The sequence below is a fragment of the Streptomyces sp. NPDC000878 genome, assembly GCF_053599695.1.
Window position 1 is genome coordinate 1 of the sequence record NZ_JBSFMT010000037.1, and the last position, 57671, is coordinate 57671.

At 69.0% G+C, this 57671-nt stretch carries 42 protein-coding genes and 9 pseudogenes (1 of these 51 running past the window's edge); 25 read left to right on the forward strand and 26 right to left on the reverse strand.

What is annotated here, in order from left to right; all coding sequences use genetic code 11:
• Positions 1–66 precede the first annotated feature (66 nt).
• Positions 67–669 carry a hypothetical protein gene (locus tag ACWDR4_RS28435; protein WP_450412943.1) on the forward strand — a complete coding sequence of 201 codons (603 nt, stop codon included), beginning with the start codon at positions 67–69 and terminating at the stop codon, positions 667–669.
• Between the two features lie 29 nt (positions 670–698).
• On the opposite strand, the gene ACWDR4_RS28440 is transcribed toward ACWDR4_RS28435, so the two are convergent.
• From ACWDR4_RS28440 to ACWDR4_RS28455, 4 genes are all read right to left on the reverse strand, one after another.
• Positions 699–908: a DUF6207 family protein gene (locus ACWDR4_RS28440; protein WP_450412944.1), complete on the reverse strand. Its 210-nt coding sequence runs from the start codon at positions 906–908 to the stop codon at positions 699–701.
• Positions 909–982: 74 nt separating this feature from the next.
• Positions 983–1261, reverse strand: a complete 279-nt coding sequence (locus ACWDR4_RS28445; RefSeq protein ID WP_450412945.1) for a hypothetical protein — start codon at positions 1259–1261, stop codon at positions 983–985.
• An 86-nt stretch (positions 1262–1347) separates the two neighbouring features.
• Positions 1348–2367 carry a replication-relaxation family protein gene (locus tag ACWDR4_RS28450; protein ID WP_450412946.1) on the reverse strand — a complete coding sequence of 340 codons (1020 nt, stop codon included), beginning with the start codon at positions 2365–2367 and terminating at the stop codon, positions 1348–1350.
• Positions 2325–2705, reverse strand: coding sequence for a hypothetical protein (locus ACWDR4_RS28455; RefSeq protein ID WP_450412947.1), 381 nt, complete (start codon positions 2703–2705; stop codon positions 2325–2327). Before ACWDR4_RS28455 ends, ACWDR4_RS28450 begins: the two co-directional genes overlap by 43 nt.
• A 736-nt stretch (positions 2706–3441) precedes the next feature.
• Here ACWDR4_RS28455 and ACWDR4_RS28460 point away from each other — a divergent pair.
• Together ACWDR4_RS28460 and ACWDR4_RS28465 are read left to right on the forward strand one after the other, a co-directional pair.
• Entirely contained in the window at positions 3442–3786 is a 345-nt protein-coding gene (locus ACWDR4_RS28460) for a PadR family transcriptional regulator (protein ID WP_450412948.1), read from the forward strand.
• Positions 3786–4880 carry a hypothetical protein gene (locus ACWDR4_RS28465; RefSeq protein WP_450412949.1) on the forward strand — a complete coding sequence of 365 codons (1095 nt, stop codon included), beginning with the start codon at positions 3786–3788 and terminating at the stop codon, positions 4878–4880. Before ACWDR4_RS28460 ends, ACWDR4_RS28465 begins: the two co-directional genes overlap by 1 nt.
• Positions 4881–5322: 442 nt before the next feature.
• On the opposite strand, the pseudogene mobF reads toward ACWDR4_RS28465, so the two are convergent.
• Together mobF and ACWDR4_RS28475 are read right to left on the reverse strand one after the other, a co-directional pair.
• Positions 5323–7254, reverse strand: a pseudogene (mobF, locus tag ACWDR4_RS28470) (MobF family relaxase).
• Between the two features lie 254 nt (positions 7255–7508).
• Positions 7509–7976 carry a hypothetical protein gene (locus ACWDR4_RS28475; RefSeq protein ID WP_450412950.1) on the reverse strand — a complete coding sequence of 156 codons (468 nt, stop codon included), beginning with the start codon at positions 7974–7976 and terminating at the stop codon, positions 7509–7511.
• A gap of 166 nt (positions 7977–8142) precedes the next feature.
• Between ACWDR4_RS28475 and ACWDR4_RS28480 the strand changes: the two are divergent.
• From ACWDR4_RS28480 to ACWDR4_RS28495, 4 genes and pseudogenes are all read left to right on the forward strand, one after another.
• A pseudogene (locus ACWDR4_RS28480) lies at positions 8143–8570 on the forward strand (IS110 family transposase); the annotation flags it as partial.
• Between the two features lie 49 nt (positions 8571–8619).
• Positions 8620–8928, forward strand: coding sequence for a hypothetical protein (locus tag ACWDR4_RS28485; RefSeq protein WP_450412951.1), 309 nt, complete (start codon positions 8620–8622; stop codon positions 8926–8928).
• Between the two features lie 52 nt (positions 8929–8980).
• Entirely contained in the window at positions 8981–9331 is a 351-nt protein-coding gene (locus ACWDR4_RS28490) for a hypothetical protein (RefSeq protein ID WP_450412952.1), read from the forward strand.
• Positions 9332–9412: 81 nt separating this feature from the next.
• Complete coding sequence (locus ACWDR4_RS28495; protein WP_450412953.1) at positions 9413–10549, forward strand: IS630 family transposase; 1137 nt, start codon at positions 9413–9415, stop codon at positions 10547–10549.
• A gap of 39 nt (positions 10550–10588) precedes the next feature.
• On the opposite strand, the gene ACWDR4_RS28500 is transcribed toward ACWDR4_RS28495, so the two are convergent.
• A complete protein-coding gene (locus ACWDR4_RS28500) occupies positions 10589–11212 on the reverse strand; it encodes a helix-turn-helix domain-containing protein (RefSeq protein ID WP_450412954.1) in 624 nt (207 codons plus the stop codon).
• A gap of 249 nt (positions 11213–11461) precedes the next feature.
• On the opposite strand from ACWDR4_RS28500, the gene ACWDR4_RS28505 reads away from it, so the two are divergent.
• The 3 genes from ACWDR4_RS28505 to ACWDR4_RS28515 all read left to right on the forward strand — a co-directional run bounded on the left by ACWDR4_RS28505 (position 11462) and on the right by ACWDR4_RS28515 (position 15839).
• On the forward strand, positions 11462–11797 hold the full coding sequence (locus tag ACWDR4_RS28505) for a CU044_2847 family protein (RefSeq protein ID WP_450412955.1): 336 nt from the start codon (positions 11462–11464) through the stop codon (positions 11795–11797).
• Positions 11794–12651: a hypothetical protein gene (locus tag ACWDR4_RS28510; protein WP_450412956.1), complete on the forward strand. Its 858-nt coding sequence runs from the start codon at positions 11794–11796 to the stop codon at positions 12649–12651. Before ACWDR4_RS28505 ends, ACWDR4_RS28510 begins: the two co-directional genes overlap by 4 nt.
• A gap of 896 nt (positions 12652–13547) precedes the next feature.
• Positions 13548–15839 (forward strand): hypothetical protein, encoded by a 2292-nt coding sequence (locus ACWDR4_RS28515; protein ID WP_450413016.1) that lies wholly within the window; start codon positions 13548–13550, stop codon positions 15837–15839.
• Positions 15840–15896: 57 nt separating this feature from the next.
• Here ACWDR4_RS28515 and ACWDR4_RS28520 read toward each other — a convergent pair.
• Positions 15897–16016 (reverse strand): annotated as a pseudogene (locus ACWDR4_RS28520) (DUF6009 family protein); the annotation flags it as partial.
• 278 nt (positions 16017–16294) lie between these two features.
• Between ACWDR4_RS28520 and ACWDR4_RS28525 the strand changes: the two are divergent.
• Both ACWDR4_RS28525 and ACWDR4_RS28530 read left to right on the forward strand, forming a co-directional pair.
• Positions 16295–16504 (forward strand): annotated as a pseudogene (locus ACWDR4_RS28525) (proteasome ATPase); the annotation flags it as partial.
• A gap of 4 nt (positions 16505–16508) precedes the next feature.
• A pseudogene (locus tag ACWDR4_RS28530) lies at positions 16509–16949 on the forward strand (tRNA (adenine-N1)-methyltransferase); the annotation flags it as partial.
• A gap of 71 nt (positions 16950–17020) precedes the next feature.
• Here ACWDR4_RS28530 and ACWDR4_RS28535 read toward each other — a convergent pair.
• Positions 17021–17276 (reverse strand): annotated as a pseudogene (locus tag ACWDR4_RS28535) (ferredoxin); the annotation flags it as partial.
• Positions 17277–17407: 131 nt separating this feature from the next.
• On the opposite strand from ACWDR4_RS28535, the pseudogene murJ reads away from it, so the two are divergent.
• Positions 17408–18757: pseudogene (gene murJ, locus ACWDR4_RS28540) on the forward strand (murein biosynthesis integral membrane protein MurJ); the annotation flags it as partial.
• Positions 18758–19297: 540 nt separating this feature from the next.
• On the opposite strand, the gene ACWDR4_RS28545 reads toward murJ, so the two are convergent.
• From ACWDR4_RS28545 to ACWDR4_RS28570, 6 genes are all read right to left on the reverse strand, one after another.
• Positions 19298–19876: an HAAS signaling domain-containing protein gene (locus ACWDR4_RS28545; RefSeq protein WP_403589418.1), complete on the reverse strand. Its 579-nt coding sequence runs from the start codon at positions 19874–19876 to the stop codon at positions 19298–19300.
• Complete coding sequence (locus ACWDR4_RS28550) at positions 19873–20238, reverse strand: PadR family transcriptional regulator (protein ID WP_450412957.1); 366 nt, start codon at positions 20236–20238, stop codon at positions 19873–19875. The genes ACWDR4_RS28545 and ACWDR4_RS28550 overlap by 4 nt, the downstream gene beginning before the upstream one ends.
• 90 nt (positions 20239–20328) lie before the next feature.
• The gene (locus ACWDR4_RS28555) at positions 20329–21402 is read right to left on the reverse strand and encodes a hypothetical protein (protein WP_450412958.1); all 1074 of its coding nucleotides are present in this window, start codon (positions 21400–21402) and stop codon (positions 20329–20331) included.
• Entirely contained in the window at positions 21306–21794 is a 489-nt protein-coding gene (locus tag ACWDR4_RS28560) for a hypothetical protein (RefSeq protein ID WP_450412959.1), read from the reverse strand. The genes ACWDR4_RS28555 and ACWDR4_RS28560 overlap by 97 nt, the downstream gene beginning before the upstream one ends.
• On the reverse strand, positions 21791–22117 hold the full coding sequence (locus ACWDR4_RS28565) for a helix-turn-helix domain-containing protein (RefSeq protein ID WP_450412960.1): 327 nt from the start codon (positions 22115–22117) through the stop codon (positions 21791–21793). The genes ACWDR4_RS28560 and ACWDR4_RS28565 overlap by 4 nt, the downstream gene beginning before the upstream one ends.
• Positions 22117–23238: a tyrosine-type recombinase/integrase gene (locus ACWDR4_RS28570; RefSeq protein WP_450412961.1), complete on the reverse strand. Its 1122-nt coding sequence runs from the start codon at positions 23236–23238 to the stop codon at positions 22117–22119. The genes ACWDR4_RS28565 and ACWDR4_RS28570 overlap by 1 nt, the downstream gene beginning before the upstream one ends.
• Positions 23239–23645: 407 nt before the next feature.
• On the opposite strand from ACWDR4_RS28570, the gene ACWDR4_RS28575 reads away from it, so the two are divergent.
• On the forward strand, positions 23646–24383 hold the full coding sequence (locus ACWDR4_RS28575) for a dienelactone hydrolase family protein (protein ID WP_450412962.1): 738 nt from the start codon (positions 23646–23648) through the stop codon (positions 24381–24383).
• Between the two features lie 136 nt (positions 24384–24519).
• Here the strand turns inward: ACWDR4_RS28575 and ACWDR4_RS28580 are convergent.
• The 3 genes and pseudogenes from ACWDR4_RS28580 to ACWDR4_RS28590 form a co-directional block, all read right to left on the reverse strand.
• Positions 24520–25375: pseudogene (locus ACWDR4_RS28580) on the reverse strand (IS5 family transposase).
• A gap of 288 nt (positions 25376–25663) precedes the next feature.
• Positions 25664–25828, reverse strand: a complete 165-nt coding sequence (locus ACWDR4_RS28585; protein ID WP_450412963.1) for a hypothetical protein — start codon at positions 25826–25828, stop codon at positions 25664–25666.
• Positions 25829–26228: 400 nt separating this feature from the next.
• Positions 26229–26429, reverse strand: coding sequence for a hypothetical protein (locus tag ACWDR4_RS28590; RefSeq protein WP_450412964.1), 201 nt, complete (start codon positions 26427–26429; stop codon positions 26229–26231).
• 287 nt (positions 26430–26716) lie between these two features.
• Between ACWDR4_RS28590 and ACWDR4_RS28595 the strand changes: the two genes are divergently transcribed.
• Together ACWDR4_RS28595 and ACWDR4_RS28600 are read left to right on the forward strand one after the other, a co-directional pair.
• Positions 26717–27184, forward strand: a complete 468-nt coding sequence (locus tag ACWDR4_RS28595; protein ID WP_450412965.1) for a hypothetical protein — start codon at positions 26717–26719, stop codon at positions 27182–27184.
• Positions 27185–27258: 74 nt separating this feature from the next.
• Entirely contained in the window at positions 27259–29568 is a 2310-nt protein-coding gene (locus ACWDR4_RS28600; protein ID WP_450412966.1) for a tetratricopeptide repeat protein, read from the forward strand.
• A gap of 216 nt (positions 29569–29784) precedes the next feature.
• Here ACWDR4_RS28600 and ACWDR4_RS28605 read toward each other — a convergent pair.
• The 3 genes and pseudogenes from ACWDR4_RS28605 to ACWDR4_RS28615 form a co-directional block, all read right to left on the reverse strand.
• Positions 29785–30183: pseudogene (locus tag ACWDR4_RS28605) on the reverse strand (transposase family protein); the annotation flags it as partial.
• A 507-nt stretch (positions 30184–30690) separates the two neighbouring features.
• Positions 30691–31029 carry a thioredoxin family protein gene (locus ACWDR4_RS28610; protein WP_450412967.1) on the reverse strand — a complete coding sequence of 113 codons (339 nt, stop codon included), beginning with the start codon at positions 31027–31029 and terminating at the stop codon, positions 30691–30693.
• A gap of 390 nt (positions 31030–31419) precedes the next feature.
• Positions 31420–32559, reverse strand: coding sequence for a PucR family transcriptional regulator (locus tag ACWDR4_RS28615; protein ID WP_450412968.1), 1140 nt, complete (start codon positions 32557–32559; stop codon positions 31420–31422).
• Between the two features lie 87 nt (positions 32560–32646).
• Between ACWDR4_RS28615 and ACWDR4_RS28620 the strand changes: the two genes are divergently transcribed.
• The 4 genes from ACWDR4_RS28620 to ACWDR4_RS28635 all read left to right on the forward strand — a co-directional run bounded on the left by ACWDR4_RS28620 (position 32647) and on the right by ACWDR4_RS28635 (position 36611).
• On the forward strand, positions 32647–33702 hold the full coding sequence (locus tag ACWDR4_RS28620; protein ID WP_450412969.1) for a ferredoxin reductase: 1056 nt from the start codon (positions 32647–32649) through the stop codon (positions 33700–33702).
• A gap of 7 nt (positions 33703–33709) precedes the next feature.
• Complete coding sequence (locus tag ACWDR4_RS28625) at positions 33710–34828, forward strand: fatty acid desaturase family protein (RefSeq protein ID WP_450412970.1); 1119 nt, start codon at positions 33710–33712, stop codon at positions 34826–34828.
• 338 nt (positions 34829–35166) lie between these two features.
• Entirely contained in the window at positions 35167–35502 is a 336-nt protein-coding gene (locus tag ACWDR4_RS28630) for a hypothetical protein (protein WP_450412971.1), read from the forward strand.
• A 395-nt stretch (positions 35503–35897) separates the two neighbouring features.
• A complete protein-coding gene (locus ACWDR4_RS28635; protein ID WP_450412972.1) occupies positions 35898–36611 on the forward strand; it encodes an AAA family ATPase in 714 nt (237 codons plus the stop codon).
• Positions 36612–37063: 452 nt separating this feature from the next.
• On the opposite strand, the gene ACWDR4_RS28640 is transcribed toward ACWDR4_RS28635, so the two are convergent.
• On the reverse strand, positions 37064–37768 hold the full coding sequence (locus ACWDR4_RS28640; RefSeq protein WP_450412973.1) for a hypothetical protein: 705 nt from the start codon (positions 37766–37768) through the stop codon (positions 37064–37066).
• Positions 37769–38115: 347 nt separating this feature from the next.
• Between ACWDR4_RS28640 and ACWDR4_RS28645 the strand changes: the two genes are divergently transcribed.
• The 5 genes from ACWDR4_RS28645 to ACWDR4_RS28665 all read left to right on the forward strand — a co-directional run bounded on the left by ACWDR4_RS28645 (position 38116) and on the right by ACWDR4_RS28665 (position 54361).
• Positions 38116–39321: a glycosyltransferase gene (locus tag ACWDR4_RS28645; RefSeq protein WP_450412974.1), complete on the forward strand. Its 1206-nt coding sequence runs from the start codon at positions 38116–38118 to the stop codon at positions 39319–39321.
• 160 nt (positions 39322–39481) lie between these two features.
• A complete protein-coding gene (locus ACWDR4_RS28650) occupies positions 39482–39871 on the forward strand; it encodes a signal peptidase I (protein ID WP_450412975.1) in 390 nt (129 codons plus the stop codon).
• A 266-nt stretch (positions 39872–40137) separates the two neighbouring features.
• Complete coding sequence (locus tag ACWDR4_RS28655) at positions 40138–44136, forward strand: non-ribosomal peptide synthetase (RefSeq protein ID WP_450412976.1); 3999 nt, start codon at positions 40138–40140, stop codon at positions 44134–44136.
• Positions 44133–53462, forward strand: coding sequence for an amino acid adenylation domain-containing protein (locus tag ACWDR4_RS28660; RefSeq protein ID WP_450412977.1), 9330 nt, complete (start codon positions 44133–44135; stop codon positions 53460–53462). The genes ACWDR4_RS28655 and ACWDR4_RS28660 overlap by 4 nt, the downstream gene beginning before the upstream one ends.
• A 26-nt stretch (positions 53463–53488) precedes the next feature.
• Complete coding sequence (locus ACWDR4_RS28665) at positions 53489–54361, forward strand: TauD/TfdA dioxygenase family protein (protein ID WP_450412978.1); 873 nt, start codon at positions 53489–53491, stop codon at positions 54359–54361.
• A 67-nt stretch (positions 54362–54428) separates the two neighbouring features.
• On the opposite strand, the gene ACWDR4_RS28670 is transcribed toward ACWDR4_RS28665, so the two are convergent.
• The 4 genes in view from ACWDR4_RS28670 to ACWDR4_RS28685 are tightly spaced (at most 55 nt apart) and all read right to left on the reverse strand, a layout consistent with a single transcriptional unit that may run on beyond the window.
• Complete coding sequence (locus ACWDR4_RS28670) at positions 54429–55721, reverse strand: NAD(P)/FAD-dependent oxidoreductase (RefSeq protein WP_450412979.1); 1293 nt, start codon at positions 55719–55721, stop codon at positions 54429–54431.
• 29 nt (positions 55722–55750) lie between these two features.
• Complete coding sequence (locus ACWDR4_RS28675; RefSeq protein WP_450412980.1) at positions 55751–56416, reverse strand: haloacid dehalogenase type II; 666 nt, start codon at positions 56414–56416, stop codon at positions 55751–55753.
• Positions 56417–56471: 55 nt separating this feature from the next.
• Positions 56472–57410, reverse strand: coding sequence for an aldo/keto reductase (locus ACWDR4_RS28680; RefSeq protein ID WP_450412981.1), 939 nt, complete (start codon positions 57408–57410; stop codon positions 56472–56474).
• A protein-coding gene (locus ACWDR4_RS28685; protein ID WP_450412982.1) for an aldehyde dehydrogenase family protein crosses the window boundary here: on the reverse strand, positions 57407–57671 show its 3' portion. 1190 nt of this gene lie beyond the right edge of the window; only the last 265 of its 1455 coding nucleotides appear in the window; the start codon falls outside the window, past its right edge; it ends in the stop codon at positions 57407–57409. The genes ACWDR4_RS28680 and ACWDR4_RS28685 overlap by 4 nt, the downstream gene beginning before the upstream one ends.

The following is a 57671-nucleotide window of genomic DNA, read 5'->3' on the forward strand; positions in this document are numbered from 1 at the left end:
GGAGTCATTTCTCACCTACAAAATCAGGTCCCCCAGGCGCCGGGTGGAGTCAGAACTGACCTACAAGTGGAGTCCACCGTCACCTACGAAGCCAGAGCAGGCTGGGAAGACCTTCAAACGGTCGCTTCTTACGCCCGCCAGTTGGAGGGCATCCTGCGCGAGGGCGACTCTGCCTTCACTGTCTCCGAAGACGGCGGCAGGCTCGAACGCCGGATGGACGAGACGCTCCACGCCACCTACAACAAGGCTGTGGCTGCTGGGGCTTCGAAGGCAGAAATGGCGGCCGATCATCTCCGTGCAGCGTTCTCCGAGGCGTACGGGATCAAGCCCGACCCGAGCGCCGCCTACTCCCGTGCTATCAAGGCCGTTGAGGCCGTCGCCAACCCGCTCTTCCTTCCCAACACGCCCGAGCCCACCCTCGGTAAGGTGCGCGCCCACTTGGACCAGGGGCGGCACAAGTACGAGATGGTCATCTCCGACAAGACGGGGGCGCCCGCAGACATTGACGCGGTCGTCGCGATGATCAGCCTGCTCTGGCACGGACAGCGGGACCGCCATGAGGGAGGACCCACCAGTGCTCCTGTGACCCAGGAGGCTGCGGAAACGGCCGTGCACACGGCCGCGATCCTGGTCCACTGGATCTCTAGCGGCAGCATCCGGAAGAAGTAGCGCGGCAAGGTGGCCGCAACGGCACCCGCTTACGAGTCGAGCGGCTGGCGCAGGTGCAAGTAGCAGCGCAGCCGTACGCCGGGCTCGCACGCGTCTCGGGTCGTGTGCTCCGCTGTCGCCGTCGCCCACCGTTCGGCGAGCAGCTGTTGGAAGGCCAGGGCGGTGGCGTCGTCGGCGGCCGCGACGTCGACGACGACCAGGCCCGACTCACTCACGTGTGCCTCGTTGATCAGGTTCATGTACGGCACTACGCCCGGGCGCCCTGGCAGAGTTCCGTCCCTGCCGTGTCATCACCCGACCGAGTGGCTGGCCGTCAGGGGCTGTCGCCGCCCCAGTCCCAGCGGGCGGGATCGCCGGGGCGTGGGTCGTACAGTGCCCGCCCGCCGGGGCCGAAGTGCCCCAGCTCGGTCTGGAGGCAAACACCGGTGTCGATCTCGTCCTGCCTCCAGCCGGTGATGTCGAGCAGCAGCCCGTCCAGCGGCCCGCCGACCAGTTCGGCGTAGGCGCGGCCGGGGCGGGGACCTGGGTGAGGGTCGTCTGCGTCGTGACCGTAGACCCGGCCTCGCAGCAGCTGCTCGTCATCGCTGTCCATGCCGTTCAGCCTTGCAGCCGCCACTGACAACGCGGGCTTGCCCAGGTGGTCCTGGGCAAGCCCGACGCTGCCGGTGGTGGCTGGAGTCAGGTCCGGAAGCGGGAGAACCAGCCGCCGGCCTTCTGGTCGGCGTGCGCCGCCTCCGTCCCCTGGCGCTCGCGTTCGTCCAAGCGTGCCTGCTGCTCCGCTTCGAGCGCCCGGTACTTGCAGCCGTCGCACAGATGCGGGTGGCTGTCCCCGTGATCCCATTCGACCGCGAGGCTGGCCTTCCACCGGTCGTCGGTGAACTTCTGCCCGCAGTCCCCGCACGCCGGGCGCTGAGCCTCGCGTTCGGCGGCTTCCTGCGCCTGGTGGCGCCGCGCGTCGTCGGCGCGGCGAGCGAGGAAGGCGTCCCGGCGGGGGTTGCCGATCGCGTCCCACAGGTTCTGGTAGCCCTCACGGCCGAAGCGCCAGAACACGGGCCCGGCCGGGCCGTGCTCGCGCAGCAGCTCCAGCGTGGTCGCCACGATCGGCATCTTCCCGTTGTAGACGCGGAAGCCGCCTTCGGCCCACTGGCCCTGCCAGTGCTCGCGGGTGAGGTCGGCGACCCGCTCCATCTGCTTCAGCGCGGACCGCTTGCCGACCTGGTGGAAGACGAGCAGGACCGGCGGGTGCGACGCGTCGCCCCACCGGGGATCGGGCGCGGACCATCGGGTGCGCCACATCGGCTTCTCCTGGCCGTCGGTGTCCTTCGCCCTGCGGTGGAAATGGCGCATGTACTTGTCGAACTTGGCCGCGATGACCGGGGCTTCCTCGGTGCAGTTGTCGGCCTCGATGAACAGCAGCGGCAGCCCGGCCTCCGGGGCGACGAGGACGATGTCGGCCCACGCCCCTCCCACACCGGGGTTCTTCCACGTGCCCGTCGACGGAAGCGCGACCTCGGTGGCGTACGAGGTGATGGTGCCGATCCCGTTGTGCGTGTCAACGGCGGCCTGGGCGGCCACGAGGGCTTCGGCCGGTTCACCGGCCACCAGGTCCAGGTCGGGCTTCGGGCGGATCATCGCGATCACCGTCTCGTTGACCGTCATCGCGTGCGAGGCACCCGAGCGGCCCGCGCTCTTGGGCATGCCGCCCATCTCCTCCGGCCCCGGTCCAACTCGAGTCCGGCGGCGGCCAGCCCGTCCTTGGTGAGCAGGCGCACCTCCTCTCCCCCTCGGGTGCGGCCACCATCGACGGACAGGCCGTGCCTGCGCAGATCGTTGAGCGCACCGCGATGAGAGGCGGTGCGCGCCTCCTTCCGCGCAGCCGCCGTCTTCTTCGTGGTGTGCCGGTACGTCAGGTGCGGTGAGGACAGCCGCTGGATCTGATCGGCCGTCGCAGCCTTGAGCACCCCGAGCGCACGCAGCACATCGGTGCGCAGTCCGGTCGACGATCCCGCCTCGTTCGTCTTGCGCTTGCCCGCCATCAGCCCCGCCCGGCCGCAGAGGGCACCAGGCGCGCCCTGAACCTGATGATCGCCTCCACCACTGACACCCCACCCCCACCTATTTCCCAGGGCTTGGTCAGTGAGAGGAGGAGAGAAGAGGGTTGTGACGACGCGTCGTCACGCCGAAAAGCAGCGGTGTGCTGCGGAAATGCGGTCAGCGTTCGTGCCGGGCACGGAAGTGGGTACGGCAGTGGGATCGCAAGCGCCGGCGGCAGGAGGCAGCGGCGGGTTGCACGGCCGACCAGTTCTCCCGGCGCTGGGCGCGCGGCTGGCCGTTCGTCGGTGCGGTCAGGGTACGGCGGGCGCCTGTGGTCGGTCATCATCCGGTCTCTCCCTTTGCGCGTTGGCCTCCTCCACCGGCCCCGTGAGGCCGGTGGCGTACCCGCGCGAGAGAGAAGCCGACCCGATGGCTCGGTGGCCGCTGCATGCCCCTCCTGCGGGCGCGTGGCGGCCATCGTGAACACCCACCCCTTGTCCTCGACCTGATGGCGGCCGATAGCGAAGTCAGTCAAGGAGAATCACCCGGGCTGGGCGGGCCGCACCGACTCGGACAAGGGGGTGTGGTCGGACTCAATCGAACCCCTTGTCGAGTCTTGGTCCACCTCATGGTCGGGGCCGACCACGCCGTCGCGGGTGAAAAGGGACACCAAGAGCTCAGAGGGGCGTCCGGCAAACCACCACCGGTCCCTTATCTTACCTAGGTAAGATAAGGGGCATGAGTGGTATCTCCCGGGTCACTGACCCGTTGCTCGACGTCCTGGAGGTGTTCCTTGGTGCTCTCCGTGACGGCCCGAGGGATCTACATGGCTGGGCCATCATGAAAGAGACCAAACGGAGCGGGCCCACCGTCTACGGAGTACTCGATCGCCTCGAAGAGGCGGGATGGGTCACATCTCGCTGGGAGGAGCAGCCCGCAGAGAACAAGCCGCGTCGGCGCTTCTACACGATCACCCCGAACGGCCGGGTCGCAGCAGCCAGCCTCCTTGCAGAACGTCGGCCCAGCGCTGTCCAATCAACTCCCCAGGCATTCGGACGTCCCGGACTGGCTGGTGGCGTCTGATGCTCACGGAAATTGTGATCGCGACCGTCGTGGCTCTGCTGACGAACGAGTTCTGCGACGTCTCACCTTGGATCGCCAAACGCCTCGTGGGCTGGGCTGCCCGTCGCTCGTACCGGGATCCTGCTCGTGCCGAGGTTCGAGCCGAGGAGTGGGCGGCGCTCATTGATGAGCGCCCGGGCAAGCTGTTCAAGCTGTTCACCGCAACCGGCTTCTTCCTCGGTGCCCTCGCAGCCTCTACCAAGCGGTCAACGACCCGCCGCGCGCTTGAGGCACTGCTTGGCGCCGGGGATATCGCCGCGGCCCTTGCGTCGCGCCTCGGACACCGGAATGTGCGACTCTACGAGGTCCTTCTCCAACTGGGCACCCGCCTCGGGTCGAAGGACGCTCGAGTCCTGCTCGCTCAGTTTCAGGAGATGGACGGCCGGCTCGAAGAAGCGATCCAGACCTACAAGGGAGCGCTTGGCCATGGCACGGCATGGGTCCGCCTGACGGGACTTCTGGAGATGCACGGAGAGATCGACGAAGCCATCAGGGTCTACACCGGGGCGCTTGAGCTCTACGAAGACCGCTGGCTCGCCGAGGAGATCCCAGTGAATGCCTTGTCGGAGCTCCTCATCCCCTATCGGTACGCACGTGCCGAACTGGTCCGGCTTCTTCAAGCCCAGGGCCGGGTAGATTCGGTCCTCGCCCTCCACCAGGACAGGTTTACTGCGCACTCCCCCGAAGAGCGGGCAAGGCTGGCGGACCTGGAACGGCTGCAGGTCACTCCGGAGTACCTGCTGCACTCTGACTGCGAACTCATGCCCGACGTCGGGCAGCCAGCGCACCGATTCCGCGACAAGGGATGGACCGCTCGCCTCCTGCTCTCAGGAATGCTGGAACTGGAGGGATGGGTGGACGAGTCCATCGCAGTCTGTAAAGCAGCCACCGGCAAGGATCACTACGCCGAGTGGCGCATAGAGGCTCTGTTGGAGCGATACGGCCCAACCATGCATACCGAGCCGCACCGGTTGGAACACATCCTGTCCGCGGTACTGCAGGCGAATCGCCACCCTGCCCTGGTCATGGCAGGCAGCGCGGAGCCGCTCCAGTAGCAAAGTGACTTCAGAAGCAGCGTCTCGCCATATACCGGCCGGGGCGCTGCTTCGCTCGCCCCGGCACACGGTGCGCGACGCGTCGTCCGCACCTATCGCTGGCGGCACCCGCAGTGCGCGGGCTGCGGTGGCTTCCGTCGGTCACTGGGGTATTGCCGCGAGCGCCAACGCCCCGGTGGCTTCGGGGGCGGGTAGGCCACCTGGCGCCGCCGGATCTCCTCAACGAGGTGCTTGAGCTGTCGCGGTCGCTCCGGTGAGAGCTCCAGCCGGGTCGGGTCCATCACGAAGCCTCCGTGCTCAAGGGGTTGGTCACCGCACCCTCGCCGCCGCCGCCCGCCGCCCGCCGGCTCCGGGGCCTGCCCGCCGGTCGCGTCCCGACGGCTGGCCCGGCGACTTCGTCCCGCGTCCCGCATCACGGATCCCACCGGCCTGCTCCTGGCGGTCACAGCCGCTGGCCCGGTCCACGGCCCTGTCCGTGCTCGGGTCCGGGCTGCTGATGCTGACTGCCCGGGTCGGTGGCCGGGGGATTCTGCGCACTCGGTGCGCTGTCGGCGGCGACCTGGTCCGCACGCTCGTTGGCGTTTTTGCGCAGCGCGGCGAGGTGCTGCCCGGCGCGACCGAGGCGGCTGATCTGGTCGGCGGTCAGCTCCAGGGCTTCCAGGTCGGTGCGCAGCGCGGCGACGTCGACGACCGGGTCGGCCTTCTTCCGTACGGGCTTCTCCTCTTGGCCGAAGAGGAGGAGCTGCTCGGGTATCGCCGCCTGCTGGTGCGCGAAGACGTCGTACGGGTCGCGGCCCGTACGGCGGGCGGTGCGCAGCCGGGCAGTGAGCACGGTGCTGGCGATGACGGCGCGGTCGTGGCGCAGCGGCACGCGCGGGATGTCCCACTCCCCCGGCTCCACGGGCAGGAGCGGCCCGGCCGGGTCGGCAGGCGGCTCGCGGTCGGCGTCGTGGTCAGGAGCCGCAGTCGGCCGTCGCCGTGCGGGTGGTGGGCCGGGTGGTGCCCACCGGGCGGTGTAGAGGCGGTAGTCCGGGCTGCGGCCGCGCTCGGTTCGGGCCTCGGTGATGTCGGTGCAGTGCGCGGCGAGCGCGGCGTCCACGATCGTCCCGTCCAGGCCGGGTTCGCGGCGCCTGCCGCGCTGGACGAGGGCGAGGTGACGGCGGGCTTCGGCGAGCAGATGGCGGCGGTGGAAGTAGCCGTCCTTGTGCATCACGAACACCGTGGCGGTGACGGCGACGGCCGCCAGGCCGACGTCGACAACGGCGGCGACCCGGGCCCGGATCGCCCGGGCTGCCGCGCGGGCGCGCTCGAGGAGGGAGTCGATGAGGTGGGCGCCGGCCTTGAGGAAGGCCCGCGCGCTGTCCCGCCAGTCCTCGCGCAGCTGCATGAGGGAGCGGGGCTTCGGCTTCGCGGGGCGGGTCTTGCGGGCGGCGATCCGGTTCAGCTTCGCCCTCGCCCGCTCGGAGACCACGGGCGCGAACTTCAGGTTGCCTTCGTCGTCGGTGGCGGTGACGTACTCGTGCTCCAGCTCAGTGAGGCAGGCGGCGATCTGCTCGCCGCGGCGGGCAGTCCAGCGGATCAGCTCGTGCGGGACACCGGCGACTTCCATGACAGGTCGGCGCCCGGCGGTGACGGTGCGCGGCTCGGAGGCCAACTCCAGCGCCTCGCACGCCTCAGCCATGACGACTTCGTTGTAGAGCGCGGACGCGGCGACGGCCGACTCCAGCAGGGCCTCGGAGTGCACCGCGCCCCAGACACCGTCCGGGCGCAGGCCCCGAAGAGACAGAAGGAGGTGATCGTGCAGCAGCGGCATTCCCGAGCGGGCCTCGTAGTGGCGGAAGCGGGCGGCGGCCAGACCGTGCACGGGACGGGTACGGCGGGGGCCGCCCGCGCCCTACCGGATGACGGCGACCTCGTCCTCGATCCAGGCGAGCACCACGGCGATGGCCCGCTCGTGCGCGGCCTCGATCGCCTTCCGCGTCTCCTCATCCCCGAGCGCCCACAGCAGTTGCAGGGTCGGCTGCGGCCGGAACACGAGATCGGCCCCGGTGACCTTCACCTTGCGTCCGAGCGCACCGGCCCGGCGCGCGGCCGCGGGCGTCTTCCCCGCTGCCAACTGCTCGGCTACGAGCCGTTCGGCATCCGGGTGCCGGCCTTCGCCATACAGGGAACGCAGCTGCGCCTCGGTCACCTCCTGCCCGAGCGCGAGACCAAGGTCGGGCAGGCCCCGCCCCATCCATCTGCCGACCGGAACTCCGGCGTCCCGCTGCGCCTTCCGAAGTGACTTGCGGCCCGGTCGACGGCCGTCGCCAACGAGGACCTGGCGCAAGTAGTAGCGGTACATCTGCCCGGCGGTAATCAGCGCTATATCCATCACGCAGACCACGCCACACGGGCCTGCCCAGCAAGAAAAGCCTGGTCAGCGTTCCCTCCCGCCAGGCGGGAGCCGCGTCCGAACTTTCTTTCCGAGTGCCCGTCAGGCGGGAAGCGTCGCTGGACCGGTCAGCGAGTGTCATCGCTCTCCGGTCCAGCCCCGACACCACCCCGAACCCACACCAGAGAACACCGACACCCCGTCAACCAGCGCACGCCCTCATACCGCTCCCCCTACCGCCTCCGTCTTGTAGATCAATGAATCTGGATAGCGGCGGCGACGATGAAGGCGTTGAGAGCGTCCTGCAACTCTTGTTCGCGTTCAGCCAGTTCGGTTCTCGTTGCTGCCCTACGGATTGGACTGATGGCGTCGGAGGCCGATGCAGCAAGCGTGACGAGCATGTCGTCTTCGGCGAGGAGCCGGACTCTGAACTGGGCGTTTTCTGTGGCAGCGCCAAGCCGGTCGCACTCGGTGAAGGCCTGTCGGGTCTCGGGGCTGTCGGCGTCTCTTCGCAGACTGAACCAAAGGGCAACTGTCCCTTGTTTGAGTGCCGTTACCGCTCCTGCGTAGGCGCTGTAGGTCGTCAGACGTTCCTGGCGCAGTTGCAGGGAGCGGGCGAAAACCTCCGCTTGCGTACTGGAACGGCGCTGGAAGGTAAAGGTGATGATGGATCCCAACAGGGTTCCAGCGACAGCGATCAAGCTGGCCAGCACAACCTCCATGTCCGAATCTCACCACTCAGACGCACACGCGCACAGCCCATTCACGGTACTTCGACCAACACCAAGACCACTTCGGCGCGGGCTCGTCTGCCTTCTGCTGCGGCACACTGGGAGCGTGGATGAGGAAGTGGCGGCGTATCTCGCGTGGGCACAGGGCTTGTCGGCCGACGAACTGGACGCTGAGATCCTGCTGAGCTTCCCCGGACTCGGCATCCAGCTCGCCGCCCGGATCCTCGCTGAGATCGGGGAGACCACACCCGCTTCAGCGACGCCCGCGGTCTGAAGGCGTACGCAGGCGCCTCACCCGTCACCAGGGCCTCCGGGAAGAAATCGTCCATCACACGGCGGTGGGTGAAGAACGACCGGCTCAACCACGCCGGCTACCTCTGGGCCTTCTCCTCCCTGCGAGCCTCCGCCGGTGCCGACGCCCATTACCGGCGACGACGCGAGCACGGAGACTGGCACGCAGCCGCCCAACGCAACCTCTTCAACCGCATGATCGGCCAGCTCTACCACTGCCTCCAGAAGCAGGAGCTCTTCGACGAGCAGTCGGCGTTCCCCGCGCCGTTGGCAGCGGAGGCAGCAGCCGCGTGACCAGTGAAGACGCCTTGCTCGCGGCTGCGACGATGCCGATCATTCGCCCATGAGACCCGAAGTGCAGACGTTCGTCGCCGACGGCCCGCTTCCCGACTGGGACGCGAGCGAAGAAGAGATCGACAGACGCATCCAGCAGCTCAACGCGATCCCGAAGCCGGTCACAGAAGAGGAAGCCCGGGCGCTTGTCTCCTGCTTCGGCCCGGACGACTGCTACGGCGTCGCCTGGACACTCCTCCACCTCATCGAGACCGGCCCAAACCCCGTGCTCGCCACCCAGCCTGCAGCCCACGCCAACGAGTGGCACCAACGGCTCTACGACCGCGCCGTGTTCGGAGGACTCATCCCGAAAACTTGACGGCATAGCAACGTGAGGTGTCTGCATCGACGTCTTATGCGCCTACCTCCGATTGCCCTCCTCTCCTGACCCCGGCGGGCTGCCCGATGGCACCTCTCCCACCCAAGAACAACATGAGGCGCACCAGGACCAGAAGCACCTGTACCGCGCCCTGCGCGAGGTTCGGCATACGATCCTGCGTCTCATCGGCGACCACTACCGACGTCCATTGGGGACTCACCGCTCCTGGGAGGGCTGTGATCTCGACTTCACCGGCATCACCATCGACTGTGACGTGAGCTTTCAAGGCGCGACGTTCTCCGGCGGCCTGGTCAACTTCGCCCAGGTCGTGTTTTCCGGCGGCTCCTCGATGTTCTCTCGCGGCACGGTGTCCTTCAACGGCGCGGTGTTCTCCGGCAGCTAGTGCCGCATCAGGCAACGTTCGCCCCGTCGTGATGCGTCGCCCGGATGCTGTGCCGGGCGGCTGGACCGTCAGAATGATCACGTGGCTGAACGCGTGCAGGTCCGTGAGATCGATGACGACGAGGGCAGGCGGTTGCTACGGATCGTCCGACGGGGCACCGGGTCGGTGGTGACCTGGCGGCGAGCCCAGATGGTGCTGCTGTCCGCCCAGCGCATGCCCGTGGCGAAGATCGCTGAGGTCACGTTCACCAGCGCGGACCGGGTCCGCGACGTGATCCACAACTTCAACGCCGACGGCTTCGACTCGCTCTACCCGAAGTACAAGGGCGGACGGCCGAGGACGTTCACGCTGCCCGAGCGCCGGGAGATCAAGAAGATCGCCAAGTCCAAGCCGGTCGAGCACGGCCTGCCGTTCTCGACCTGGAGCGTGGCCAAGCTGGCCGACTTCCTGGTCGCCGAGGGGGTGGTCGACGACATCAGCCATGAGGGCCTTCGGATCCTGCTCCGCGAGGAGGGCGTCTCGTTTCAACGCGTGAAGACCTGGAAGACCTCCCGCGACCCTGACTACGCGGCCCAGAAGGCCCGCGTCGAACACCTCTACGCGATCGCCGATGGCGAGGTCATACCCGAGGAGGGCGAGCCCGAAGTCGTTTTCTGCATGGACGAGTTCGGACCGCTCAACCTCCAGCCCCACCCCGGCCGCCAGTGGGCCGAACGCGGTGGCAAGGGCAAGGACCCTGACCGTGAGCCCCGGCCCCGGCGGCGCGCGACCTACACCCGACCGCACGGGATCCGGCACCTGTTCGCCGCCTACGACCTCGCCAAGGATCAGCTCTACGGCCACATCAAGAAGACCAAGAACCGCTCCAAGTTCCTGGAGTTCTGCCGCTACCTGCGCTCGCTGCACCCGGCTGATGTGCGCATTGCGATCGTCTGCGACAACTACTCGCCGCACCTGACGACGAAGCGGTGCCAGCGAGTCGCAACCTGGGCCGCGGCGAACAACGTGGAGATCGCCTACACCCCGACCAACAGCTCCTGGCTCAACCGGATCGAGGCCCAGTTCACCGCCCTGCGCTACTTCGCCCTCGACGGCACCGATCATCCCAGCCACAAGGCCCAGGGCAGCATGATCCGCCGCTACATCATCTGGCGGAACAAGCACGCCGCCGCCGACGAGCGCCTACGCGAAGTCGTCACCAGGGCGAACGTCGCTTGACGCAGCGCCAACTCCGCATTGTGCGCCGCCACCTGTCAGCTACTGCGTACTGCCGTCGTCGAGTCCGGCGATGACTCTGACGTCCGCTTCGGACATGTCCAGGATCCCGGCGATCAGGCGGGCCTGCAGCAAGTTCGGATTGTGTCCGCGGCGGAGCATGTGGATGGTGGACATCGACAGTCCGGCGGCCCTAGCCATGTCCCTGACCGGAATCCCGCGCTGATCCATCAACCCGGTGAGCATCCGTCCGAACGGATGGGGCTCCGACCGCCCGGCAGGGGCAACGGCCGGGCCGATGACAACGTCACCGATCTTGGCCTGGAGGCGCATGAGTTGGTCGCCCGTGAACCCGACTTTCGCGACGAACGGCAGGCTCTCGCCGTTGTCGGAGGCGACGGTTCCCGGGATCGACACCTCGGTGAACCTCACGGCGGGATCGCAGCGGTGATCCCCGGTCTCTACGGGATGTCCCGGCTGGACGCGGTCGACTCTCCAGTCGCGGTTCCACCACGGAAGGTCCTGCAGCGTCTGGTTGAAGAAGGGCGGCAGGACGGTCATGTCCACCGGGTCCGGAGGATTCTTCTGACCTCCCCATATGACACCGGGCCAGTACCTCAGTGCCGCGATCACGTCCGCCGTCAGCGCGCGGTTGGCAGTCTCCACGGCCACACTCTCCCCCAGTCGACGGAGCAGTCTCCCACGACGGGGGCAAGCGTTGCCTGATGCGGCACTAGCTGCCGTCACCGTACGGGACACGGGACAGCCCTTATCCATCTGCCTCGCTCATTTCCGGCCTTCGCCCACCAACCCGGAGAGGACCACGAATCACGAAGCCCCGGGTTCCGCAGCAGCAGATCCCGACTCCGGTCTACGCTGAGCGCGATCAGCACGATCGTGTGGGAGGAACACCCCATGGGGGACCAACCGGCCGAGGGCATACCGGTCGTACGCGTGGAGACGGTGGAACTGGACGCCCGCGGAGCGCGGCAGATCGCGAGCCGGGCTCGGCTCTCCGCTCCGCTGAGTGACCGCTCCAGCGAAGTACGGGAAGCGATCCAACAGGCGGCAGTCATTGCTCAGGACGCCCTTGCTCAGACGCCGGAACGTCACGGCTGGTCCGTCACCGGCATGCAAGTGGTCTTCGGGCTCACACTCGCGGCCGAGGCCGGGGTGATCCTCTCGAAGGCCTCTGCGGAGGCGTCTTTCGAGGTGACGCTCACCGTTGAGCGGAGTATCGGCGCACCATGAGCCAGGACTACTGGGTGCGAATCAGTGAAGGTGACCGGTGCCTAGGCGCCGGTCTTCTCATCACTCGGGCGTTCGTCCTCACAGCACTGCACTGCCTGCGCTTACGCTCCCCGGACAACTCACGGCTTGATCTCGAACTACCTGACGGACGTCGCGTTTCCGGTCTCTTGTGCGACGAGATCAAGGATGCTGACCTCGCGCTCATCGCTGTCGAGAACGCCCACTCTCACGAGCTCCCGCTCGCCGCCCCGACCGACTGGCCGCGCCCAGGCGTGAGATGGCGAGGCACTTACTGCCCTCCCGGCGAATACACGCAGCTGAGCGGAAACGTGGAGCATGAGCCGATCAACTACGGCAGCGTCGAGGGCGGAGTGTTCAAAGCTGTACAGCTGAGGGTGGAGCAGCGTCTGGGAACCTATGCGGGCTACTCCGGGAGCCCGGTGGACACCGCTGCTGTGCCACGCCATCATCCCGAACAGCGAGGCGAGCAGGCTCAACGGCGGGTAGTGGGCATCCTCATGGAAGAGGAGCGTAACCGGGAGGATCCTTCTAAAGGCACGAATGTACTCTTCGCCGCTTCTGTACTTCACGCGATGGGCAGGTTTCCCCAGCTCAACGTGGGCCATCTTCGACAACAGGTGTCTGTCCCGGAGCCTCGTCGGTCTGACGAACTGATGCCGGTCCACACGGGTGAAGACCTCGTTGCGCAGAATCTGGCAAGTACCGACGCGTTTCTCAGGCAACTGCGGGCGTGGGAGGAAGACGGCGTCCTCACCCCCGCAGAGGCCAAGAAGGAGCGTCGCCGGGCTGTACGACAACTGAGTAAACGTCTGTTTTGGAGACGGAGAACGTGATGCCCCACGCCTCTGATCCCAGGTGGCGGCAAAGGCTCGGCATCGCCGAGCGTGCCGTCCGCGACGATCGGGAAGCCCTCGTACCGCTCCAACAGGAGCTGGCTCTCCTTCCCAACGAGGTGGATTTACTCAACACGCCAGCTGCTGCTGGCCACTTCGCCTACTTCCTGGCGCTGCTGCGAGAGCTGGGAACGGGCCAGGACTACCAGAACGCAGTCGAAGTGGCCCAGCGCTGGGTCGAGACCGGGCAAGTACCCGCACGGCATCGGTGCGCGGTACACAACAGACTCGCCACCGTCTTCGACGAGGCTGGGCACGTCAGCACCGCTCGCGCGACACTCGATTCGGCGCTCCGCGCCGCACAGACACGGGCAGAAAAGGCCTACACGCTCGCCCACCACGGTGTTCTCGCGGCCCGGCACGGCGACTGGCAACAGGCCACCGCCTACGCCCGGCGGGCGCAGCGTCGGACTCGCCTCACGGACCGAGGCGTTCAGTGGCTGGAGATACGGATGCGCACGGTCGCCGTTCTCTTCTTGGCCGCCCGCCGCCACGAGGACAACAGCAACGCCAGGAGGCTGTCCCAAGCCCTGGAAACGATATGCCAGCAGCAGATCGACCGTTGGGGAAGCAACCACCCACGCGCAGTCGAAGCCCTGGTGACCATGGCCTCCGCGCGCCACGCCGTAGCCCAGATCGACGGCGATCTCGACAGCATGGACAGGCTGACCGACGTGCTCGCCGTAGCAGCACAGCGGACCTCGGTCACGCTCGGTGCCGAGCATCCTCAGACGAGATCGGTCCGCACCGTACTCAGTCAAGTCCACGACGCCACAGAGCAAGCCCGCGCCGAGCGGTCGGCAATCCAGCAGCGTTCGAAAGCCCGCAGCGAACAGATGCCAGAATTCGACGGGCTGGTCCTTGAGGTGCTGGTCCATGGGGTGGGCGGGGCAACACCCGAGAGAATGCTCGACGATCCACACCCGGTACGGATCACCGGCGACGACACGGCGGCCGTCTTCCAACGCGCCAAGGACGTCGAGGCCGAACACGACGGGCACCGCACCGGATCGGTGCCTGAGGCATACGTCTGGGGCAACCTTGCTTCCGGCAACGGCACACGCGCCCTGTGGCTGTTGCTGCTGCCGTTCATGGTGGTCAACATCGCCCACTGGATGTGCCCCACCGCGCGGGGCCGCGGACGCACGGTGCGCCTGTACGGCCTTCTGGTACGGCTCGTTGGCCTGACCCTCACGGTCTTGCTGGTCGCCGCCGCCTGCGAGGTGGCACTGGATCTGGCGGCGTGGCAGTGCGCGGGCACGCGTGCGTGCACCGATCGGCACTCCTGGCTGGGCTTCCTGTCACCCGATATGTCGGACGGCGGCTGGTGGAGCAGACCCGGCCGCCGCCTCGCCGTCGCCGCCTTGGTCCCGGCCACGCTCACCGGCCTGCTGTGGTTCCTGTCCCGCCGTACCTGGAGCGCGTACGAGTCCCAGCGGCCGCCGACCCACGGCCCTGAGCCCGCCGACGAGAACATCCGTACGGCGCTGGGGCGGCCCGGGTTCTGGTACGGGCGTCGGCTGGTCGCCCGGCTGCGCGCCGCGCACACCGCGGCTGGCCTGCTGACGGTCGCTGCTGCGGTCGGCTCAGCGGCGGCACACTTCGACCGCGAGCCAGCCGGACCCACACTGCTGGACACACTGGGGTGGCTGTTGATGGCGGCGATCGCTGCCACCGCCGCCGTGGTGGTGTGGGCAGTCTGCCGCCGAGGACGCAGCGAGAAACGTCTCGACCAGGAACTCGACGAGCATCTCGCACGACGCCTCCCGCTCGCCGCGCTCGCCCTGCTGGTCCTCTCCGCGGTGTACGCCGGGTGGGAGCGTCCGGGGTGGGAATCCGGCGGCAGGCTACCCGGTGACACGACCTTCGGTGACATCGCCTTCGTCCAGGGACTGCTGGTGATCGCTCTGGGCGTGGTCGCGTACCTGCTACATCGCGCGCATCCCGACCCGCGCGCCGCGATGCGCGGCCTGGGCGGGCCCGCCATGACGACTCTGGCCTGCGCCCTGGGCGGCGTGATGTCCGGCGGAGTGTCACAGCGGGTCGCCGACTGGCTGGACGGCACCGGAACGAGCATCCCCGGCTCGCCAGTCCTGCTGATCTGGCAAGCGTCCGTGATCCCGCCGTTGCTCGTCGTGCTGCTGGTGTTGTGCGGTTGGCTCGGATGGCGAACCTCGCTACTGGGCCGGACCCTCCGGAACGCGGTCGATGACGGCTACCCCGGAGAACCCAAAGACGCGGCGCGCACGCAGCGCATCGCCCGAACCTACGCCATGGCCACGCTCAACCGCGGCCCCCTCGTCATTGCGGTGGCCGCCTCCACGTCCTTACTCCTCGGCGTCGGGGCCCAGGTGGGCGTCCTCACCACTAACAAAACGCCCGGCGAGGCCGCACACGACACGTACGCGCTCGTCGAGGGCGTTGTCCAGACCGCGCAGGCGCTCGGATCCTGGCTGATCAGCCTCGGATTCGTACTGTTCGTCACCTGGAGCCTCCGTGCCTACAAGGACCCGGCCGCGCGGCGCACCATCGGCATCCTCTGGGACGTCGGCACCTTCTGGCCGCGCGCCGCACACCCCTTCGCACCGCCCTGCTACGCCGAGCGCGCCGTGCCCGACCTGACCTGGCGCATGGCCACCTGGACCGAGGAGACCGGCGGCCGGCTGGTCATCTCCGGGCACTCCCAGGGCAGCGTCCTCGCGGCAGCCGCCGCCTGGCAGCTCAAGCCGTCCGTGCGCAAGCGCGTCGCGCTGCTGACGTACGGCTCACCGCTGGAGCGCCTGTACGGGCGCTGGTTCCCGGCCCACTTCGGCCCCGCCGCGCTCACCTCGCTCCACCACGACGTGGCCTGCTGGCGCAACCTGTACCGGCTCACCGACCCCATCGGCGGCCCCGTACACCTGCCCGGCGACTGCGGCCCCGAGGTGGACCGCCCACCGCTCAAGGACCCGCTCGCCTACGGCCGTACCAAGACGCATCCGCTGCCCGCGCCGATCCTCGGCCACTCCGACTACCAGGCCGACCCGGCCTTCGCGGAGGAGCGCGAGGAACTGCTCGCCCAGATGCGAACAGAATTGCCGTCCGAAAGGACGGTTCCATCATTGGATGCAGCGGCCCCGTGGCAGTAACGCATCTACGGGCTGACGCGACAGCAGAGGGCCCATTTGAGGCATCGGTGGCGCGGTCTACAGCGGGAGCGTTATGCCGAGTTCCGGCATGGCGGTGGAGGGCGGGCCGCCTTCGGAGCGTTCGGTCTTGTAGCCCTTGACGCGGGGTTCGAGGGTGCGGGGGTCGACGCCTCCTGCCGCATCACCCAGGCCAGACCGGCCCAGCCACCCCGGCGTCATCCACTGCAGACCCGGTGACACCCTCACTCAGATTCACAGGCCCCTCCGGGGCCCCGTTGGCCCTGCCGCCTCCGGCAGCAGGGTTGCGAGACAGGGAGAGAGGAGAGGAAGAGAGGGGCATAGCCGACCTGTCGCCGGTCATCACTGACCGGTGGACACTCCCCCACCCGCGCGACGGCCCCCGCCGACGCGCGCGCAGCCCGCCGGTAGGCTGCGTGCCTACCTCCTACCAGTAGGTTGCCTACCTTGAGCAGGAGATCGCCGTCCTGCGACGCAAGCTCGCCGACTCTCCGCGACACACGAGGATTCTCGAAGAGCGGATCGTCGAACTGCAGACCAACCTGGCCGGCGTGTCCGCACAGAACGAGCGGCTCGCCAACACACTCCGAGAGGCCCGCGACCAGATCGTGGCCCTCAAGGAAAAAGTCGACCGGCTCGCACAGCCACTGCGTCCTGTCCATGCCCCGCGGGGCAGCCGTCGTGTACCCCAAGGACGCGGGCCAGATCCTCGCCTTCGCCGACATCTCCCCCGGCGCACGCGTCGTCGAAGCAGGGGTCGGCTCCGGCTCACTCAGCAGCTTCCTGCTCCGCGCCATCGGCGACCAGGGCATGCTGCACTCCTACGAGCGCCGCGAGGACTTCGCCGAGATCGCCCAGCAGAACGTCGAACGCTACTTCGGCGGCCCCCACCCCGCCTGGCAGCTCACCGTCGGCGACCTCCAGGACAACCTCAGCGACACCGACGTCGACCGCGTCGTCCTCGACATGCTCGCCCCCTGGGAATGCCTGGAGGCCGTCTCCAAGGCCCTCGTCCCCGGCGGCATCGTCTGCTGCTACGTCGCGACCACCACCCAGCTCGCCCGGACCGTCGAATCCATCCGCGAGATCGGCTCGCCAGCGCCCGCCTGTTCGCGCGACACCACGGCCACCGCGATCCTGCTCGACTACTCCTCACTCGACGTTCAGAGCTGCTGCCCCGACGTGAACGAGCATGCCAAGTAGCAGTGGAAGAACGGCGCGTCCGGGCCGTACGCCTCGCCCCTGTCCGAAACCCGACGCACATGGATGTAGTCCCCCGGACACTCCTTGGCCGAGTCCACCACATCCGTCAGAAGCAATAGAGGCACGGGTGTTGTGGCGCCCTTGTCCTGGAGCAACTCGTCGTCCGAACCCTTCACATGCGAGGCCGTCAATCTCCAGCTCGAACACCTCTGACGCACCTGCGTACTGCATGACCCCACGGTCCGGAGTTCCCATTCGCCGCAATGCATCGACTGGGGACCGCGGGCCGACCGGAGAACCCGGGGGCAGTGCCCATGATGATGATCTCAACGCCGCAGATTAGGCACATGGTGGAGAGGATGCAGGGCGCGGCGAGAACGCGGTTACCGGGGAAGCAGAAGCGAGGGCGGCACTCCGCTACGAAATCTGGCGCGGCAAAGGGCGGGCTGATGCGCTCGTCCATGCTGATGGCGGCGGGGACTGTGGTGTCCCGGGCGACGGGCCTGCTGAGAACAGTCCTACAGGCCGGCACGCTCGGGACGGGACTGCTCTGGCCACGACGTACAACCAGGCCAACGCGGTGCCGACGAGTCTGTACTTCCTGCTCATCGGCGGCGCTGAACTCCGTACTGGTTCCGCAGTTGGTGAGGGCCAGGATGGAGCAGCCGGATGGCGGACGTGCCTTCGAGCAGCGTCTGGTCACCCTCACGATGTCCGTGCTGGGAATCGGCACGCTGCTGGCCGTGTGGGCGGCGCCGCAGATCATCAGCCTCTATCAGAGCGACTCACCGGCCAACCACGAAGCGTTTCAGCTGACGGTGGTCTTCGCGCGGTTCCTGCTTCCGCAAATCTTCTTCCACGGACTGCTCAGCATCCTGGGCCAAGTGCTCAACGCCCGGAACAAGTTCGGCGCGATGACGTGAACCCCGGTCCTCAACAACGTCGTCCTGATCTCCATGTTCGGCGTACACCTCGGCATGATGACCGTCCCGGACTCCGTCCAGGACATCACGCAGACCCAGGTCACGCTGCTCGGCGCGGGCACCAACCTCGCCCTGGCGATCCAGGCTCTTGCCCTGATCCCCTTCTCCAGGGCCGCCGGCTTCCGCTTCCGCCCACGTTTCGACTGGCGCGGCACAGGCCTGGGCAAGAGCATCAGCGCGGCCCGCTGGACCCTGCTGTTCGTCCTTACCAACCTCGTAGCCAGCACGGTGGTGACCCGCTACGCCTCCGCCGCAGACACGACACTGCCCAAGGGCGGCGTGGGCTTTTCCGCCTACACCTACGCGCAGACCATCTGGTCGCTGTCGCAGTCGGTCATCACTGTCTCGCTGGTCACCGCCTTGTTGTCGCGGATGAGCCGGCCCGTCGCCGAACACCGCCTGGACGGCATGCGCGGCGATCTCTCCCGGGCCCTGCGGATCAGCGGCGTCGTCATCTTTCCCGCCGCCTTCTTCTTCGTGGCCCTCGGCCCGGAAATGGCGCAGGTGATCTTCGCTCACGGGGCAGCCGATTCAGCGTCCATCGTGCCGCTGGGCCAGATACTCCAGGCTTTCGGACTCGGCCTGATCCCCTTCTCTGCGCAGTACATGCTGCTGCGTGGCTTCTACGCCTTCGAGGACACTCGGACCCCGTTCTGGATGGCCGTGTGGATCAGCACGGCAAACATTGCCCTGGCCACCGCCTGCCATCTGCTGAGAACCCATCTTCAAACCGGTGAGAGGCCTGATACTGGCGACCTCGCGTATTCAACTGTCGCCAATACGCCCACTAGGTAAGGGCGAACATCACTTTCTGTAGCTAGTGCCGCATCAAGCAACGTTCGCCCTGTAGTGCCGCGCTATTTGAAGGACGTGGCCGCAAGAGGGGAGAAAGCCACCCCAACTCCGGAGGCTGGACGCGCCATTGCTACCGAAACGGTCATGAGGTCAGCGGTTGCCGTCTGTGGAGCCAGCGGAGCTGGGTTCGAGGACTGTGGGACTGGCGGTGGTGTGCGTGGTGAGGTTTTCGCCGTCCTGGGTCGCTTAGCGGGCTCCCGCAGGGGCACGGAGCTGTTCGGCCAGCCGCTCGAGTTCGGCCGCCGTGGCAGAGGGGTCATTGAGCCCGCTGTGCACGGCCGTCGGGCTCTTCGGGCGAGGAGCGAGACGTCGTGGCCCGACCCGGCGCAGGATGTCGTGCGAGACGGCGGTCAGGTGGGCCATGTCCTGCTCGGAGCAGGATCCGTTGGGGCGGGCCTTTCAGGCTGCGTGGGGGCGCAGGCGTGCGGCACTGCGTCCCAGTCGGATAGCTCCGGCCAGCGGGATCACCATGGCGATCAGGAATATGCCGATGAGTTCCTCGGCACCGAGGCCGCCGGCGAGAACGAACAGTGCGGCAGCCGCGGGGATCACCAGTAGGGGTGAGAAGGCGCAGAGGATGCCCAGGCGCTTGTCCCGCCTGGTCCATGCTGGAGAGCGCCAGATCCGCACGGCGGCAAGGACGGCCACTACGAGGCCGATGCCGAGGACCTCGAAGAACGGGGCAGCCAAAACCATCATGCCCAGGGTCAGAGTGGTGCGCGCGCTGCTTTGCGGCTGCAGCGGGGTGACGCCGGGTTCTTCGGCGATCGCGGCGGCGGCAATCTCCCGGGGGGTGCCGAGCTGGTCCAGAGCCTGCTGGACCGCCGCGTCATCGGCACCCTGTGGCAGCACAGACTCGATGTGCTCGCGCAGGTCCGCCAACAGGTCACGGCGCCGGTCGTCGGACAGCACTGCTGCCTGCCTGTCGACCGAGGCCAGGTAAGCGCGAACCAGCGGGTGGGTCAGGGCGTCGCTCATGATTCAGCTCCAGAAACGAGAAAACGGTCAACAGCATCACGGAAACCGGGCCAGTGCCCGGAGAACTCCGCCAGGGCTTGTCGACCCTGGTCGGTCAGTTCGTAGTACCTGCGAGACGGCCCGCTGGCCGACTCCACCAGGTACGTGTCCGCCAGGCCACTTCTGCGCAGACGAGACAGCAGCGGATACAACGTCCCCTGGCTGGTCGCCATGACCGGCGTATCCGCAAGAGCCTCCAGCAGCTCCACCCCATAGCGGGGCCTGTCACACAGCAACGCCAGGACGCAGTACTCCAGCACGCCCTTGCGCAGCTGGCTCACACCGCGGGCCTCCACGTGATTGCTTGCTTTGCCAGCTACCATGCAATGCATACTACGCGACGTGTCAACCCCGGAACTGGCAACCTCGCATAATCGGCTGTCGGGTATTCCTCGATGAGTGAGGGTCCGTGGTCACCGTGTGTGGTCGCCGGGCGCGTAATGCTGCCAGGTTCCTCCGGCCTCGGCGGCAAGCTGGGCGGTGGTGTCGTCGTGGTAGCCGAGCATGCGGGCGATCACAGGGGCGGGGGCCTGGAGGACCAGGTGGCGGATTGCCGCCGTGCGTCCCCGTTGGGTGGGGAAGCCCAGGCGGCGGAGCCGGAGTTCGAGGGTTTTCGAGGTCATGGGCTGCCCGGCCCGGCGGCCGGGGAACAGCCAGCGGGCTGCGGGGTTGGTGGCGGTCATGGTGTTCGGCCGTTCGTTGAGGTAGGTCAGCATCAGTCCGGCGAAGGGCTCGGGAACGGGGGACGGCGGGTCTCCGAGGCGGACGAGGACCTCGCCGTCTTCGTGAAGGATGTCGTTGGTGGTGAGCCGGACGATGCGGGTGAGGGGTTGTGCGTAGAGGAGGACGAGCACGGCGGCGACCCGGTCCCGGCTCGGGACGTCCTCACGGTTCACGGTCTGTCGCAGCAGCGCGAGGCGCTGGTGCTGGGCGATCGGGGCGGGGTTGCTCGTGGAGCGGTGCGGGACGACGAGGGCGGGTGCGTGCTTGGCGCGCATCGCCCATCGCAGGAAGGCGTGGGTGAGGCGCCGGGCGGTGTAGCCGCCTGCGTACCAGGTGTCGACGTCGGCCTGGGTGCAGGCGGCAAGGCCGCGTCCGCGTTGGGCGAGGTGGTTGAGGAAGGAGGTCGCGAGGCGGATCTCGTCGCGGGCCTGCCGGATCTGGTCGCTGGTCAGCGGGCCGCGGCCAGCCAGAGTGCGCAGGCGGCGCTGGATGTGCCAGGCGGCGAACAGCCCCAGCAACCGCCGGTGGTCGGTGTCGCCGACGGCGGGAAGTTTCTCCGCGAGCCATCGCTGGAAGAGCAGCAGTTGCCGGTCGGCCGGGGGCAGGACGCCGGTCTGCATGAGCAGGTCGCGCAGGTAGGCGACCGAGCGCCAGGGGGTGAGCCGGCTCAGTCCGTCGTGGGTGAGCGGGACTTCGCCGTGGGCCAGGGCCCGCAGGTTGCGCTGGACGTGTGGGGGTGGCCGGTCCAGGTCATCCCGCCCCACGGGCGTTGCATCTGCCGCAGGGCGTCGAACAGGGGGAGGAGTTCGGCCCGGACGGATCCGGTGCCGTCGTCGAGGAGCCCGCGCAGGCGCTCGGTCAGGACGCACCGGCCGCAGATGCCGCGCCGGTAGCGCCTGGCCTCCTTGCCGCATTGCTCGCAGAAGAAGTCTCCGAGTCCGCCGGAGCAGTCGGTGCAGAGCTTGCCGCCGTCCGGTGCGAGGCCGGGGGTGAGCCGCTCGACACCGCAGTCAACGCAGGTCCCGTAGATCTCCAGGGCCCTGGTCATGCAGCATTGGCAGATGTAGCCCTCGGGCCAGTGGTTCGCTCCCGGCCGCAGTGCCCGGCCGCAGCGGGTGCAGAGCAGGTCCTCGGCGCGGATGCGGGTGCGACTCATCCTTCGGGCCGGATGCGGGCGCGCTTGGGGCGGATCGCCGACAGGTCGACGACCGCGTCGCTGGTGGCGACCTTGCGGATGGTGGCGTTCTCGGCCTTGGTGGCGATCAGGTCGGCAGGGGTGCACTCGAAGATGTCGCAGAGCGCGGCCAGCACCGGCAGTGAGAGCCGTTCAGGGGTGCCGGTGACCAGGCGGTGGACCTGGGAGAGCGACAACGCGATGCCGCGTTCGGCGAGTGGTGGGGCGAGCTCGCTGGTGGTGAACATCCCGGCAGCGGCCATGAGCTCGCGCAGGCGCCATTGGTAGCTGACCTGGCGTTTCATCAGGCCCTCCTGGCGGGTTTGAGTGCGGCCTCGACCGTGGCGTCCAAGGCCCGCCGCAGGGTGCGGGTACGGAAGTCGGAAGAGACACAGGTGTAGATCGAGGTCGTGCTGGCATGATCGTGGCCGGCCTGGGACTGCACGAAGAACGCGTCCCAGCCGTCTTCGATCAGGTGGGTGACGTAGGACCTTCGCAGCGAGTGGAAGTCCAGGACCGGGTCCAGGCCGAGGTCGTCACGGTAGGCGGCGAAGCGGGAGTCCAGTCGCTGGAGACCGACCCGCCGTCCGCGCTCGGACGGCCACAGAGCGGGCCCGTCCGCGTGGCGCATGGCGGGCCGGACCTCGCTCGTCCATTGGTCGAGGATCTCGGCCGACCACTCAAATACCGTCAGCACGCTGCGGCGTTTGGGCGGCGAGCCCTTCTTCGCCTTGCCGTGGCGGACGTAGAGGACGCCGTACTCACCGAACTCCGGGCCTTCGGGGTTGCGGCTGAAGTCGGCGGTGTCCAGCATCCTCGTCTCGTTGCGTCGCAGCCCGTAGGCGTACGCGGTCTTGAGCAGCATCGCGTCGCGGAAGGCCGGCAGCCAGCCCTTGCGGCCGTGTCCGCGGACCCGGCTCACCTGATCGTCGGCGTGGTCGAAGAACGCCTGCAACTCGTCCCGGGTGAAAGCCCGTTTAGGGGACTCGGCCTCGCACTCCTGCATGTGCACAGCGGTATTCCACTCATGACACACCTGGATCGGATGGGTACCGAACCGCCGCTCGCACTCGGCCGCCCACTCGTAGGCCGGGTCGGTGGTGTAGTCACAGAACAGCCGCACGGCCTCCTGGTAGCCGCGCAGCGTCGAGCGTACGCAGCCACGGACCGCCCGCAGGTCGCCGAACCACTCGTCCGCCAGCGGCGAAGACCAGTTCCAGGGGAAGGCGTCGGCGTGCGCGGCGAACGCCCGCACCTTCCGCTCACGGCTGTTGATCGTCGACAGCGCGAGGTTCCGGGCCAGCTGCTGGTTGCGCCAGCCGTTCAGCATCGCCTCGAAGACCTGCTCGTCCGGCCGCAGCAGCGGCACCCCGTCGGCCAGGTGCAGCCGCGCGGCCCCCGGCGCGGTCCTGTCATTGCCCATCATTTCGTCACGCTCCGTAGATCGCATCCGCCGCGAGAATCTCGCATCAGATGCGAAGCCTGGGATGGAACGGCAGGTCAGCCATCCGATCGAGTGAAGCGGAACGACACGGGCCCGGCCCGTCAGCTACCGTCCCAACAGGCACGCCGGAGCCGCCTACCTGCTGATCAGCAGCTTCCCGAGGCCCGAATGGCCAACACGGCGCAGAGTGAAACCAGTTCGCATCGGATGCGATACGCGCCGGTTCCGAGATACGGGTCAAAGGGGCAACGGCATGGATAGCTGCCGTGGGGACGAGTTTATGACGGTTCCTGTGAGCCCTCGCCGTATTTCAGGGGGAAACCCGTGCTGCTCTGCCAACGGCAGAACAGCGGCCGGACCGGGCTCGACGATCACTACAGTCCAGTCTCATGACGACGATTACGACGCGTACAGTCGAGTACCCGGCCGACGATCTGACGATGATCGGGCACCTCGCGCTCCCGGCCGGTGTCGACCGCCGGCCTGCAGTGCTGCTCGGACCAGAGGGCACGGGGCTCAGCGACGTCGAGCGCCGCCGGGCCGATGCTCTCGCCGAGCTGGGATACATAGCGCTGGCCTTCGACCTCCACGGCGGGCGCTATTTGAGCGACCCCGAGGAGATGCTGGCCCGTTGCATGCCACTGCTCGCTGATCCCGACCGGATGCGGAGCATCGGCCATGCGGCGCTCGACGTGTTGCGCACCGAACCGCGGACCGACCCCGACCGGATCGCCGCCGTCGGCTACGGCACCGGGGGCGCTGTTGGGCTGGAACTCGGGCGCGACGGCGTCAACCTGCGCGCGATCGGGACAGTCAACGCGCTGACCACGGGCCGACCGGGCGAGGCAGCGCGCATTCGCTGCCCGGTGTGGGCCGGGGTCGGGTCGGAAGACCCGATCATGCCGCCCGCGCAACGGAACGCGTTCACCGCTGAGATGCAGGCCGCGGGCGTCGACTGGCGCCTCGCGGTCTACGGCGGCGCCTTGCACGCCTTCCACCACCCGCCGGTCGACCACCCCACGGTCCCCGGCGTCGGCTACCACCCACGGCACGCGCAGCGAGCCTGGCGCGACGTCGTCGACCTGCTCGCCGAGTGCCTGCCCGTGACGGAGGATCTGGGGGCATGACCCAGGCAAACATGCTGGCCCCAGGCTTGGTCGGCGTCATGCACTGACCCGGCCGAGCGCGAGGCGGTCCTGAACGACGCGATGGACGGCATCGTCGCGTCCATCGCGATGCCACTCCCGTCGGACCTGTGACGCCTCAAGCAGCGTGGACGGGTTCGGCAGATCGGGGCAGGGATGCGTTGGGCTGGACGGCGGGCCGGGTGAGTCTGCGGGTCATGAGCGTGATCGAGGCGAGGGTGAGCATAGTCTCGGAGTGCTCAGGGCGGGTCTCGTAGTCGCGCACGTTCCGACGCGCATGCGATAACCAAGCCAGTGACCTCTCCACCACCCAACACCTCGGCAGGATCACGAAGCCCTTGGCGCCCTTGGGCCTGCTCACAGTCTTGATCGTGAGGTGGAGGAAGGACTTGGCCCAGGCCACGAGGGTGCCCGCGTAGGCCAAGTCTGCCCAGACGATGGTGATTTCAGGGTGCATCAGCCGGAGCCGGAAGAGGGCTTCACGGGCGGCGACGCTGTCGTGAATGTCGGCCGGAGTGACCATCACAAACAGCGGGAGCCCTTTGAGGTCCACGATTATGTGCCTCTTCCGGCCCGGCGTCTTTTTCCGGCGTCGTATCCGGACGTGGAGCGCGGGACGGTGGCCGCGACCTTGACGGACTGGGAGTCGACCACCGCCGCCACCGGGTTCGGTGACGTGCCCATCGTGCGACGGATCCGGCGTCGCAGCTGGTCACGTATGAGGTTGAAGACACCCGCGGCAGACGAGCGGACGAAGAAGCCGAACACCGTCTTGAAGGGCGGGTAATCCTGCGGCAGCGCGGCCCATTTGCAGCCGGTGTCGACAGATAGCGCAGGGCGTCGACGATCTCCCGACGTGGGTGGGCCTCCGGCCTGCCGCCGCTGGAGGTCTGGCAGGCCGGCACCGGCAACAACGGCTCGACCAGGGCCCATTCGAGGTCCGTCGTGTCCGAGGGATACCGTCGCCGGCGCATGACGTTCGCCTCCCGCTTTCCTTAGACCGTGTCCTACACGGTCTAAAGGGCAGTACCCCTCACACAGTAGGACGCCCGCACTCACCGGCGGGCGGTGCGCGCTTCCTGCCGTACGGAGCCGGGACAGGCGGTGGTGGGCGCCCTACGGGCGGCAGCAACGGGTTGTCGTTGCGTGCCACGCCCTCATCCACGGGGATACGAAGGTGACGGCGAAGCGACTCCACCAGCCTGAAGACCCTATTGGTGAACCAGAATCGGCGGCACCCCGGCCCGAGCACCGTACGTGACTCATGCCTCCGGAGGGCGGTACTCCCTCCCCAGTTCCGTCCAGGTCACCAGCTCCAACATCGACTCCTGGTCGGTGATCAGCGGCCTCAGGCGGTCGAACACATCCGGGGCCACCCGACCGCACATGGAGCGCCGGCAGGAGAGCATGACGATCAGCGCGCCCAAAGGAATCTCGACACCCGTTACGGCTCGGTAGAAGAGGGCTCGCGCATCCGCCGACGCTGCTGCATCGCGTTTCGCTTCGGTCCAACCGTGCTGACAGACGATCTCCTCCGTGGACTCCCGCCCACGACCAGCACGAGTACCCCGAGGACCGATCACACCAGCCCTTTGACCTGGGACTTCAAGTTGACGGCAACTCAAGGGCCAGTCAGCCCCGCTCGGCCATACAGTTCAGCTTCGATCGCAGCCCTTCGATCTTGGACATGTCGGGTGCTCAGCCCGCCCACAGCGGCCACCTGCCCGGCACGCATCGCATGGCTGGTGTTGGCGAGCACCTCCATCAGGTCCTGGTAGGAGCTCGGCAGCACCGACGCGGTCAGGCCTGGCCTCCACGACGGCACCGTCAGTACCCCGATCGGCGAGCCCTGGCCGACCTGGACGTCCCGGCTGGTGGCTCGGTCGGCTGAACCGGCTTCTGCGTTCCAGCCTCGCCGAGGATCTCGGTGGCCGTCTCCCGGGTGATCTCCAGCCGGGAGAGCATCAACTCCTCGCGCTCCAACGGCTCGCACAACTCCGTGATCTGCTGCCGCAGTTCCTCGAACAACGAGCCATTGCCGCCCCAGAGGTCGTGACGACACCGTAGGAGACACCGCCAGAACCGCGGCCACGAGTTCAGGCTCCCAACTCAGCCAGTCCTCAAGGGAGAACAGCACCCAAAGGAGGTGGTGGCGAGGGCAATGTCCGTACCCGAGCCTGACGCTGAAGTGCGGGCTTCCTCCGTCCTCCTCAGCGGACGGCACATCTTCTCCGAAACCCCCGATTCCGGCCTGCCTGGACCGGTACGGTCTCCATTCAACTGATGGTATGAAACGGGCGAGGAAGGACAGGCGCATGCTTCCCGAGGTCTTGGTGGCTTTAGCCGCGTCCGGCGGTACCGCAGTGGTGCAGGCCGCCGGGACGGAGGCGTGGGGCCAGTTGAGCGGGCGGGTGGCTCAGTGGCTCGGGCGAGGACACGCCAGGGCGGAGGAGGCCGAGCTGGAGCGGCTGAACGGGACTGCGGGCGAACTGCGTACGGCGAACGGGTCGGCGCAGGTGAAAGCCGCCCAGGAGTCCTTGTGGCGGGATCGTATCGCCGAGGCGTTCGAAGGTCTGCAGAGCGATGAACAGGAGCGGGCGGCAGCGGAGTTGCAGCATCTGCTCGCCCCGTACACGGTCCCCCACGCACAGACGCACGGCGCGGGAGTCGTCGTGAATCAGGACGTCACCATACGGGCCGACAACCAGTCGATCGCGGCGAACACGCTGTTCGGGGGCGCGCACATCGGCCTCCCTACGACGCCGGATCCCTCCCGTGGCTGACGGGACCGGCGCCCACCGGTCCTGACCCCGCGCGGTCCGGGCCCTTCGCGGACCTCGGGGACCAAGCGGGGGGCGTGCGCGCGCAGGCCGGTGCCGGGGGCATCGCGATCGGCACGTATCACGCCATGCCTTACGGCGGTGTGCCGGCCTTTCCCCAGCAGCGGACGGAGCGTCCGTACCAGATCGGGGCCATTCCTCGGAAGGCGAACTGCTATCAACGCCGGACCGCCATTGAGGCGTTGAACCAGGAGTCGGCCACCGGTCATGCCGCGGGCACACATGTGCTGACCGGGACGGCCGGGGTCGGCAAAACCCAACTCGCCGCCTTGTACGTGCGCGACGCGTGGCAGTCGGGTCATCTGGACCTGCTGCTGTGGATCAACGCCAACACCCGGGCCGGTGTCGTCACCGTGTACGCACAGGCCGCCTCGGAGCTGCTCGGCACGGATTCCGGCAGCCCGGAGCAGGCCGCCGTCATCTTCCTGGCCTGGCTGGAGCACAAGGCGCGGGCGCAGCCATGCCGTTGGCTCATCGTGCTGGACGACGTCTCCGACCCGGGCGATCTGCGGCACCTGTGGCCCCCGGACAGTCCGTACGGCCGTACGGTGATCACCACCCGGCGCCGGGACGCGGCGCTGAGCGGCGGCGGCGGCGGCCGACGTCTGGTGCCCGTCGGCCTGTTCGAACCCGAGGAGGCCGTCGCCTATCTGTCCAGCAGCCTGTCCGACCACGGCAGCACCGAGTCCAAGGACACGCTCGCGGACCTTGCGAAGGATCTCGGATACCTCCCCCTGGCCCTCTCCCAAGGCGTGGCATTCATGCTGGACGCCGGACTGGACGCGACGGCCTATCGCGAACTCCTCGCCGACGGAGCCCGCAACCTCGCTGAACTCCTGCCCGAGCAGCGGACCCTGCCCGACGACCAGGACGCCCCCATGGCCGCCGCCTGGGCCCTGTCGATCGACCACGCCAACGGTCTCCGCCCCGCGGGGCTGGCCCGGCCCATGCTCCAACTGGCCGCCATGCTTGACGCAAACGGCATCCCCACCGAGGTCCTGACCGACGGCCCAGCCCTCGACCACCTGTCAACCTCGGTACGGGGGCGGCACCGGCGGGGGCAGCAAGGGGAGTACACGGACGAGCAGGCGGTCGGCGCCCTGCGCGCCCTCCATCGTCTGAACCTGATCGACCACACGCCGGGCGCTTCCCCTCAAGGCGTGCGCGTCCACCAGCTCATACAGCGCACGGTCCGTGACGCGCTGGCCCCGGCCGAGTACGAGCGGCTGGTCCGGGCCGCCGCCAACGCTCTGACCGCCATATGGCCGGACATCGAGCGCGACACCGGTTTCGCCCAGGCCCTGCGGGCCAACACCACCGCGCTGATACGGCACGGGCAGGACGCCCTGCACCGGCCGCACCCGCATCCCGTGCTGCACCGCATCGGCCGGAGTCTCGGCAAGACGGGCCAAGTCAGCGCGGCCCGCGACTACTTCGAGGACTTCGCCCGCACGCTGCGGCGGTACTGCGGCCCAGACCACCTCGACACGCTGCTTGCGCGGGGCGGTCATGCCCGCTGGCGGGGCGAGGCGGGCGACGCCTCCGGCGCCGCGGACGAGACCGCCGACCTGCTCGGGGACGTCCTGCGGGTCCTCGGCCCTGATCACTCCCACACCCTCACCACACTCACCACACTCAGCAACCTCGCCCGGTGGCGGGGCGAGGCAGGTGATCCCGAAGGGGCCGCCGCGGCGACGGCCGACCTGCTCCGGGACCGGACGCGGATCCTGGGCCCGAACCATGAGCTGACCCTCTCCACACGCAGCAACCTCCAGTACTGGCGCGGCCGGACGGGCGACCCGGCCGACGCTGCCGTGGCGACCGGTGAACTGCTGGAGGACATGCTGCGGATCCTGGGCCCAGACCATCCCTACACGCTCACCGCGCGCAGCCACCTCGCTCACGTACGCGGCCGTGCAGGCGACCACAAGGCCGCCGCGTCGGCGACCGCAGAACTCCTTGAGGATCAGGAAAAGATCCTGGGCCCCGACCACCCGGACACCCTCACCACCCGCCACGAACTCGCTCGCTGGCAAGGAGAGGCCGGGGACGCCTTGGGCGCCGCCAACTCCCTGACCACGCTGCTGAAGGACCGCTCCCGCGTCCTCGGCCCCGACCACCCGCGCACCCTCGCCACACGCAGCAACCTCGCCTGCTGGCGGAGCGAGGCCGGAGACCGCGCGGGCGCGGTCTCCCTCACCGAGGAACTCCTGCACGACATGTTGCGGGTCCTGGGCCCCCACCACCCCTACACCCGCATCGCCCAGGCCAACCTGGCCCGCTGGCGCGAACAGCCGGAGGACGACGGAACGCCCATCCCCTACTGACCCGACGTTCACTCAGGATGGTCGAGTAGGCATTGTCAGGTGGGCGCGGCCCCATCCAGGGGGAAGCCTGTTGATCAGACTCCGAGTTGGTAGTGGTGCTGGTCGGGGTAGGTGCGCTGGTGCTCGCCGGTGTGGTGGTAGGTGAGGTCGCCGTCGAAGAAACGGCGCCGGGCGCCGGCGGACATGGTTCACGTGCTGTGGTTCACCTGCCGCGTGAGTGCGGCCGGGTCGAGCCGCGGAGATCCAGCTCATCCGGCCCCGTTCGTCGGTCAGGGCGAGGACGTGCAGGCCGTGGCGGTGGTGTTTGCCGGAGTAGTTCGGCCGGTTCGCCGTCCCGGTGCGGCGCTGGGTAGGGATCAGGGTGCCGTCGATCCGGATGGTGGCGGAGACGTCGTTGCCGCCGGCCACGTCGGCCAGGCGCTGATCGTGCCGCAGCACGGCCAGAACGATGGTCGTGCTCCTCCCCGCCGGCAGTGCCCGCCACCTGGACCGTATCGACTTCAGGCGGCCTCGCAGCAGATCGGCGAGGTAGTTCACAGTGCGCGTGGACAGCGGCAGGCGGCACTGGTGGACCAGGGACACGGTGTCCCCGGCATACTTATTGGTTTTCGTCACACAATTCCAACAACCGCCGGGGGCACCTTGGTTACGCCCTGCCGTGCGGGCCGGTCACGGGCGGACGGTGAACTTCCCGTCGGGCCGTTTGTGCAGCCAGCCGCGGTCGGCCAGCTTCCCGCGCAGCGGCTCCAGCTTGCCCCGCACCCCGGTGTCCACGCCCAGCGCCTCGCCGATCTGCCGGGTCCAGCACGAGCACCCCGAACGACCCTCACGCCACCACCCTGATCAGCTACTTCAAGATGGCGCAGCTTCAATGAAGCTCGACGGCCACAGGACGGTCATGTGGCGTACAGCCGAGAACGTGCGTCTTCAAGCGCGTTCCGGGCGGGATGTGACGGCCACGTGGATGGACATCGCGCTGCCCGGGACGGAGTTGCCGCACGGTGTGGTCCTGAACGGCGTTATGTGACCTGTGGGGGTGTCTCGGCCCCCAGCTGTCTCAGCCGGCGCAGCTCCCATAGACGAAGCGGGACGGGCGTCGCGGCCACGTGCCGCAGCCGCCGCTCAAAGGTGGCCGTCGAGGAACTTCCGTACCTCGGTGATGGTCATAGGCCCCGTGCCGTGCGCCACCGCCTCTCCCTCCTTCAGCAGGACGTAGGACGGGGCTCCGGTGATCCCGTATCGCTCGGTCGCGGCCGGACAACGCGTGATGTCGGCGCGGACGGCCGTCAGGCGGCCCGTGTAGTCGTCGGCGATGCCACCCACGACGAGGTCCATCACCCGGCAGGGCTCGATTGCCTTGGGCCATGTCCCGGTGAAGTACGCGAGGACCGGAACTGCGCTCATCCCGAGGATGAAATCGAACTCCGCGTCCTCACGGGGTCGGTGAACCCGCTGCGCCATGGAAACTCCTGACCTCACGTTCCGTCATTCCATCCCCATCATCTCTCGCGCGGTGTGCCTGGCCGGCCCGGTCGGTCGTCCGGTTGGCCTGTCGGAAGGGAGGCACGGGGTCGTCGCGGAACCACGGTGGTCCCCGGCGCGAGCGGCCCGGCCCCCGGCCCCTGGTGACCCCCGCCGGTCACCCAGCTGCAGCCCGCCGCGCGCCCGTGGGTCAGCTCGTGCCGGGACAGTACCCTGCACGACGAGAGGAAAGCTGTTTTCAGCGCATAGCGGCCCAATCGCCGACCAGGTGCCCGATGAGCGCGTCGACGGGCGGCCCGGTGCGCATCGTCCACCGGATCCGATTCCTGGACCGCTCGCGGACGCGGTCGTGGACGGTCGAAGTACGCGTCAGCTGACCCGAAGACCGACCGCCAGTGTCAGTTCTAGGACCCGGTGTGGCGATGCGAGATCCGGAAACAGCTGCCGCAGCTGCGACATCCGGTACCGGACCGTCTGGGGATGGACGAACAACGCCGCCGCCACCTCGTCCCGTCTGCCCTGGTGCAGCAGCCACGCCCGCAACGTCTCCTCCAGCCGCCGTGCGGTCGCGACAGGCAAGGTTCGCAACGGTGCGAGGGCTCGGGCCCTCAGGTCTGCGAACGCGTCCATGTCGGCGCTCAGCACCAGCTCGGGCAGGTGGTTCTCGGTGTCGCGGATATCGGAGGAGAGGGAGCGGGCGCGTAGGGCTCGTGCGTAAGAGGCGGACGCACGAACCCATGGCCGGGCCGGGCCGACCACGGCGGTGCGGTCGGTCAGCTGCCGCAGGAGATGTGATCGGTCGGCATCGGGGACGAGCAGCACACCGGTGGCGTCCGGCAGATCGTCGAGGACGAGGGTGCCCGGGTCGAGCGCGCGGTAGGCAGGCCGGGCCTGGGCGGCGGGCAGCAGGACCGCGGTCAGCGACCCCGGAGGCTGCCAGCCGGCCCGTTGAGCAGAGGCCAGCAGCGCGTCCGGGCTCGCGTCGGCGAGGAGGTCGCGGGCCAGGTGTTCCAGGTGGCGCTCGTGGGCCCTGCCCCGGGCGGCCAGTTCGTCGGCGTGGCCCGCGGCGCTCGCGGCGGAGAGCTCGTCGATGTAGGCGAAGGTCAGCTCGGCGAACTTGGCGACCTCGGCGGCGGGCAGACCTGCGGGTACGGCACCCGCTGCCAGGCATCGCCAGGCCACGCGGGCGCCGACGCGGTAGGCGCTGAGCAGGGCGTCCATCGAACGGCCGTCGCGCACCTCGCCGCGGCCCAGCTCGTAGGCTGCGTCACCGGCGTCGCCGCCTGTGGCGTTCCCGCTCGCGAGGTCCAGGTAGTGCCCCAGGGCGGTGCGGACGGCTCGGCGGATGGTGCCGCCCATGGGGCCCGAAAGGGCGTTGGCGTAGGGAGGGACCTCGTCGATGATCGCCTGGACGACCTCGTCGGCGGTGGTCCTCAGCGCGGCCCGAAGTGCGGTGACCGTCGTCTCATCCAGGGCCAGTTCGCTGACCCTCCGGATTGCATGGCTCATGTTTTTGTTCCCTGCGAACAATTCATCCGACCAGATTTACGTCCTACGGTCAGGACTTTACGCCTTGAGGCGCAGCAAGCTGGAGTCATGACGAGTACAGCCCTCCGCAGCAGGGCGTGGAAACTGCTGGAGATGGTCACGACGCCGCTGCTGCCGTCGGACTACCTCGACCTGGTCAGCCCGCTGCGTGCGGGCGCTGACCTGCGTGGGCGCATCGAGGCCGTGCGCCCCGAGACGGGTGACGCCGCGACCATCGTGATCAGGCCGGGACGGGGCTGGCGCGGCCACACGGCCGGTCAGTACGTGCGGATCGGGGTCGACGTCGACGGGGTGCGCCTGTGGCGTGCCTACTCCCTCACCTCGCCGACAGACCGCCAGGACGGCCGCGTCACGATCACCGTGAAGGCGATCGAGGACGGCAAGGTCAGCAACCACCTGGTCCGAAGGGCGAAGCCGGGCACGCTGATCCAGCTCGACCAGGCGACCGGTGACTTCGTGCTGCCGCAGGCCAAGCCCGCCAAGGTGCTCTACCTGACGGCCGGCAGCGGCATCACGCCCGTGATGGGCATGCTGCGCGACACCGAGTTCGACGACGTCGTCATGGTCCACTGCGCGCCACAGCCGCAGGACGTGATCTTCCGCAACGAACTGCACGACCTGGTCGCGGACAAGAAGCTGCGGCTCACCGAGGTGCACACCGACACGGACGGCAAGCTCGACATCGCCCGTCTCGACGAACTCGTACCCGACTGGGCCGAGCGCGAGACTTGGGCCTGCGGGCCCCCGGGCCTGCTCGACGCCGCCGAAGAGCACTGGACCGAGCACGCCGTACAAGAGCGACTGCACACCGAACGCTTCCGCCCCAGCATCGTCGTCACCGGCGACGGCGGCGAGGTCACGTTCAGTACCACCGGCAAGACCGTCGACGCCGACGGCGCCACGCCGTTGCTGGACATCGGCGAGGAGGCCGGCGTGCTCATGCCCTCCGGGTGCCGCATGGGCATCTGCTTCGGCTGCGTCACCCCGCTCAGGGCGGGCGCCGTCCGCGACCTGCGCACCGGCGAGATCACCGAGGCCGAACCGGGCGTCCTCATCCAGACCTGCGTGTCCGCCGCGGCGGGCCCCTGCGACATCGAACGGTAGGAGCACCTTGACCGCCACCGACCCCACCGCCCACCTGACCGCGGAGCAGATCGAGGAACTCGGCCGCGAGCTGGACGCGATCCGCGACGAGGTGATCGCCGGCCGCGGCGAGAAAGACGCCGCCTACATCCGCAAGGTCATCTCGGCGCAGCGCAAGCTCGAGCTGGTCAGCAGGGGCGTACTGCTGTTCTCGATCTTCCCGCCCGCATGGCTGCTCGGCACCGCCGGTCTGTCCGTGGCGAAGATCATGGACAACATGGAGATCGGCCACAACATCCTGCACGGCCAGTGGGACTGGATGCGAGACCCGAAGATCCACTCCACCACCTGGGAGTGGGACCACGCCTCGCCGTCCGAGCAGTGGAAGCACTCGCACAACGAGCTGCACCACACGTACACCAACGTGATCGGCAAGGACAACGACCTCGGCTACGGCATCATGCGCGTCGACGAGGACCAGAGGTGGCACCCGTTCCACCTCGGCCAGCCGCTGTGGAACTTCATCAACGCCTGCTTCTTCGAGTACGGCATCGCAGCGTACGACCTGGAGCTCGCCAAGAACCTGCAAAAGCGCCGCCGCAACAACCCGGAGTTCCGCGCGCGGGCCAAGGCCGTGGGCCGCAAGATCCGCAAGCAGGTGCTCAAGGACTACGTGATCCACCCGCTGCTGTCGGGCCCGTCGTTCCTCACCACGCTCGCCGCCACGTTCACCGCGAACCTGGTACGCAACATCTGGACCCACTCGGTCATCATGTGCGGGCACTTCCCCGAGGGCGTGCAGGTCTTCGAGCGCCGGTCGATCAAGGGCGAGACGCGCGGCCAGTGGTACCTGCGCCAGATGATGGGCTCGGCGAACATCAGCGGCAGCAGGGCCATGCACTTCATGACCGGCAACCTGTCGCACCAGATCGAGCACCACCTGTTCCCGGACCTGCCGAGCAACCGGTACGCCGAGGTCGCGGTGAAGGTACGCGCACTGTTCGAAAAGTACGAGCTGGAGTACGTCACCGGGCCGCTGCCCAAGCAGGTGTTCTCCGCGTGGCACAAGGTCTTCCGGCTCTCACTGCCGAACAAGAAGCCCAAGGCCAAGACACCGGACCGCGACCAGGAACTCGTCGCGGCCTGATCCCCGGTATGGGTTCAGATCTTTCGGCCTTACCGGCGCCACCGCGGGTTCGGGCAGATCCGTTGCGGACGGTAGGCCGCCTCGACTATGGCCCTGATCGACGACGCACAGAGCGTGGTGCGCACGACGGGTGGCTTCACGGGGTGGCGAGAACGGGCCAGCCAGCTCGTAGTCGGCTTACGCCAAGCAGACCGCCCCTACATCGACCAAATTCGCCGGTCGTGGCTCGCGAGCGCTCCCCCGTGGGCGCCCACCGAGCAAGTCCTGGACCGTTTTTTCTTCTTTGCCGGGAAGACCGGTGTCATCACGGCGTACCGCCACAACCAGCAGGGGAACAAGTGTCCGGCATGGGCCAGGATGTGAACTCTCCTGAACCAGGCATCGAGCAGGCGGCCACCGGTCATCTGCTCGATCTCGTTCGCTCCTTCGTCACCACGCATGTGTCGTGGAAGCCGCTGTTCATCGGAGCGGTCATCACGGGTGACGACCGGATGCGTCTCTATTTCCGTTCACCTGAGCGGGACCGCACGTACGGGGTGGACGTGCTGATCAGCCATGCGGGGCCCGGCCTGCTCGGCGCTCTGATTTCCCCGGCATTCCTGGCGAACGAGCATCTGCATCAGCCCTCCGGCGATCCGCACTGCGATGTGATCGTGGATCTCACCGACTACTGACGGGCGGGACGTCACCCGCTTTCTCAACGCGTCGCGCAAGTCTGCGCGGGAGCCAGGCAAATCGTCTGTGGCTGCGTCTGGATGCGTATGAGCTTGGGCTTGTCGGCCGTTTCACCGGTTCGGCGGGGTGCGGTGCGGCTCGGGGCGGCCTGGGAGGTCGGGTGAATGAGAGGTCCCCGTAGCCGGAGTGCGCCGGACCGTGGTCCTGCGCCACACGTGGCCGGACAGCCCAGCCCGCTGAGGGCCTCTCGCCACAGTTGGCGCATTCCGCCGACTCGGGCGTGCGGAGTTCAGCCTGGAGGCGTTGAGGGCACATCCTCGCAACGCATGGGAACGGCCGCGCGACCGACTGGAGCCCGGGCAACAACTTTCCGAGTCCGGGCGACACTGGTTGCGTGATTGTCGAACGCGCGTATGCCCATCTCTCCTCGTACGACGAGGAAACCTGGCCCTGGTCGGTGCCCTGCGTCCGACAGCTGCTCGACGAAGGGCTGCGGTTCACCGCACCGGTGACCTTTCTCGTCGGTGAGAACGGCTCGGGGAAGTCGACCCTGGTCGAGGCGTTGGCCGAGGGGTTCGGCCTGGACTCCTACGGCGGCTCCCACGACTGGCGCTACGCTTCCCCGCGCGGCAAGTCGATCCTCGGCGAGCACATGAAATTCGACGCCGCCTCGGGGCGCGGGCGCCGTATGGTCACCAGCTGGTCGGCCCGCAAAGGCTTCTTCCTGCGTGCCGAGACCGCGCTGGACGCCCTGGGCAGGGAGGGGTTCTCGCCGGACCATGTCAGTCATGGTGAGGGCTTTCTCGCGGCGTTCCGCGGGAAGTTCCTTCACGCCGGGCTCTATGTCCTCGACGAGCCGGAGGCAGCGCTCTCCTTCTCTTCGTGCCTCGAACTGATCGGGCACATCGACCGGTTGGCCAAGGAAGGCGGCCAGGTAATCTGCGCCACACACTCCCCGTTGCTGACCGCACTGCCGGGCGCGGACATCATCGAGGTCGGTGAGCACGGCATGCGGAGGGCCGCCTGGCAGGAGCTCGGCGTGGTGGATCACTGGCGCCGCTATCTGGCCGACCCGCACACCTACCTGCGGCACATCGTCGAACCGTAGACGGTCTTCCTCAGCCCTCATCACATGGACGATGCAAGACACCCGGCTCCCGACGTTCACCAACAGGCATGCCGACTTGCCAACGGTGCTGTGTCGCCGTACTTCGCACACCATCGTGCTCCGCCCGCGAACAGGACTGCACCGTCACAGGGTTGTGACTGCCGCCTCCCCTTGGACAGGCGGCGCTCCACCGCAGAGATCAGCCACACATCGCGTGCCTGGAGAGAGCCTTCATCCTCCAGGCACGCGGATTCACGACCCGTCGTCCACTTTTCAGCCGTCGCCGGCAGAAGTGAGGGAACAACCCGTGCAAGTGGAGGGCGGTGCGGCGGCAGGTCGGCCACGCAGACCTGAAAAGCGGGCCCTCTGGCGGAGGCCCTTTCGCGGAGGAGACACCAAGGGCATCGCGTGCGCAGTGCCAACCGCGCTCGAGTGCCTCGGCGTGCAAGAAGTCAGCCCGCGGGGGTGTTGTAGTTGACGATCCCCTCGACCATGAGAGCGACCGCACCGGCCAACGGGTTGGTCGTTCCTGTGCCCACGACGTCGGGCAGCTTGTGTGCCTCGCTCTCGGTGACGGCCACCATGCCCCAGAACGCGTTGAAGCCCGAGGGATCCGTCGGCTTGTCGGTGGCCGCCCCCACGGTCAGAACGCCTTCCGTCTCAGCCACGGCCAACGCGCCCATCTGCCGGAGTGTGTCGTGATCCCGCTCCTCGGCGGCCACCACGCTCCAGCCCGCCACCTCCACCTGCCGTAAGGCGTCAAGGAGTTTGCCTGGCGTGTCCGCCCCTGAGACAACGATGTCAGGCAGGACGAGGGCCACCGGCCCCTGGGTCATCGGCAGAGCGGATCGGATCGCCCCGTCGAGACCAGGTCCGAACGACTCGTCCTGGTGGACGAAGACCATCTGGAAGGTGTCGGCGTAGCGGAGGAGATAACTCACGGTGTCCAGCTTGTGTGATCCGAACACGACGACCAGGCGCACCTTGAGTCCGCTCTTGGCGAGTTCGACGACGGCTTCCAGGCTGCGGTCCAGCACGGTGACTCCAGGAGCCAGACAGTGCAGCTCCTTCGGGTAGGGCGCCCCGAAACGTGTTCCGTATCCGGCGCAGGGCAGGATGACCGAGACATCAGGTACGGGTGTGGACGGACTCTGCATCGCGTGGCGCTCCGGTTGTGTGGACGATGGGGGATCTTGCACACCTCGCCAAGCACAGACTGCCCAGAGCCGGCCGACGCCGAACCTCCGGCCTCACGCGCACCGTAGCCACCGAGATGGCTGCTCCAGTAACTTCCTAGGGCCGAAGTCTGCTGCGGAACAGCCGAGTTGACCGACGCGACCAAGCGCGATGATGCGCGGCGCCCCTCCCCCGCCCTGGCCGACACGCGACCTGCACTGCCGCCGGTCATTCCCGACGACCAACGTGTCGCCGCCGTCGGCCACCACTCCGAGCCTGGGCGGAAACGACAGAAGCGCATGGACGACCCGACGAAAGAGGACGCTGAATGCGGGTGCTGTTGTCTACATACGGGACACGTGGCGATGTCGAACCGTTGGTGGCACTCGCGGTGCGGCTGCGGGCGCTCGGCGCGGAGGTGCGGATGTGCGCCCCGCCGGACGAGGAGTTCGCCGAGCGGCTCGCAGGTATCGGAGTGCGGCTGGTGCCGGTCGGGCCGCCGGTAAGGGAGTTGATGCGCGGGAAGACCCTGCCCTTGGCAAAGGACCTGGACCGCTACAGGAACGAGTTGGTCGAGACACAGTTCGACGCCTTCCCTGCGGCGTTCGACGGATGTGACGTGGTGGTGGCGGCAGGTCTGGGGCAGGTCGCCGCGCGATCCGTGGCCGAGGCCGCGGGTATCTCCTACGTGTACGTGAGCTATGCGGCGGTCCATCTGCCGTCGCCGCACCACGCGCCACCACCGCGGCCGGGCTGGCCGGAGCCCGAGGTCGCCGACAACCGGACGCTGTGGGAGTCGGACGCCCAGAACGTCAACGCGCAGTTCGGCGAGGCACTCAACAGCCACCGGGCAGCACTCGGTCTGCCGCTGGTGGACAACGTGCGCGATCACATCCTCACCGACCGTCCGTGGTTGGCGGCGGACCCGGTCCTGGGACCGTGGCGGGAGACCCCCGGGCTCGACGTCGCACAGACAGGCGCGTGGACCCTCGCGGACGAACGGCCCCTCCCCGCGGACCTGGCGAGGTTCCTGGACGGGGGCGCCCCACCGGTCTACGTCGGCTTCGGCAGCATGTCCCCGGCCGAAGGCGTCGGAGGCATGGCCGTCGAGGCGATCCGCGCACAGGGGCACCGCGTGCTCGTGTCCCGCGGGTGGGCGGATCTGGATCTCGTCGACGACGGGGACGACTGCTTCGCCATCGGCGAGACCAGCCATCAGACCCTGTTCGGCAAGGTGGCCGCTGTGGTCCACCACGGCGGCGCGGGTACGACGCTGACGGCGGCCCGTGCGGGCACGCCCCAGGTGGTGATACCTCTCCAGCTGTCGGACAACCCGTACTGGGCAGGCCGGGTGGCGGCACTGGACCTCGGTGCGGCCCTCGACGCTCCGACCACGACCGTCGAATCTCTGGGCATCGCGCTCAAGACCGCTCTGTCACCCGAGACCCGGGCGCGTGCGAAGTCCCTGGGCAGTCGGCTCCGCACCGACGGAGCGGAGGTGGCCGCACGCCGGTTGGTCGACGAGTCTCGGTGAACGACGTCGGCCCGCAGCGCTCGGGAGCGCTCGGACCGGTCCGAGCGCAGGGGCCCGGGCGGGGTGAACCCGTCCTGGGCTTCGGCAAGTGAGGACCGTGGCCCCGTGGTTGATCGTGCTGGGGCCGGCACCGCACTCTCGGTTGCTAGCGTTCGTGCTCATGGATGACGGCGTGTACGTAGGCAATGCGGGCAAGGACGCGACAGTGAACCGGGGATGGCTGCTCGGGCATTTCATGGAGCAGGGCGATCCCCGTCACAGTGACGCCGTCGAGGTGAAATGGGGTGTCCATCCACGCGGTGAGCAACGAGCGCAGTGGGTGCAGGGCGAGGTGCGGACGGCTCTGCTGGTTCTCATCACGGGACGCTTCCGTATGGAGTTCCCCGGCCGCAGCGTGCTGCTGGAGCAGCAGGGCGACTACGTCGTCTGGGGCCAGGGAGTGGATCACTCCTGGTTCGCCGAGGACGACTCCGTGGTCATGACCTTGCGATGGCCTTCTGTCTCCGGATACGCCGTTCCCGACGGGGAGAGCGCGGCACGACCGAAGTGAACCATTGACCCCGTGTGGTCCGCTATCTTCAGGCAAGCCCCTTAATGTCGCATGCCGAGTGCAAACAGTATTCCCTCACTGATTGGGTGTGGTATTGGTCACGGTTGACCACCCAATCGAAGCGCATTTAGCATCAACTGAAATGGGCCACCATGCGGGCGGCCCGAATAAACAGAACCGTCCGCAGACGGCAGCGTTGACCAGGCCGGATAGCCGCTCGCGCTTTACCGATTTTCGCCGCGTTCTCTTCTCCTGAAGGGTAACCCGTGTTTTTACCCCGAATCGCAGTCAGTAATCATTCCGGCGAAGAGATAAAACCCGCGCCTTTGTCGCTGGCGCAGGAGCGTCTGTGGGTCATGGCACGTATGGACGGAGACGCCAGCGCCGCCTACAACGAGCCGATGCCCTTCGATATCCGGGGACCGCTGGACCGGGACCTGCTCATCGAGGCGCTGCATCTGCTCACGGCCCGGCACGAGGTCCTGCGCACCCGGCTGGTCCCCTTCGAGGGTTCGGCTCTTCAAGTCGTCGATCCGCCGGACACGGGGTTCCCGGTGACCTTCGAGGATCTGACGGGACTGCCGGACGCGGCCGAACGATTCGCGCGCATACGGTCGGAGGTGGAGGGCACCCCGTTCCGCCTGGGCAAGGAGCCCATGGTGCGCGGCTGCCTGATAGCGCTCCAACCGCACCACCACGTACTGATCCTGATGGCGCATCACATCGTCTTCGACGGCTGGTCCCGCTCCCTGCTGCTCAAAGAACTGGGCGTGATGTACTCCGCGCTTCAGCAGGGGCAGGACGTCCCGCTGCCCGAACTCACCTGGCAGTACCGGGACTACACGCGCTGGCAGTGGGAGTGGATGTCGGGAGACGAGCCCGCCTCGCACGCCGACTACTGGACCACCGCACTGGCCGGCACCCCGGCCGTGATCTCCCTTCCCACCGATCGGCCCCGCCCGCCCGAGCAGGACTTCCACGGCGATCGGTCGCGCGTGACCGTCGACGAGGATCTGACGCGAGCTCTGCGCGCGCTGGCCGCCGACAACGATGTCTCCCTCTACGCGACCGTCCTCACCGGCTGGTCCGTGCTGCTGTCCCTGCTCTCCGGGCAGGACGACATCGTTGTCGGCGCCCCCACGTCGAACCGCCGGCGCGGCGACGTCGAGGGCCTGATCGGCCTCTTCGTCAACACCCTCGCCCTGCGCGCGGACCTCTCCGGCTCACCCAGCGTCAAGGATGCCCTGAAGCGGGTGAACCAGCGGATCCGTGACGCCCTCAAGCACGTCGATCTCCCCTTCGAACGAGTCGTCGAACTGGTCAACCCACCGCGGAGCCCCTCCTACACAGCCCTGTTCCAGACCGGGTTCGCCTGGGTGCCGTCCATGCGGAAGGAACTCGAACTTCCGGGCCTGCAGGTCGAGTTGCGGGAGGACGCCGCCCACGTACCCGCGAAGTTCGACATGGTCCTGGCCCTGGCCGACGAGGGGCGGCACCTCACCGGCGAGCTCGACTACGCGGTGGCGCTCTTCGACCGGGCGACGATCGAACGGTTCATACGTCAATTCCTGCGCGTGCTGCGGCTGATGACCGAGCGGCCCGATGCCGAGATCGCCGACCTGACACTGCTCGACGAGGACGAGCAGCGGGCGCTCCTCGCCGACTTCAGCACAGGGCCCACCGTGGCCGACCCGGCGTCGGCAGACGTACTGGAGCGCTTCGCCGCGCAGGTCCGAGAACGCCCCGGGCAGTGTGCGGTGGTGGCCGATGGCGTGGAGTTGGACTACGCGACACTCGACCGCCGGGCCAACCGTCTCGCCCATGCGCTGATCGCCCGCGGTGCCGGTCCCGATCGTGTGGTGGGCCTGCACGCCGGACGTACGGCCGACCTCGTCATCGGCGTGCTCGGGATCCTCAAGTCCGGAGCCGCCTACCTGCCCCTTGACCCCGGCCAGCCCCCGGAGCGGCTCGGCGCCATGGTGAGCGACGCCGCACCGATCCTCGTGCTGACCGACGAGAGGGACACCGCGGACGGCCACGGACGGCTGTGGGAGCACCTGGCGAAGGTGGAGGCAGAGGGGTCGCAGGACGAGGCACCGGTCATCGACGTGGACCGGACCCGGCTCGCCTACGTCATCTACACCTCGGGATCGACCGGCCGCCCCAAGGGCGTGGCGGTGACGCACGCCAGCGTCGTCAATCTCTTCGACCACTGGCGCGAACTCATGGGGGACGCCCCCGGCGAGGCGTCCTCCGCCTGGTCGAGCATCGGCTTCGACGCATCGGTGCACGAACTCCTCGTCCCGTTGGCCACCGGCGCCGTGCTCCACCTGGTTCCCGACGAACTCCGTGGAGACCCACGGGCGTTGCTGGACTGGATGCGCGAACGCAAGGTCACCCAGGCGTTCCTGCCTCCGTCCTACGTCCTGTGGATCGGCGAGGATCCGGCCGCACGCCTGGCCGGATCGAGCCTGCGCCAGCTCCTGACCGGAGTGGAATCCCTGCCGGAGAACACCCTGCACCGCATGCGTGACCTGCTGCCCGGCCTGCGCATCTGCTTCGGCTACGGCCCGACCGAGGCCACGCTCTACTCCACCGCCTACACCGACCCACAGCCCTACGAGCGGTCGTGTCCCATCGGGCGGCCCCTGCGCGGCACCCGCCTGTACCTGCTCGACGACCGCATGCGTCCTGTGCCCGTGGGGGTCCCCGGAGAGGTCTACCTCGGCGGAGCGAGTCTGGCCCGTGGATATCTGAACCGCCCCGACCTCACCGACGAACTCTTCGTGCCGGACCCGTTCGTCCCCGGTGAACGCCTTTACCGCACCGGCGACTTGGCACGCTGGCTGCCGGACGGCAACGCCGAGTACGTCGGCCGCCGCGACGACCAGCTCAAGCTGCGCGGATTCCGTATCGAACCCGGCGAGGTCGAGGCGGCTCTGCTGGCGGTACCCGGAGTGCGGGAGGCCGTGGTCCTGGCCGACCGGGACTCCCCCGGCGGCCCTCGCCTGGTCGCCGGCGTGGGATGTGACACCGGGGCCACGCGGCTGCCGTACGAGTGGCGTGCGGCCCTCAAGGACCGGCTGCCGGACTACATGATCCCCGCTGTGGTGGCCGAGTTCCCGCGGCTGCCGTTGAACCGCAGCGGCAAGGTGGACCGGACCGAGGTGCTGCGGGCCACGGCGGGAACCCGCGCCGGGCAGGTCAACACGGCCGCACCTCGCGACCATGTGGAGATGGCGCTGTACCGGGTCTGGCGCGGGGTGCTGCTGCACCCGGACATCGGTATCGGCGACAACTTCTTCGAGCTGGGCGGCACTTCGATATCGGCGATCAAGATGGCGTCCGCCGTCCAGGAGGAACTGGGCGTCGCCCTGCCCGTCCGGGACGTCATGCTGCACCCCACCATCGAGGCGCTCGCCGAACGGGTGCGCGGCAACGGGAGCGACACCGCGCGGTCCACGGAACCCGGCAACCTGGTCGAATTCCGTGCGGGCGACGGGCGACAGCGCGTGGTGTGCGTGCACCCCGCCGGCGGCACCGCGTTCTGCTACCTCCCCCTGTCCGCCGAACTGGCCGACGACATCGGCGTGGTGGGACTACAGGCACCCGGCATCAATCCCGGTGAGTCCACCCTGCCCGGTGTCGAGGCGATGGCCGAGGAGTACCTGCGGCTCGTCGCTCCCCGCACCGACGAGGCACTGGTGCTGTGCGGGCTCTCCTACGGCGGTCTCATCGCGTACGAGATGGGCCGCCGCCTGGTGGCGGCCGGACACGAGAAGGTGAGCGTGGTCCTCCTCGACACCCACGGCGCCCAGGACGACGAGCAGCGCGCCGCGATCGCACCGGTCGGCATGGAGGAGTTCCGGGAGAAGCTGGTGCGCTTCAACGGCATGTACCCGGGCATCGACGACGACCAGGTGGCCCGGTACCTGAACGTCTACAACCACCACCGCGAGACAGGCCGCGACTACGCCGTACCCCGATCGCCCGCCCGTGTCGTGCTGATGCAGGCGACGGCCGTCGAGGACGAGGAAGCGGACGCCGAAAACGCCGCCGCTCGTCTACGCGCGTTCTGGCGGCATCGCGCCGACGGCGAGTTCGTGGTCGAGCCGGTCGCCTGCGGTCACTGGGACATGCTGGAGAGCGACGAACTGCCCCGCGTCTCCGCCGTCCTCACCGCCGAACTGCACCGCCTGACCTCCGACCCCCGCCAGGGCGAGACGGAGTGCACCACACCTTCAGGCACGTCGGAGGCACGATGAACCCGCACGTCGAAACATCCCCCACCGACGTGGCCGAGGACGTGGGCGCCCCGGCCGGGATAGCCCTTGAGATTCACCGGCGGGCTCTTCGCACGCCACACGCCGAGGCGGTCGTCGACGGCGAAGTCGGCCTCGACTACGCGACGTTGAACGTGGCGGCCACCGGCGTCGCCCAGGAGCTGGAGCGCCTGGGCGTCACCGCGGGGCAGGCCGTGGCAGTGGCGCTGCCGCGGTCGTGGCGGCTGGTCTGCGTGATGCTGGGCATTCTGCGGCTGGGGGCGCGGGTCGTGCCCCTCGACACGCAGAGCCCCACGGAACGCCGTCATTTCATCCTCCGGGACTCCGCTGCGGTCGCCCTGGTGCACGAGACGACCGAGAGCGTCACCGGGCTCCCGCAGCACGTGAAGGCGCTCGCCGCGGACACCCTTCTGCCCGAACTCCCGGACCCCGCGGCAGCCGTGGCCGCCGTGGAGGCACCGTCCGCCCCCGGCGAGGTGTCCTTCCTGTTCTACACCTCCGGAACGACGGGGCAGCCCAAGGGAGTCGAGGTCCGAGACGCAGGGGTCCTGCGACTGGCACAACCCGGCTACATCCGCGTCGAGCCCGGTCTGCGCTATGCCTGCCTGGCCAATCCGGCGTTCGACGCGCTGAGTTTCGAAGTCTGGGTGCCCCTGCTGACCGGTGGCTGCTGCGTCATCCTGAACGACGGGGACGTACGGACTCCCGAGCGGCTCGCCGCGGTACTGCGGCACGGGAGAGTGGACACCCTCTTCGTCACCGCCGCGCTGTTCAACGCGGTGGTCACGGCCGTGCCGGACTGTTTTGCCGCGGCCGGCGAGGTTCTGGTGGGCGGCGAGCAGCTCGACGCCCGCACGATACGCCGCTGGTACCGCGACAACCCCGACAGCAACACCCGCCTGCTCAACGGCTACGGACCGACGGAGGCCAGCACTTTCGCCCTGTGCCATCCGATCCCCCGGGACTTCGACGGGGCCGTGGTGCCGATCGGCCGCCCCTTGCCGCAGACCGGTGCCGTCCTGGTCGTGCCGGGCCAGGAGCGGGTCGCCGCACCCGGTGAGGTCGCCGAACTCCTGCTGAGCGGAGCCGGGCTCGCCGCCGGATACCGCAACCTCCCCGAGGAGACCGAGCGGCGCTTCGTGCGGCTCACGTGGCTGGACGGCGGCGCGGAACGGCACTACCGCACCGGTGACCTCGTACGGGTGGACGACGAGGGCCTGGTGGAGTACGTCGGACGAACCGACCGCCAGGTCAAGGTCCGTGGCTTCAGGATCGAGCCCGGCGAGGTGGAACGGCGCGTTGGCGCCCACCCGGCGGTCCAACGGGCTTACGTGTGCACGCGCCGCGCGGACCAGGAGGGGCCCCACGAACTGCTGGCATTCGTCGTCCTCCGTCAGGAACTGTCCTACGAGGAGTTCGACAGTCACCTGGCGGCCCACCTGCCCGCCTACATGCGCCCCCACCGGATTCATCTCGTGGCCGAGCTGCCGCTCAACGCCAACGGCAAGATCGACCAGGCCGCCCTGCTGCGGCAGGCCGACCGGCCCTGGCGGCCCGCCTCCCCCGGCTCCGAGGGACCGGCCATGACGGAGACGGAGCGCCGGGTCGTCGAACTGGCCGAGGAGATACTCGGCACCACCGGCCTCGGGCTCGGCGACCGGTGGATCGCCAGCGGCGGTGACTCGTTGAAGGCGCTCCGGTTCTGCTTCGCCGTACGACAGCGATGGGGCCGCGAGCTGTCCCAGGCGGCCGTCCTGCACGGCGACCTGGCCGCCGTCGCCCGGTCGGTCGCCACGGTCCGTCCCGGCGAGGAGAGTGCCTTGCCGACACCGTTGGTCTCCGGTGCCCGCTCGGCGCCCGCCAGCAGCGAACAGCAGCGGCTGTGGCTGCTGCAGCGCCGTACCCCGGGCTCCCGGGCCTACTCCGTCAACCAGGCCTTCCACGTGGACGGACCCGTCGACACCGCCGGCCTCCGGCGAGCGCTGCGCGGCCTGGTGACACGCCACGAGGCGCTGCGGACGAGCTTCGGCCTCGGGCCTGACGGCCTGGAGCAGACCGTCGGAGAGCCGTACGACCCCTGGCACGAACCGGGCCCCGAGCATGCCTGGGACGAGGAGGAAGCGCACGCCTTCGCCAACACCTTCTTCGCCGAGCCCTTCGACCTCGCCGCCCCCCGCATGTTCCGAGCCTGCTGGCTGCCGCGTGACGGCGGCGGCACGCTCCTGCTTCACCTGCACCACATCGCCGTGGACGGCTGGTCGTTGAGCATCCTGCTGCACGACCTGTCGGCCGCCTACGCCGAAAGCGGCCGGCCCGAGGCACCCGCTCCGACCCCGCTGGACTTCGCCGTCTGGCAGACCGACCGGTTCGCGAGCCCTGCCTACCGGGCGCAACGCGATGAACTCCTCGCGTTCTACCGGGGTTTGGAGGAGCCGCTGGAGCCGCTGCCCGCCCAGGACGCCGGTCCGGCACCTCGGGCGCGCCTGCTGCACATGTCGCTCGACGTCGTTCGGCGGGCCCAAGTGGACCAGCTGTGCGCCGAGTTCGGACTGACCCGCTTCCAGGTCCTGCTGAGCGTGTTCTCCTGGTGCCTGTACGGCGTGACCGGCCTGGTCCGCCCGCGCGTTGCCGCCCCGGTCGCGGGCCGCCCGGTGCGCGAGTTCGAGAACAGCACGGGCATGATGGCGAACACCGTACTGCTGCCCTTGGCCGTCGCGCCCGGTGCGGACCTGCGCTCGCACCTCGCCCGCACCGGGACCGAAACAGGGCGGGTACTGGGACGCCAGGACGTGGCGCTCACGGACGTCCTGACCGGCTGGGAGGGCGTCGGCGACAGCACGCCGTTCGACTTTCTGTTCGTCCTGGAGAACACCGACTTCGGGGCGCTGCGGCTGCCCGGCTGCGCCCAGCGCCCGCTGTGGTGGGCGGCGCCGGAGGCCAAGTGTCCGATGACGGTCTCCGTGGTGGAGCACGCGGACGGCCTCGACGTGCTGTGGGAGTACGCCGAGGACCGGTTCACCGGCGAGGACGTCGAGGCGATGGCGGAGCTGTTCCGGCGGGGCGTGGACGCGCTCGCGGCCGGTGGCCGCTCCACCGCCCGGGAGCTCGTCCTGCCGTACCGGCGCTCCCTTCCGGAGCACGGGCGCGGCCCCGCCCCGGACACCGGCTTCAGCACGATCGCCGAAGGCTTCGGCCGGCAGGTCGACCGCACTCCGCACGCCCCCGCCGTCGTCACGGCCGACGGCTTCACCCTGAGCTACGCGGCCCTCGGCGCCCGGGCCGCGGCACTCGCCACGGAACTGGCCGACCGCTACCCGATCCCGGCCGACGGCAGCCCCTGCCGGGCGGCACTGTACCTGGATCCCTCCGTCGAGCACGTGGTGGCGCTGCTGGCGCTGGCACGGCTGAACGTCACCGCCGTCCCCCTCGACCCCTCCTACCCGGCCGACGTGCTGCGCCGCGTCCTGGAACAGATCGACCCGCTGTGCGTCCTGGCCACGCAGGACGGCTCGCCGACGCTGGACACGCTGCTCCCGGACGGTGTGGTGCACCACCTCGTCGAACCGGCGGTCCCGGCGCCGGTGAAGGGCGACTTCACGAGCGCGTCGTACGACGGGCAGACGTATGGCCGGCGCACGATCGACGCGTCGGCACACGACGGCGCCCGGCCCCTGTACACGCTGTTCACCTCCGGCTCCACCGGCGTCCCCAAGGGCGTGCAGATCCACGACCGCACACTGTGCGACCTGATCAGGTGGCAGTCCGGTCCCGGCGGCCTGACCGCCCCCGCGGCCACCCAGCAGTTCTCGATGCTGGCGTTCGACGTGTCCTTCCAGGAGATCTTCGGGACGCTGTGCACGGGTGGCACCCTCCAGCTCATTCGTCCCGAGTGGCGTCAGGACGTGCCTGCGCTCCTGGACCGGCTGGACTCCGCGGGCACCGAGCGGATCTTCATGCCCTATGTGGCCCTGCACCTGCTCGCCGAGTACGCCGTCCGCCTGAACAGGTATCCCTCCCGGCTGCGCGAAGTGGTCACCGCGGGCGAGCAGTTGGTGTGCACGGACAGCATCCGGCGCTGGTTCGCCGGACTCCCCGGCGCGCGCCTGTTCAACCACTACGGGCCGACCGAGACCCATGTGGTGAGCGCCCTGTGTCTGGAGGGAGATCCTGGGCAGTGGCCCGAGCGGCCCGCCATCGGACGTCCGGTGGCAGGCGCCGATCTGCGTGTGGTGGACGCACAGGGCGACCCGGTCCCGACCGGGCGCACCGGCGAGCTGCTGATCGGCGGCACCATGACCACCCGCTGCTACCTCGACGAACCCGCACCGGACGACACCCGCTTCGTCGAACTCCCCGGGGCGGGCCTGTTCTACCGCAGCGGTGACCGGGCGTTCTTCGACCGTGGGGGCCTGCTGCACTACGCGGGCCGCGAGGACCAGCAGATCAAACTGAGCGGGCACCGGCTCGAACTCGGCTCCGTCGAGGCGGCCCTGCTGCGCCATCCGGCGGTGGTCAACGCCGTCGTCACACGTGACGGAGAGCAGCTGACGGCCGGCCTGGAGATCCGTGGCGAAACGCCGTCCGCCGACGAGCTGACCGCGCATCTGTCCGCCCTGCTGCCCTCCTACGTACGTGTGGACCGCTTCCGCAGGCTGGAGAGACTGCCCCGCACACCCAGCGGCAAGCTGGACCGGCAGTCGGTCGCCCGGGCACCGGGGGTAGAGATACGTCGTTCCGCGCTCACCCGCACGGGCCTGTCGGCCGAGGAGGAGCGCCTCACCGCCGCCTTCGAGGAGGTCACCGGGTCGGTGATCGCGCCGGACCAGACCTTCTTCGAGGCGGGTGCCTCCAGTCTCGCCCTGATGCGCTTCCACCTGCGCTGCACCACGGCACTCGGTCTGCGCTTCAGCGTCGCGGATCTGTTCGAACACGTCACCGTCCGCGCCCTGGCCCGCCACCTCACGACCCCGCGGTCGCTCACCCCGTCGGCCGCGAAGAATGACGAGCCCCCCGAACCCGACGAACCCGGCGAGCCGATCGCGGTCGTCGGCATGGCCGTACGGGTGCCCGGCGCCCCGGACCTGGCCGCCTTCTGGGATCTGGTGGTCTCCGGCGGCACCGGAATCCGCCGCATCGACGCACCGGAAGGAGTCGTCGGCGCGCACAGCACGCTCGACGGCATGCTCGGCTTCGACCCGGGCCACTTCGGCATCAGCCCCCAAGAAGCACGTCTGATGGACCCTCAGCAGCGTCACCTGCTGATGGCCGGCGTGCAGGCCCTGGCGCACGCCGGAGTGGCGGACGCCTCGGCTGGCCGGGTGGGCCTGGTGGCCGGCGCCGGGGAGAACACCTACTTCCAGTCCCTGCTGCGCGAGGCGGACCCCGAACGGCTGCCGGACGGCTTCCAGCTCGCCCTCCACCACGAGAAGGACTTCCTGGCCACCAAGGTGGCGTACCACCTCGGGCTGACCGGCCCCGTCTTCAGCGCCCAGACAGCCTGCTCCAGCTCTCTGGTCGCCGTGCACCTCGCCGCCGGTCTGCTCCGGCAGGGCGAAGCCGACGTGATGCTCGCCGGAGGAGTACTCATCGACCCCGGGCTGACCGGCGGCTACCGCTACCGCCCGCAGCACATCTTCTCCGCGGACGGCGACTGCCGGCCCTTCAGCGACGACGCCACCGGCACGGTCGGCGCGAGCGGTGTCGGCGTCGTGGTCCTCAAGACGCTGCGGCGGGCACGGCGCGACGGCGACACCGTCTACGCACTCATCACGGGCTCCGCGATCAACAACGACGGTGCGGCGAAGATGAGTTACACCGCGCCGTCCCTCGCCGGACAGCGGGAGGTGATCCGGACCGCCCTGTCCCGCGCCGGACGCGCGGGCGCCGACCTCGGCTATGTGGAGGCACACGGCACCGGCACCCGGCTGGGCGACCCGATCGAAGTGGGAGCGCTTCGGCAGGCGTTCGACGTGAGTGAGTCCGGCCGCTGCGCCCTGAGCTCCGTCAAGAGCCAGCTCGGCCACATGGGAGCGGCCGCCGGTGTGGTGGGCCTCGTACGCGCGGTCCTCGCCGTGCACCACGGGACGCTCCCGCCCAACCTCAACTTCCGTGCCTTCAACCCCGAGATCGGCCCCGATCCCGCTCCCTTCTACGTCCCGGCCGAGGCCACGCCCTGGCCCGAGGGACGCGAACGGGTGGCCGCGGTCAGCAGCTTCGGGATCGGCGGTACCAACGCCCACGTCATCGTGGAGCAGGACACCGCGCCCGGACCGGTGGCGACCCGCAAGGTACCCGAGTGCCTGGTGCTGTCAGCCTCCACGGGTGAAGCCCTCGCCGCCGACGCCGCGCGGATCGCCGACTACCTCCAACTCCAGCCAGACCATTACGAGTTCGTGCTGCGTCATCTCCAGGCCGGGCGGGTCGCTCGCCGTTTGCGGGCCGCGACACCCGTGACGGACGTTGCCGCGGCCGAGCGCTGGCTGCGCGCGGTGGCCGCGGGAGCGGTGCCGCCCGGTACCGCGGACCCGGACGCCACAACGGTCTCCGCGGCCGGTCGCACGGCCCACGACCTCGCCGAGGACTGGGCCGCGGGACGCCCGGTCGACTGGGGGGCGGGCTCCGCTCCGGCGCCCTGGGACTTCCCTCCACCGTCCTTCTCCCTCACGGAACACGACTTCGACCGGCTGCCCGAGAAGCCTCGCGAGGTCCCGGCCGCCACACCCCGGCGGCTTCCCCGGGAGAACTGGCTGCACCAGCCGCACTGGGTCCGGCTGCGCCGTGCCGCCGTCGCGGACACCAGCGTGTCGGCCGGGCGCGCGTCCACCGTGGTCGTCGTAGCCTCCGAGAACACTCCGCGGACAGCGCTCGCGCCCTTCGAGGCAGTGGCATCGCGGCTGATACGGGTGCACCCGGCCGCCGCCTTCGCCCGCAGAGGACCGAACGCCTACGCCGTGGACCCCGCCGACCCGGCGTCTCTGCGCCGGCTGCTCGACGCGCTGTCCGAAGACGGTGTCCCCGCGTCCTCCGACACGGAGTGGGTGCACGCCCTGCCCCTCGACGTGACGGGGCCGGTCGGTCCCGACGCCCTGGAACACGCCCGTCACACCTGCCTGGACAGCACGGCGGCCCTGGCCCAGGCACTGACCGGGAGAAACGGCTCCCCCCGTGTGTGGTGGCTGTCGTACGGCGCCCGGCCCGTGACAGGCACGGTGGACAGACCCGAACTGGCGCTCCTCGCGGGGCCGGTCGAGGTCGCCCCTCAGGAGTCCGCCCTGACCGGCCACTGGCTCGACCTCCCCGACAGCGACCTCACCCGCTGGGCCGGACACGTGGCCTCGATCATCGCCGGAACACGTGAAACCGGTCATCCCGACGGACCGGATCTACCGCGCCAGCTCGCGCTGCGGCAGGGTTACTGGTGGCGGCCGGGCACCATACCCGTACCGGAACCGGAGGGGACAAGGTCCCTCGTACCGGCCGGAGCGGACACCGTCCACCTGGTTCTCGGCGGCACGGGCGGCATCGGCCGCGCCATCGCCGCCTGGCTGCTCGAACACACCCGCGGTCGCGTCCTGCTGCTGTCGAGAGACCCGCGGCTGCCGGAGGAGTTGAACGGATGGTCCCACCGCATCGGCCTCGTCCCGGCGGATCTCGCGACCATGCCCGTCCACGATGTGGCGGCGGCCGTGGCCGGCCACACGTCACGGCTGGACGGCGTCATCCACGCGGCCGGTCTCGGACACGGCGCGCTGCTCGTACGCCGTGACGCCACCGCGATGCGTGACGCCGGCGCGGTCCGCGAGCGGGGCGCACTCGTCGTCGAGCACCTGATCGGAGTCTTCCGCCCGGAGGTCGCGGTCTACTGCTCCTCGATGTCCGCCCTGCTCGGCGGTGTCGGCCAGAGCGACTACGCGGCCGGCGCGAGCCTTCTCGACGGCTTCGCCCGCCACCGGGCCACCGAGACGGAGACGACCGTCCGGATCGGCATCGACTGGGACATCTGGAGCGAGACCGGAATGGCGACCCGGGTCCTGAACCCGGACAGCCGCCATCAGGCCCACCTCGCGGTCGGCCTGACCGTCGAGGAGGGCAAAGCGGTCTTCGCGCATGCTCTCGCCCTGCAACTGCCTCAACTCCTCGTGTCCACCACCGACATCGATGTCTCCCGGTCCTTCTACGCTCCCACCGGGATCGCGGCCCCGCCGTCGCGTTCCGGACCGATGCACCCGACGGACGGAGAGGAGGAAGCCTCCGCCGCCGGCGGTTCCGGAGAGCGGGCGGACACCATGGCCCGGGTGATCCAGGATCTGCTGGGCGTGGACGAACTGGACCCCGAGGACTCCCTCTACGACCTGGGCGCCGACTCGCTGACCCTGATCAGCCTGATCGCCCGGATCGAGGACGACCACGGCGTCGAGTTCGACCTGGCCTCCTTCAGCCACCGCGTCAGCCTCACCGAGATCCTGAAACACATCGAGGCGGCCCTCACCTCCGCCGAGCCCACCACCGAGGCGGCCGGGGGCACCTCCCGGGTCGTCCTCGACATCTGGCAGGAGGGAACCGGTCCGGCCGTCCTGTGCCTGGTGCACCCCGTGGGCGGAGACATCCAGGCCTACCGCTCCCTGGTGGCAGCGCTCGGCCCCGCGCCGACGGTGTGCCTCATCGCCGACCCGGCACTCCGCGACACCGGGATGCCCGTGTGGTCACTGACCGAGCGGGCCCATCACTACGACGCGGAGCTACGTCAGCGCTTCGGCGGACCGGGCCACCGGCTTCACCTGGCCGGATGGTCCTACGGCGCCCGTGTGGCGATGGAGATGGCGGGCCTCGCCGAGTCGGCCGGTCGGCCACTGGATGCGCTCCACCTTCTGGATCCGCCACCGCCCGAGGCGGAAGCACTGGTCGCCGCCTACGACGAGGCTCACCTGGACAGGGTGTTCGCCGCCGAACTCGGCGCCGGCGCCTCTTCGTTGCCGGCCGAGCACGCACAGGCGTACGCCGAGAGGCTGGCCCGTTGCTGCCGCGCGAACCTGCGCAGCCTCGGGGAACATCGCGTACGGCCACTCGTCTCCGTCCCCACGTATCTGTGGCTGGCCGAACACCCCACGGCGGGCATGCCCACCCCCGCGGACCCTCAGGAGCCGGACCGGCAGTGGAACACCTGCCTGCCTCCGTCCGCCGTACGCAGATATCTGCCGACGGACCACTACGGCATCGTCGCGGCACCCCACGTGGACACGGTGGCCGAGACCATCAGGGCGACGCTGGCGTCCCCGGGTGCCGGTGCCCGCGGGACCGCTGACCTGTAAACCCCGCCCCGCCTCTGGAGGTTGACATGGAGTCATACGAACTCGAAGCGCTGGAAGCGGTGACCACTCGTCCCGCGTACCCCTACCGCACGCTCACCGTCGAGCGGATCACTCCCGTTCTGGGAGCGGAAGTCTCAGGCGTCGACCTGTCGCAGGAGATCCCGGCGGAGCAACTGGAGGAGATCCGGGCCGCCTTCCGCGACCACCACGTCCTCGTCTTCCGCGATCAGACGATCACCGCCGAGCATCACAAGCGCTTCGCCGCCGCCTTCGGCGAACTGCGCGCCGTCAACCCGCCGCCGCCCGAGGGCGATCCCTGCATCCTGGAGATCCGCACGACGTCGGCCTCGGCGAACGTGGCGGGCAACGGCTGGCACGCGGACGGCACCGCCGACGCCGAACCGTCCCTGGGGTCGATGCTCTACATCACCGAGACCCCCGAGCCGGGATGCGGCGGGGACACCCTCTTCGCCAACATGCACCTCGCCTACGGCATGCTCTCACCGGCGATGCGCGCCCTGCTGGACCCGCTGACCGCGATACACGACGGCGCGCAGGCCCTGGCGGGATACGCGCTGCCCCCGGACTACGTCATCCCCAAGAGCGAACACCCCCTCGTCGCCCGGCACCCCGAGACCGACCGCAAACTGCTGTACGTCAACAAGGCCTACACCAGCCGCATCCCGCAGCTCTCCCCCGACGAGAGCCGGGCCCTGCTCGACCTGCTCTTCGACATCATCGCCCGCAGGCCGGTCCTGCACTGCCGCGTCCGCTGGACCCCGGGCACGCTCGTCTTCTGGGACAACCGGTGCGTCCAGCACCACGCGACGTACGACTACTACCCCTACGCCCGCTACGGCCAGCGCGTCGCCATCAACGGCGGCCCCGTCAAGGGGTGATGTCCTGAAGGGGTGCGGCGTCGTGCACGGCCCTCGGTCCCGCGTACGACGCCTCACCTGTTCCTCCTCAGGTCAGGCGGTCCTTGGCCTTGTAGTAGGCGCCGCCGAACGGCAGGAACCAGGCGGTGCCGTTGTAGAAGGGAACGGGGACCTTGGGAAAGCCGAGGCCGCGCAGGGGGTTGGCCTCCGGCTTGCCGTCCATCATCTCGGCGACCGCGCGGCCCATGTAGGAGGCCATCTGGACGCCGTGGCCGCAGTACCCCATGGAGTAGTAGAGGCCCTTGGCCCCGTCGGCCTCGCCCGCGTGCGGGAGGCGGTCCCAGGAGAAGCCGACCGTGCCGCCCCAGACGTAGTCGATCCGCACGTCGGACAGTTGCGGGAAGATCTCCGCCATCTCCCGCTGCAGAATGTCTCCGCTCTTGACGTCGGAGGCCGGGTTGGACGGGGCGAAGCGGGCCCGGCCGCCGAAGGCGAGGCGGTTGTCGGGGGTGAGACGGATGTAGTGGCCGATGTTCTTGGAGTCGACCACCAGTCGGGCCTTGGGAATCAGCTCGCGGGCGCGCTCCTCCCCCAGCGGCTCGGTGACGACGATGAAGCTGCCGACGTTGATCAGCCGCTTGCGGAACCACGGCAGCGCCTTGTCGGTGTAGGCGTCGGTGGCGGCCATGACCTGCTTGGCGCGGATGGTGCCATGCAGGGTCTCGACCAGGAAGCCTCCGTCCGGGAGGCGGGTGAGGCCCGTTGCCGCGTTGCGCTCGTGGATCTCCGCGCCGGCGCGTTCGGCGGCCTCCGCCAGGCCGTGGACGTACTTGCCCACGTGCAGGGCGGCGCTCAGCGGGTCGAGCAGGGCGCCGTGGTAGTAGTCCGAGCCGAGTTCGGACTTCAGTTCGCCGCGGGAGAGCAGGGTGGTGTGGTGGTCGAAGTTCTCCGCGAGGTCGCGCTGGGTGGCCTTCATCGCCTCGAAGTGCTGTGGTTTGTACGCCACTCCGAGGCGGCCGGCTCTATGGAAGTCGCAGTCGATCTGCTCCTTCTGCGTCAGCTCCTCGACGACGTCGACCGCCTCGCGGAAGGCGTCGTACAACTCACGGGCCCGTTCCTGGCCGAAGCGCTTGCGGGCCTCGCCGACACCGATGGTGATGCCCTGGGTGCACATGCTGCCGTTGCGCCCTGAGGCGCCCGAGCCGACCTTGTCCTTCTCGACGAGGACGACGCGGGCTCCCTTGCGCGCGGCGTGGTAGGCGGTGGACAGGCCGGTGAGGCCGCCGCCGACGACCACCACGTCCGCCTCGTCGGGCAGGTCCTTTCCGGAGCGGTCGGGCAGGGCGGGAGCGGTGTCGAGCCAGTAGGGGATCTGCTTCATGGAGTGCGTCCTCACATCCGTACGAAAGTTCAGCAGCCGAGCAGCGCCGGCAGGCCCGACAGGTCGGGCAGCTCGTCGTACGGCTGGTAGTCCGCGCTGCCGGGGCGGCCGTAGCGGTTGATCCACACGCGGCGCTTCAGACCCAGGTCTCGGGTGGGGATGAGGTCGTACTCCCAGCCCTGGGCGGTGTGGATGACCTGGGACGGCTCGACACCCATCGTCCTGTACGCGTGCTCGAAGGTCTGGCGGTCCGGCTTGTACGCCCCCGCCTGCTCGGCGGTGATGACGTGGTCGAACTCGACGCCGATGTTCTCGACGTTCCGCGCGATCAGCCGGTCCTCGGTGTTGGAGATGATGGCGATCTCGTAGCGGGACTTCAACGCCCGCAGGGCGTCGGGGACTTCGGGGAACGGGCCGAAGGCGGGGACGGCCTCGACCAGCGCGTCGCCGTCCGACGTGCGGTACTCCAGGCCGTGCAGCCGCATGGCCGTCTCCAGGCTGGAGTGCAGGACCTCGTGGTAGGGGCGGTACGCCTCCAGGACCGCCTGGAAGCGCATCACGCGGAAGTCGTCGAGGAATTCGTCGACATCCAGGTTGTCCAGGTCCAGCCGGTCGGAGAGAACCTTCAGGGTGGTGGGTCCGAGCTGGAAGTCGATCAGGGTGCCGTAGGCGTCGAAGGTGACGATCTCTCGCATGAAATTCAGCCTCGATTCGCGGGTCTTCAGGGGGAGTTGAGGTGGGTCTAGAGCTTCAGACGACGCGTTCGCCGGGGGTGACGATCGCGTCGAGTGCGGCCAGGTCGGCCGCGTCGGGGATCCGGTCGGCCGCCGCCGCGTTGGCGGTGACCTGGTCGGGGGTCATGGCGCCGCAGATGACGGAGCCGACGGCCGGCAGGGCGGCGAGTGAGCCCACCGCGACCTGGAGGAGCGTCAGGCCGCGCTCGGCGCCGTACGCGGTGAGCGCCTCGACCCGGTCGAGGGCCTGGTCGGTGAGCCAGCCCTGGCGCCAGGACAGCCGACTGCCGGGCGGGGGCTGCTCGCCGCGTCGGTACTTGCCGCTGAGCAGACCATTGGCCAGCGGGTAATAAGGGAGCAGGCCCAGCCCGTGGCGCAGACAGGCGGGGACCAGATCGGCCTCCGCGCTACGGTCGAGCAGGTGGTAGCGGGCCTGGGTGGACACGAACACCTCGGAGAGCTGCTCGGCCGGGAGGTTGGAGCAGCCGACGTACCCGATCTTGCCCTCGTCGACGAGTTCACGCAGGGCGGCGACCGTCTCGTCGAGCGGGGTGACACCGTCCGGCTCGTGGTACTGATACAGGTCGATCCGGTCGGTGCCCAGTCGGCGCAGCGACGCCTCGACGGCGTGGCGGATGTAGGGACGTGCCCCCCGCGGGCCGTGTCGGTCGGCCGCCGGCCCCATCGCCATGCCGAACTTGGTGGCCAGTACGACCCCGTCGCGCCGGCCTTTGAGCGCCGCGCCCAGCAGCCGCTCCCCGTCCCCGCGCGAGCCGCCCCTCTCGCCGAACCCGCCGTACATGTCGGCGGTGTCGAACAGGGTGATCCCGGCGTCGAGGGCCGCGTGCACGACGGCCTTCGTGCCCTCCTCGTCGAGGCGGGAGCCGAAGTTGTTGCCGCCGACGCCGACCACGGAGACGGTGGGGCCGCGTGCGCCCAGCGTGCGGTATCTCATGACCGGTCTCCGAACCCGATGCAGACGTTCTTGGTCTGCGTGTAGCTCGCCAGGGCCTCCAGCCCTTTCTCCCGGCCCCAGCCGCTGTGCTTGTAGCCGCCGAAAGGGAGTTCCACGCCCGTGCCGACGCCGGTGGCATTCACGTAGACCTGGCCGGCCCGGATGCCCTCGGCCATGCGCAGCGCCTGGTCGATGTCGCGGGTCCAGACGTACGAAGCCAGGCCGTACGGCGTGTCGTTGGCGATCTGCAGAGCTTCCTCG

Coding starts and splice junctions, on each gene's coding strand:
- ACWDR4_RS28440 (WP_450412944.1), bottom strand. CDS start 908: ATGAACCTGATCAACGAGGCACACGTGAGTGAGTCGGGCCTGGTCGTC.
- ACWDR4_RS28445 (WP_450412945.1), bottom strand. CDS start 1,261: ATGGACAGCGATGACGAGCAGCTGCTGCGAGGCCGGGTCTACGGTCAC.
- ACWDR4_RS28450 (WP_450412946.1), bottom strand. CDS start 2,367: ATGCCCAAGAGCGCGGGCCGCTCGGGTGCCTCGCACGCGATGACGGTC.
- ACWDR4_RS28455 (WP_450412947.1), bottom strand. CDS start 2,705: ATGGCGGGCAAGCGCAAGACGAACGAGGCGGGATCGTCGACCGGACTG.
- ACWDR4_RS28460 (WP_450412948.1), top strand. CDS start 3,442: ATGAGTGGTATCTCCCGGGTCACTGACCCGTTGCTCGACGTCCTGGAG.
- ACWDR4_RS28465 (WP_450412949.1), top strand. CDS start 3,786: ATGCTCACGGAAATTGTGATCGCGACCGTCGTGGCTCTGCTGACGAAC.
- ACWDR4_RS28475 (WP_450412950.1), bottom strand. CDS start 7,976: ATGGAGGTTGTGCTGGCCAGCTTGATCGCTGTCGCTGGAACCCTGTTG.
- ACWDR4_RS28485 (WP_450412951.1), top strand. CDS start 8,620: ATGAGACCCGAAGTGCAGACGTTCGTCGCCGACGGCCCGCTTCCCGAC.
- ACWDR4_RS28505 (WP_450412955.1), top strand. CDS start 11,462: ATGGGGGACCAACCGGCCGAGGGCATACCGGTCGTACGCGTGGAGACG.
- ACWDR4_RS28510 (WP_450412956.1), top strand. CDS start 11,794: ATGAGCCAGGACTACTGGGTGCGAATCAGTGAAGGTGACCGGTGCCTA.
- ACWDR4_RS28515 (WP_450413016.1), top strand. CDS start 13,548: ATGCCAGAATTCGACGGGCTGGTCCTTGAGGTGCTGGTCCATGGGGTG.
- ACWDR4_RS28545 (WP_403589418.1), bottom strand. CDS start 19,876: ATGAGCGACGCCCTGACCCACCCGCTGGTTCGCGCTTACCTGGCCTCG.
- ACWDR4_RS28550 (WP_450412957.1), bottom strand. CDS start 20,238: ATGGTAGCTGGCAAAGCAAGCAATCACGTGGAGGCCCGCGGTGTGAGC.
- ACWDR4_RS28560 (WP_450412959.1), bottom strand. CDS start 21,794: ATGAGTCGCACCCGCATCCGCGCCGAGGACCTGCTCTGCACCCGCTGC.
- ACWDR4_RS28565 (WP_450412960.1), bottom strand. CDS start 22,117: ATGAAACGCCAGGTCAGCTACCAATGGCGCCTGCGCGAGCTCATGGCC.
- ACWDR4_RS28570 (WP_450412961.1), bottom strand. CDS start 23,238: ATGATGGGCAATGACAGGACCGCGCCGGGGGCCGCGCGGCTGCACCTG.
- ACWDR4_RS28575 (WP_450412962.1), top strand. CDS start 23,646: ATGACGACGATTACGACGCGTACAGTCGAGTACCCGGCCGACGATCTG.
- ACWDR4_RS28595 (WP_450412965.1), top strand. CDS start 26,717: ATGCTTCCCGAGGTCTTGGTGGCTTTAGCCGCGTCCGGCGGTACCGCA.
- ACWDR4_RS28610 (WP_450412967.1), bottom strand. CDS start 31,029: ATGGCGCAGCGGGTTCACCGACCCCGTGAGGACGCGGAGTTCGATTTC.
- ACWDR4_RS28615 (WP_450412968.1), bottom strand. CDS start 32,559: ATGAGCCATGCAATCCGGAGGGTCAGCGAACTGGCCCTGGATGAGACG.
- ACWDR4_RS28620 (WP_450412969.1), top strand. CDS start 32,647: ATGACGAGTACAGCCCTCCGCAGCAGGGCGTGGAAACTGCTGGAGATG.
- ACWDR4_RS28640 (WP_450412973.1), bottom strand. CDS start 37,768: ATGCAGAGTCCGTCCACACCCGTACCTGATGTCTCGGTCATCCTGCCC.
- ACWDR4_RS28645 (WP_450412974.1), top strand. CDS start 38,116: ATGCGGGTGCTGTTGTCTACATACGGGACACGTGGCGATGTCGAACCG.
- ACWDR4_RS28650 (WP_450412975.1), top strand. CDS start 39,482: ATGGATGACGGCGTGTACGTAGGCAATGCGGGCAAGGACGCGACAGTG.
- ACWDR4_RS28660 (WP_450412977.1), top strand. CDS start 44,133: ATGAACCCGCACGTCGAAACATCCCCCACCGACGTGGCCGAGGACGTG.
- ACWDR4_RS28665 (WP_450412978.1), top strand. CDS start 53,489: ATGGAGTCATACGAACTCGAAGCGCTGGAAGCGGTGACCACTCGTCCC.
- ACWDR4_RS28670 (WP_450412979.1), bottom strand. CDS start 55,721: ATGAAGCAGATCCCCTACTGGCTCGACACCGCTCCCGCCCTGCCCGAC.
- ACWDR4_RS28675 (WP_450412980.1), bottom strand. CDS start 56,416: ATGCGAGAGATCGTCACCTTCGACGCCTACGGCACCCTGATCGACTTC.
- ACWDR4_RS28680 (WP_450412981.1), bottom strand. CDS start 57,410: ATGAGATACCGCACGCTGGGCGCACGCGGCCCCACCGTCTCCGTGGTC.